This window comes from Vibrio sp. RM-41-2B (genome assembly GCF_024744415.1).
Lineage (GTDB): Bacteria > Pseudomonadota > Gammaproteobacteria > Enterobacterales > Vibrionaceae > Vibrio > Vibrio diabolicus.
On the sequence record NZ_JAMQWD010000015.1, the window covers coordinates 288,357 to 346,027 of the forward strand.

General features: G+C 43.7%; 49 protein-coding genes and 1 pseudogene (2 of these 50 cut by a window edge). 12 read left to right on the forward strand and 38 right to left on the reverse strand.

Going from position 1 to position 57,671, the window contains the following annotated elements; all coding sequences use genetic code 11:
- Positions 1-819, reverse strand: partial view of a LysR family transcriptional regulator gene (locus tag NB463_RS11485; RefSeq protein WP_258431488.1) — the 5' portion only. 63 nt of this gene lie to the left of the window's left edge; the window shows 819 of its 882 coding nt (coding positions 1-819); the start codon lies at positions 817-819; its stop codon lies off the left edge, out of view.
- Positions 820-916: 97 nt separating this feature from the next.
- Here NB463_RS11485 and budA point away from each other — a divergent pair, with 97 nt between their 5' ends.
- From budA to NB463_RS11500, 3 genes are read left to right on the forward strand one after another with little or no spacing between them, the layout of a single operon-like run.
- Positions 917-1,702: an acetolactate decarboxylase gene (budA, locus tag NB463_RS11490; protein WP_258431489.1), complete on the forward strand. Its 786-nt coding sequence runs from the start codon at positions 917-919 to the stop codon at positions 1,700-1,702.
- 29 nt (positions 1,703-1,731) lie between these two features.
- Positions 1,732-3,429 carry an acetolactate synthase AlsS gene (gene alsS / locus NB463_RS11495; protein ID WP_258515992.1) on the forward strand — a complete coding sequence of 566 codons (1,698 nt, stop codon included), beginning with the start codon at positions 1,732-1,734 and terminating at the stop codon, positions 3,427-3,429.
- Positions 3,426-4,184: an SDR family NAD(P)-dependent oxidoreductase gene (locus NB463_RS11500; RefSeq protein ID WP_005392589.1), complete on the forward strand. Its 759-nt coding sequence runs from the start codon at positions 3,426-3,428 to the stop codon at positions 4,182-4,184. The genes alsS and NB463_RS11500 overlap by 4 nt, the downstream gene beginning before the upstream one ends.
- A 91-nt stretch (positions 4,185-4,275) precedes the next feature.
- Here NB463_RS11500 and NB463_RS11505 read toward each other — a convergent pair whose 3' ends face one another.
- The 10 genes from NB463_RS11505 to NB463_RS11550 all read right to left on the reverse strand — a co-directional run bounded on the left by NB463_RS11505 (position 4,276) and on the right by NB463_RS11550 (position 17,077).
- Positions 4,276-6,189 carry a BCCT family transporter gene (locus NB463_RS11505; RefSeq protein WP_258431491.1) on the reverse strand — a complete coding sequence of 638 codons (1,914 nt, stop codon included), beginning with the start codon at positions 6,187-6,189 and terminating at the stop codon, positions 4,276-4,278.
- A gap of 150 nt (positions 6,190-6,339) precedes the next feature.
- Positions 6,340-6,945, reverse strand: coding sequence for a TPMT family class I SAM-dependent methyltransferase (locus tag NB463_RS11510; RefSeq protein ID WP_258431492.1), 606 nt, complete (start codon positions 6,943-6,945; stop codon positions 6,340-6,342).
- Positions 6,946-7,069: 124 nt separating this feature from the next.
- The gene (locus tag NB463_RS11515; RefSeq protein ID WP_258515993.1) at positions 7,070-8,272 is read right to left on the reverse strand and encodes a phenylacetate--CoA ligase family protein; all 1,203 of its coding nucleotides are present in this window, start codon (positions 8,270-8,272) and stop codon (positions 7,070-7,072) included.
- Between the two features lie 9 nt (positions 8,273-8,281).
- Positions 8,282-9,103, reverse strand: a complete 822-nt coding sequence (locus NB463_RS11520) for an ABC transporter ATP-binding protein (RefSeq protein WP_258431494.1) — start codon at positions 9,101-9,103, stop codon at positions 8,282-8,284.
- 80 nt (positions 9,104-9,183) lie between these two features.
- Complete coding sequence (locus NB463_RS11525; protein WP_006741059.1) at positions 9,184-10,428, reverse strand: ABC transporter substrate-binding protein; 1,245 nt, start codon at positions 10,426-10,428, stop codon at positions 9,184-9,186.
- 45 nt (positions 10,429-10,473) lie between these two features.
- On the reverse strand, positions 10,474-11,541 hold the full coding sequence (locus tag NB463_RS11530; RefSeq protein ID WP_104973556.1) for a branched-chain amino acid ABC transporter permease: 1,068 nt from the start codon (positions 11,539-11,541) through the stop codon (positions 10,474-10,476).
- Positions 11,542-11,552: 11 nt separating this feature from the next.
- Positions 11,553-12,446 (reverse strand): branched-chain amino acid ABC transporter permease, encoded by an 894-nt coding sequence (locus NB463_RS11535; protein WP_258431495.1) that lies wholly within the window; start codon positions 12,444-12,446, stop codon positions 11,553-11,555.
- Positions 12,446-14,398 carry a long-chain fatty acid--CoA ligase gene (locus NB463_RS11540; RefSeq protein WP_258431496.1) on the reverse strand — a complete coding sequence of 651 codons (1,953 nt, stop codon included), beginning with the start codon at positions 14,396-14,398 and terminating at the stop codon, positions 12,446-12,448. The genes NB463_RS11535 and NB463_RS11540 overlap by 1 nt, the downstream gene beginning before the upstream one ends.
- A complete protein-coding gene (locus NB463_RS11545) occupies positions 14,398-15,198 on the reverse strand; it encodes an ABC transporter ATP-binding protein (RefSeq protein ID WP_005392600.1) in 801 nt (266 codons plus the stop codon). The genes NB463_RS11540 and NB463_RS11545 overlap by 1 nt, the downstream gene beginning before the upstream one ends.
- A 241-nt stretch (positions 15,199-15,439) precedes the next feature.
- Positions 15,440-17,077 carry an electron transfer flavoprotein-ubiquinone oxidoreductase gene (locus NB463_RS11550; RefSeq protein WP_258431498.1) on the reverse strand — a complete coding sequence of 546 codons (1,638 nt, stop codon included), beginning with the start codon at positions 17,075-17,077 and terminating at the stop codon, positions 15,440-15,442.
- Positions 17,078-17,233: 156 nt separating this feature from the next.
- On the opposite strand from NB463_RS11550, the gene NB463_RS11555 reads away from it, so the two are divergent.
- The 3 genes from NB463_RS11555 to NB463_RS11565 all read left to right on the forward strand — a co-directional run bounded on the left by NB463_RS11555 (position 17,234) and on the right by NB463_RS11565 (position 21,024).
- A complete protein-coding gene (locus tag NB463_RS11555) occupies positions 17,234-17,986 on the forward strand; it encodes an electron transfer flavoprotein subunit beta/FixA family protein (protein WP_005386149.1) in 753 nt (250 codons plus the stop codon).
- The gene (locus NB463_RS11560; protein WP_085343930.1) at positions 17,983-18,909 is read left to right on the forward strand and encodes an electron transfer flavoprotein subunit alpha/FixB family protein; all 927 of its coding nucleotides are present in this window, start codon (positions 17,983-17,985) and stop codon (positions 18,907-18,909) included. The genes NB463_RS11555 and NB463_RS11560 overlap by 4 nt, the downstream gene beginning before the upstream one ends.
- 87 nt (positions 18,910-18,996) lie before the next feature.
- A complete protein-coding gene (locus tag NB463_RS11565; RefSeq protein WP_258431499.1) occupies positions 18,997-21,024 on the forward strand; it encodes an acetoacetate--CoA ligase in 2,028 nt (675 codons plus the stop codon).
- 178 nt (positions 21,025-21,202) lie between these two features.
- On the opposite strand, the gene NB463_RS11570 is transcribed toward NB463_RS11565, so the two are convergent.
- Together NB463_RS11570 and NB463_RS11575 are read right to left on the reverse strand one after the other, a co-directional pair.
- The gene (locus NB463_RS11570; protein WP_176319297.1) at positions 21,203-22,753 is read right to left on the reverse strand and encodes an alpha-glucoside-specific PTS transporter subunit IIBC; all 1,551 of its coding nucleotides are present in this window, start codon (positions 22,751-22,753) and stop codon (positions 21,203-21,205) included.
- 55 nt (positions 22,754-22,808) lie between these two features.
- Positions 22,809-24,137 (reverse strand): 6-phospho-alpha-glucosidase, encoded by a 1,329-nt coding sequence (locus NB463_RS11575; RefSeq protein WP_176319296.1) that lies wholly within the window; start codon positions 24,135-24,137, stop codon positions 22,809-22,811.
- 180 nt (positions 24,138-24,317) lie between these two features.
- Between NB463_RS11575 and NB463_RS11580 the strand changes: the two genes are divergently transcribed.
- Positions 24,318-25,025: a GntR family transcriptional regulator gene (locus tag NB463_RS11580; protein WP_005373312.1), complete on the forward strand. Its 708-nt coding sequence runs from the start codon at positions 24,318-24,320 to the stop codon at positions 25,023-25,025.
- Positions 25,026-25,044: 19 nt separating this feature from the next.
- Here the strand turns inward: NB463_RS11580 and mnhG are convergent, their stop codons facing one another.
- The 9 genes from mnhG to NB463_RS11625 form a co-directional block, all read right to left on the reverse strand.
- Positions 25,045-25,338: a monovalent cation/H(+) antiporter subunit G gene (gene mnhG / locus NB463_RS11585; RefSeq protein WP_104972424.1), complete on the reverse strand. Its 294-nt coding sequence runs from the start codon at positions 25,336-25,338 to the stop codon at positions 25,045-25,047.
- The gene (locus NB463_RS11590) at positions 25,338-25,616 is read right to left on the reverse strand and encodes a cation:proton antiporter (protein ID WP_005392606.1); all 279 of its coding nucleotides are present in this window, start codon (positions 25,614-25,616) and stop codon (positions 25,338-25,340) included. Before NB463_RS11590 ends, mnhG begins: the two co-directional genes overlap by 1 nt.
- A complete protein-coding gene (locus NB463_RS11595; RefSeq protein ID WP_005392607.1) occupies positions 25,609-26,085 on the reverse strand; it encodes a Na+/H+ antiporter subunit E in 477 nt (158 codons plus the stop codon). Before NB463_RS11595 ends, NB463_RS11590 begins: the two co-directional genes overlap by 8 nt.
- Positions 26,082-27,578 carry a Na+/H+ antiporter subunit D gene (locus NB463_RS11600; protein ID WP_258431500.1) on the reverse strand — a complete coding sequence of 499 codons (1,497 nt, stop codon included), beginning with the start codon at positions 27,576-27,578 and terminating at the stop codon, positions 26,082-26,084. The genes NB463_RS11595 and NB463_RS11600 overlap by 4 nt, the downstream gene beginning before the upstream one ends.
- Positions 27,575-27,928, reverse strand: a complete 354-nt coding sequence (locus NB463_RS11605) for a Na+/H+ antiporter subunit C (protein ID WP_167427378.1) — start codon at positions 27,926-27,928, stop codon at positions 27,575-27,577. Before NB463_RS11605 ends, NB463_RS11600 begins: the two co-directional genes overlap by 4 nt.
- Complete coding sequence (gene mbhE, locus NB463_RS11610; RefSeq protein ID WP_258431501.1) at positions 27,928-30,597, reverse strand: hydrogen gas-evolving membrane-bound hydrogenase subunit E; 2,670 nt, start codon at positions 30,595-30,597, stop codon at positions 27,928-27,930. The genes NB463_RS11605 and mbhE overlap by 1 nt, the downstream gene beginning before the upstream one ends.
- Before the next feature lie 166 nt (positions 30,598-30,763).
- A complete protein-coding gene (locus tag NB463_RS11615; protein ID WP_005392611.1) occupies positions 30,764-30,955 on the reverse strand; it encodes a hypothetical protein in 192 nt (63 codons plus the stop codon).
- 110 nt (positions 30,956-31,065) lie between these two features.
- Positions 31,066-32,001, reverse strand: a complete 936-nt coding sequence (locus NB463_RS11620; RefSeq protein ID WP_046875927.1) for a universal stress protein — start codon at positions 31,999-32,001, stop codon at positions 31,066-31,068.
- A gap of 396 nt (positions 32,002-32,397) precedes the next feature.
- Positions 32,398-33,117 carry an SDR family oxidoreductase gene (locus tag NB463_RS11625; protein ID WP_258431502.1) on the reverse strand — a complete coding sequence of 240 codons (720 nt, stop codon included), beginning with the start codon at positions 33,115-33,117 and terminating at the stop codon, positions 32,398-32,400.
- A 134-nt stretch (positions 33,118-33,251) separates the two neighbouring features.
- Between NB463_RS11625 and NB463_RS11630 the strand changes: the two genes are divergently transcribed.
- Entirely contained in the window at positions 33,252-34,160 is a 909-nt protein-coding gene (locus tag NB463_RS11630; RefSeq protein WP_258431503.1) for a LysR family transcriptional regulator, read from the forward strand.
- Between the two features lie 93 nt (positions 34,161-34,253).
- Here the strand turns inward: NB463_RS11630 and NB463_RS11635 are convergent, their stop codons facing one another.
- The gene (locus tag NB463_RS11635; protein ID WP_053807866.1) at positions 34,254-35,027 is read right to left on the reverse strand and encodes an AraC family transcriptional regulator; all 774 of its coding nucleotides are present in this window, start codon (positions 35,025-35,027) and stop codon (positions 34,254-34,256) included.
- A gap of 99 nt (positions 35,028-35,126) precedes the next feature.
- Here NB463_RS11635 and NB463_RS11640 point away from each other — a divergent pair, with 99 nt between their 5' ends.
- A complete protein-coding gene (locus NB463_RS11640) occupies positions 35,127-36,263 on the forward strand; it encodes a multidrug effflux MFS transporter (RefSeq protein ID WP_258431504.1) in 1,137 nt (378 codons plus the stop codon).
- Between the two features lie 113 nt (positions 36,264-36,376).
- Here the strand turns inward: NB463_RS11640 and NB463_RS11645 are convergent, their stop codons facing one another.
- From NB463_RS11645 to NB463_RS11700, 12 genes and pseudogenes are all read right to left on the reverse strand, one after another.
- Positions 36,377-37,480 carry an alpha/beta hydrolase gene (locus NB463_RS11645; protein WP_053807868.1) on the reverse strand — a complete coding sequence of 368 codons (1,104 nt, stop codon included), beginning with the start codon at positions 37,478-37,480 and terminating at the stop codon, positions 36,377-36,379.
- Between the two features lie 223 nt (positions 37,481-37,703).
- A complete protein-coding gene (locus tag NB463_RS11650; protein ID WP_053807869.1) occupies positions 37,704-38,114 on the reverse strand; it encodes a hypothetical protein in 411 nt (136 codons plus the stop codon).
- Positions 38,115-38,317: 203 nt separating this feature from the next.
- Positions 38,318-38,701 (reverse strand): hypothetical protein, encoded by a 384-nt coding sequence (locus NB463_RS11655; RefSeq protein WP_226420499.1) that lies wholly within the window; start codon positions 38,699-38,701, stop codon positions 38,318-38,320.
- 372 nt (positions 38,702-39,073) lie between these two features.
- Entirely contained in the window at positions 39,074-39,472 is a 399-nt protein-coding gene (locus tag NB463_RS11660) for a hypothetical protein (protein ID WP_053807870.1), read from the reverse strand.
- Between the two features lie 249 nt (positions 39,473-39,721).
- Positions 39,722-40,369 (reverse strand): hypothetical protein, encoded by a 648-nt coding sequence (locus NB463_RS11665; protein WP_258515994.1) that lies wholly within the window; start codon positions 40,367-40,369, stop codon positions 39,722-39,724.
- Positions 40,366-42,474: a hypothetical protein gene (locus NB463_RS11670; protein ID WP_258430557.1), complete on the reverse strand. Its 2,109-nt coding sequence runs from the start codon at positions 42,472-42,474 to the stop codon at positions 40,366-40,368. The genes NB463_RS11665 and NB463_RS11670 overlap by 4 nt, the downstream gene beginning before the upstream one ends.
- A 902-nt stretch (positions 42,475-43,376) precedes the next feature.
- Positions 43,377-43,944, reverse strand: a pseudogene (locus tag NB463_RS23950) (DUF4150 domain-containing protein); the annotation flags it as partial.
- A gap of 148 nt (positions 43,945-44,092) precedes the next feature.
- Positions 44,093-44,884, reverse strand: coding sequence for a type IVB secretion system protein IcmH/DotU (icmH, locus tag NB463_RS11680; RefSeq protein ID WP_006741083.1), 792 nt, complete (start codon positions 44,882-44,884; stop codon positions 44,093-44,095).
- Positions 44,881-46,206 carry a type VI secretion system baseplate subunit TssK gene (gene tssK / locus NB463_RS11685; protein WP_006741084.1) on the reverse strand — a complete coding sequence of 442 codons (1,326 nt, stop codon included), beginning with the start codon at positions 46,204-46,206 and terminating at the stop codon, positions 44,881-44,883. The genes icmH and tssK overlap by 4 nt, the downstream gene beginning before the upstream one ends.
- Positions 46,207-46,217: 11 nt before the next feature.
- Entirely contained in the window at positions 46,218-46,718 is a 501-nt protein-coding gene (tssJ, locus tag NB463_RS11690) for a type VI secretion system lipoprotein TssJ (RefSeq protein ID WP_005392625.1), read from the reverse strand.
- Positions 46,711-48,210: a type VI secretion system-associated FHA domain protein gene (locus NB463_RS11695; RefSeq protein ID WP_258430558.1), complete on the reverse strand. Its 1,500-nt coding sequence runs from the start codon at positions 48,208-48,210 to the stop codon at positions 46,711-46,713. Before NB463_RS11695 ends, tssJ begins: the two co-directional genes overlap by 8 nt.
- A gap of 9 nt (positions 48,211-48,219) precedes the next feature.
- On the reverse strand, positions 48,220-48,819 hold the full coding sequence (locus NB463_RS11700) for a hypothetical protein (RefSeq protein WP_005392629.1): 600 nt from the start codon (positions 48,817-48,819) through the stop codon (positions 48,220-48,222).
- Positions 48,820-49,357: 538 nt separating this feature from the next.
- Here NB463_RS11700 and NB463_RS11705 point away from each other — a divergent pair.
- The 3 genes from NB463_RS11705 to NB463_RS11715 are packed head-to-tail and all read left to right on the forward strand — an operon-like array spanning position 49,358 to position 54,572.
- Entirely contained in the window at positions 49,358-50,671 is a 1,314-nt protein-coding gene (locus tag NB463_RS11705; RefSeq protein WP_258430851.1) for a type VI secretion system ImpA family N-terminal domain-containing protein, read from the forward strand.
- Positions 50,672-50,698: 27 nt separating this feature from the next.
- On the forward strand, positions 50,699-54,091 hold the full coding sequence (gene tssM / locus NB463_RS11710) for a type VI secretion system membrane subunit TssM (RefSeq protein WP_258430850.1): 3,393 nt from the start codon (positions 50,699-50,701) through the stop codon (positions 54,089-54,091).
- Positions 54,092-54,119: 28 nt separating this feature from the next.
- Positions 54,120-54,572 (forward strand): Lrp/AsnC family transcriptional regulator, encoded by a 453-nt coding sequence (locus NB463_RS11715; RefSeq protein WP_005373369.1) that lies wholly within the window; start codon positions 54,120-54,122, stop codon positions 54,570-54,572.
- 54 nt (positions 54,573-54,626) lie between these two features.
- Here the strand turns inward: NB463_RS11715 and tssG are convergent, their stop codons facing one another.
- The 3 genes in view from tssG to tssE are tightly spaced (at most 10 nt apart) and all read right to left on the reverse strand, a layout consistent with a single transcriptional unit that may run on beyond the window.
- Complete coding sequence (gene tssG / locus NB463_RS11720) at positions 54,627-55,625, reverse strand: type VI secretion system baseplate subunit TssG (RefSeq protein WP_053807877.1); 999 nt, start codon at positions 55,623-55,625, stop codon at positions 54,627-54,629.
- Positions 55,622-57,370 (reverse strand): type VI secretion system baseplate subunit TssF, encoded by a 1,749-nt coding sequence (gene tssF, locus NB463_RS11725; RefSeq protein ID WP_005392633.1) that lies wholly within the window; start codon positions 57,368-57,370, stop codon positions 55,622-55,624. The genes tssG and tssF overlap by 4 nt, the downstream gene beginning before the upstream one ends.
- A 10-nt stretch (positions 57,371-57,380) precedes the next feature.
- On the reverse strand, positions 57,381-57,671 hold the 3' portion of the coding sequence (tssE, locus tag NB463_RS11730; RefSeq protein WP_258515995.1) for a type VI secretion system baseplate subunit TssE. 120 nt of this gene lie beyond the right edge of the window; 291 of the gene's 411 nt are visible here — the last part of the coding sequence; its start codon lies off the right edge, out of view — the gene reads right to left on this strand; its stop codon occupies positions 57,381-57,383.

The window sequence follows — 57,671 nt, forward strand, 5'->3', positions numbered from 1 at the left end:
CTCCCAAGCAACAACAACACGACTAGTGAGAGGGATATCATCAATCTCGGCGACTGTCGCAGAATCATCGAGATGTTCAGCCAGTGAACGCGGAACGAGAGCAATACCTAACCCAGCCTGCGCCATGGCAATCGTCGTACGAAGTTGCGGTGCTGCAAACTGTGGTTCGAGTCTTACTCCTGCGTCGGCAAAAAGTGTGCTCATGCCATCAAACAATGCAGGTCCAGTCTCTCGTGGAAACAGTAAAATTTTATGGTCTCTCAACTGTTTCATCTGGATACAGGGATACTTTGCCAGCTCGTGCCACGCCGGAATCACCGCGACAAACGGGTCATTAAACAACACCTTGTGCTCAAAAGGCTCACTGGCGTAACAGGGCAAACGCATGATTGCGAGATCAAGTTGTTTGCTTTTTAACTGAGCGGCAAGCTCTGGCATTGACAGTTCCGCCGTCTGTAAGTGAACTCCATCCTCTTGAATTCGCCCCACCCTCTCTAATACCTTAATGCAGGTTGATGTTGACGTTGCGAACCCGATTTTAACCTGCGTATTTTCACCACGGGCAATCTGTCGAGCTTTTGCTTTAGCGCGTTCCACATCAGCAAGAATATTTACCGCATCCGTATAAAAGACTTTCCCTGCCTGAGTCAGCTCTACTCCTCTAGACAAGCGCTTAAATAGGTCCACGCCAAGCTCGTGCTCTAACTTTTTGATTTGTTGACTTAAAGGAGGTTGCGCAATCCCTAACTGTTCAGCGGCTCGGGTAAAGTGACGAGTCTCGGCGACCGCGACAAAATACTTCAGGTAGCGAAATTCCATATATTTTCCATATCAAAATAAATCTTTTTTATATTGGATTTAGCACCGTGTAGAAGTCAATCTAAATATACTCTTCATTGCATAACTGGTCTTACTCATGCGTGGATTTTATAACCCTCTATGTGCTTGTTCGCTTGAAGTAGCGAAAGAATTTTCTGAATACCATCACGTTACCGGAGATAGTGAGATTTATCAGACTTCGTTAATGAGTGCTTTGATCGCTGGTGTTTACGAAGGCTCAACAACCATAGAAGAACTACTGAAACATGGGGATTTTGGTTTAGGTACGTTCAATGAATTGGATGGTGAGTTGATTGCTTTTGATAAGGAAGTTTTTCAACTCAAGTCGGATGGCTCCGCAAACCCGGCAGACCTAGCGCAAAAAACGCCCTTTGCTGTCATGACTTTTTTTAAGCCTGATATCGAGCTGCCACTGACATCGCGCATGTCACGTCATGAAGTCCATAGCCTCATAGACGACATGGTTCCAAGCGATAACGTATTTTGCGCAGTGCGCATTGATGGCGTTTTCGATTCAGTTCGCACTCGTACCGTACCTAAACAAACACGCCCTTATCGGCCAATGCTTGAAGTGGTCAAAGAACAACCAACATTCCGCTTCACGCATAAGCAAGGCGTGGTCGCCGGCTTTCGCAGCCCTAAATACACGACTGGCATCAATGTGCCCGGCTATCACGAACACTTTATTACCGATGACCGCCAAGGAGGTGGTCATATACAGGATTACAGCATTTCGTCAGGGTTCCTCCAGATTGGCAAAGTCTCACGACTAGTGATTGATACCCCAGTATCGACAGACTTCCTCAGTGCCAATTTGGCTCCGGAAGATATAAATACCGCTATAGAAAAGGCGGAAAAGTAACAAAGTCAGGCAAATAATAAGGACAACAAATGCAATCCAAACCTTCAAATAAAAATGGAGCTCAGTTGATCGCTCAACAGCTAGAGTCTCTCGGCATTAAGTACATTTTCGGTATTCCCGGTGCAAAAATCGATCGACTGTTCGATGCGATTGAAGACACTAACATCCAAATGATTCCGGTACGTCACGAGGCTAACGGCGCGTTTATGGCGGGCGTTATGGGAAGACTAACCGGCAAAGCAGGCGTCACAATGGTTACGTCAGGTCCAGGCTGTGGAAACCTAGTTACAGGGGTGGCAACAGCAAACTCCGAAGGCGATCCGCTGATTGCTATCGGTGGTGCTGTGAAACGAACTGACCAGCAAAAACAAACACACCAGAGCATGGATACCGTCAGTATTTTTCGCTCTATAACCAAGTTCAGTGCTGAAGTGCAGCATGTGGACGCCGCAAGCGAGATCATGGCGAACGCATTTCGTATCGCAGAGTCAGGTCGTCCGGGGGCTTGCTTTTTGAGTCTCCCTCAAGATGTTTTATCCGAGCAAACCCAAACGGACATTATTGTCCCCTCGCCTTACACACAGCCTGGTTGCGCAGACATCGCAGCAATCGAAGAAGCGGTCAGTCGAATCAGTAAAGCAAAGCGTTGTGTGGTTTTACTTGGCCTTCACGCGAGCCGCAGCCAAAACGCTGCTGCTATCGCCCGATTTCTTCAAAATACGCAGCTACCCGTTGTCGGCACTTACCAAGCCGCCGGCACGGTAGACATCAATTACTATCACCACTTTGCTGGGCGTGTCGGTTTATTTAATAACCAACCTGGCGATGTTTTACTGCGGGACGCCGATTTAATTCTCACCATCGGCTTTAGCCCAATAGAGTATGACCCTGAGCTTTGGAACAGCCACCGCAACCCAGTGATTCATCTCGATATTGAACCGGCAGAATACCAACTTAATTATCAGCCTTGTGTTGAAATCGTCGGAAACATTGCGCAGTCATTAGACAAAATGGGCAGCTATATCTCTGAATATGCTCGCCTTTCCCCAACGGCACTTTCAGTACTGGAAGAGGTAGCACTGCAACGGCAAGTGATCAAGACCTATCCCAATGTCTATAACAAGCAAGGGTTTCATCCACTGGCACTGATTAAAGCCATGCAATCTATCATCACACCAGATACCACGCTATGTCTTGATATGGGGAGCTTCCACATCTGGATCGCTCGTTACTTAAGTTGTTTTCGAGCTCGCCAAATGCTGGTGTCTAACGGCCAACAAACGATGGGCGTTGCACTGCCATGGGCCATTGGTGCCAGCCTACTAAAACCTGGTAGTAAAGTGGTATCGATATCGGGAGACGGCGGTTTTATGCAATCGAGCATGGAGTTAGAAACCGCGGTTAGACTGAACTGCAATATCGTCCATATTGTGTGGGTTGATAACGCCTACAACATGGTAGAAATGCAAGAGATCAACAAATATCAGCGCTGCTCTGGTGTGGAGTTTGGACCAATTGATTTCAAGGCGTACGCCGAGGCATTTGGCGCGAAAGGCTTCGCAGTGACTAGTCAACACGAATTGCTACCGACATTGAATAAAGCCATGGACGTTGAAGGACCAGCAGTGGTGGCTATCCCCGTAGATTACAGCGACAAACTGATGTTGCCGCGCACAGAGAAAAATCAAGATCCCGTTTTTGTAAGTTTCGAAGGAGAAATCGCATGAGAGGATTAAAAAATAAAGTCGCACTCGTCACTGGTTCTGCCAATGGTATTGGTTTGGCCATCGCAAAACGTTTGTATGAAGAAGGCGCAAACGTCGCTCTTGCCGATTGGAATGAAGAGCAGTTGGCAAACGCCGTTGAGGGCTTTGATAAACAGCGCGTGTCTGCGCATTCCATTGACGTTTCTGATCCAGACAAAGTCGCAGCACTGATTTCTGATGTTGTTACCCGTTTCGGTAAACTGGATATTTTAGTAAACAATGCTGGCGTACATGTCCCTGGTTCAGTGATTGAAGGTAGTGTGGAAGACTGGAAGAAGATCTCTGGTGTAAACATTGACGGCGTCGTTTATTGCGCGAAGTTTGCGTTACCTGAACTCTTAAAAACGAAAGGTTGTATGGTGAATACCGCGTCCGTTTCTGGTTTGGGTGGTGACTGGGGTGCCGCATTCTATTGCGCGAGTAAAGGCGCTGTGGTCAACCTGACTAGAGCGATGGCATTGGACCATGGTGCGGAGGGTGTAAGAATTAACGCCGTATGCCCAAGCTTAGTAAAAACCAACATGACGAACGGCTGGCCGCAGGAAATCCGCGATAAATTCAATGAGCGCATTGCGCTCGGCCGAGCCGCCGAACCTGAAGAAATTGCGTCCGTCGTGACTTTCTTGGCAAGTGATGACGCATCTTTCATTAATGGCGTAAACCTACCTGTAGACGGCGGTGCCACCGCATCAGATGGTCAACCTAAAATAGTATAAGCATTAACACTGACTGAGCAGAATTTTTAACTGTAAGGTATCCACGCCAAAAAAAGAGCCGAGTTTGTACTCGGCTCTTGTGTGTCTGTTCTTAAGCCTGCGACGCTGCTAAACCTGCCGACGCGCCGCCTAATAACACATGATTAAACTCCATTCGAGATTCTTGGGCTTGTTCAGACAGTTCTTGCTTCTTCTGTTGAGCCAACTCAAGCGCTTCGGTTAGTTGCTGTAGCTCTGTTTGCATCTCTTCTGGTAAATGATGGTCGGAAAACCCAGATTCACAGCTGTGTTCTAAGACAAATGCGCGAATTCTCTTACGCATGCTCATCAGGGCTGCCATTGCTTCGCGCTCTTCTTCAGCCGCCTGTTGAGCTAAGTCTTTAAAGCGCTCAAATTTCGCCAAAGCCATTCCCTCTGTTGACCAAGGGTCAATTTCCGGCAGTTCTTCAATGTTAATGGTTGGCTCTTCGTATTCTGCTTGATGTTTAATATCTAGGCTCGCCGCGCGAACAAAGGACACCATCAACATCACCGAGATAACTAGCAATGGTAAACCTCCCACGATCGCAGCGGTTTGTAATGTCGATAAACCTCCCATGAACATTAGGACGGTTGGCAGAAAAGACAAAGTAAACGCCCAGAACAAACGGTTCCAGCGCATCGGTTCTTCCGTCACATCATTTTGAACCACAGACGCAAGAATGTACGAGATAGAGTCAAACGACGTCGCCGTAAAAATGATACACAATAGTGTAAAAACACCAATAACGATTGGCCCTAACGGTAATGTGTCTAACGTTGCAAAAATAGCCGCTGGTGCGCCTGATTCGTTGAGGATTGCGATGACATCAAGCTCACCCGTCAATTGCAACGATAAACCATAGTTACCTAAAACAATGAAGAATAAGAAACAACCTAAAGAACCGTAAAATATAGAACCTACGACCATCTGTTTGATCGTTCTTCCACGCGAGATACGCGCAACAAACAATCCCATACAAGGAGCAAAGACCAACCACCATGCCCAGTAGAAAATAGTCCAGTCTTGCGGGAAGTGTGTATCTGTAAACTCACCATAACCACCAAACGGCTCCGCCCAGGTAGCCATAACAAAGAAGTTAGACAACATACGACCAAGAGAATCTAAGCCCGTTTCTAACATGAACACGGTTGGCCCAACGGCAAGTACAAAGAGTAACAAGCCCATCGCACCCCAGAAGTTAATGTTACTAAGGAATTTGATCCCCTTCTCAAGCCCTGCATACGCGGAGTAACCAAAAATAGCAGTACAGAGAAGTAATACAGCCACTTGGCTGAAGGTATTGTTTGGAAGACCGAAGATATGATGTAGACCACCGTTGATAAGAGGCGCTGCTAAGCCAAGCGTAGTCGCCGCGCCACCCAACATACCAAAAATAAACAACACATCAATAAACTTGCCAATACCACCGTTTGCACGCTTTTCTCCTAATACAGGCATTAACGCACTAGAAATTTTCAAAACTGGTTGTTTGCGTACATAAAAGAAGTAAGCGATAGGTAGAGCAGGAATAAGGTAAATTGACCAAGCGATCGGTCCCCAGTGAAACAGACCATAAGTCGCGGCCCAGCGAATGGCTTCTTCACTGCCTGCTTCCAACTGAAATGGTGGTGATTGATAGTAGTATGCCCACTCGATACACCCCCAATACAGAATACTTGCGCCAATACCTCCACAAAATAGCATTGCAGCCCATGAGGCGTTACCAAATTCTGGTTGCTCGTCGGCTTCACCAAGTTTGATTTGGCCAAGATCGCTGAACACCGTGTAAATCATAAAACACATTGCTGCGATACCCAGTGCGAGGTATAAAACACCAAGCTTATCGGTCATGAAAAATTTGGCCGAAGCTATCCAATCCGCACCTTGTGTGGGAAATAAAATTAAAGGTATAACGACGCTGAGTAAAAGAAAGAGTGAGCCTAAGAAGGTAGGCTTATCGATGAGAGAAAATGATTTGTCCATATTATATATCCTTATGTTTTCAAAGGACATGATCTACATTTCTCACAACTTCGCCAATTCACAACACTTATCGTTACCACAAGAATAATTGTCTTTAAAATATGCATTATGTGATGCTGATTTGGTATTCATTATTTGATGCCATAGCGTTTAAATACGGCAACTTTTCTGCCACACCATCCAGCGCTCTCTACCTTTAAAAACCTCAACACTGTTTGCCACCACTGAGGATTCCACAAGCTTAAACGCCGGTTCTAGATAACCCTCCAACTCCCCACTTCGCAAACAAAATGGAGGGAAGCGAGAGTGGTAATCATCATCTATAACGAAATAACCAATTAACAAACCGCCTCTTGGCAGCAATTTATCCACCATAGCAAAGTACTCTGGCCACTGGTCTCTCGGTAGTGCAGCAAGAAAGGCACGCTCGTAAATCACATCAAATGAGTGCGTAAAGTCGGTGTTAAATACATCCCCCAACACGACTTTATCTTTGTGCTTACCTAATGTCGATTGCGCCATTTTCACCGCTTGTTCACTGTAATCCATCGCGATCACGTCATGCCCATATTGAATAAAAGAGCTGAGTTCATAAGCAGCGCCACAGCCAGGGATAAATACAGACTGACCGCTATGAAGCGCTTTTTCTAGGTAAGCTTTTAGCTCTTGAGGTGTGGTTTTGGCATCCCATGGCATAGTGCCTTGGGTAAACAAATTATCCCAAAACTGTTGATTGATGGTCGGTGCCTGCTTCATTTATCGCCCTCCTGATTGTACTGGCACAAAAAGAAAGGGATACGCAGCACAATGTGGTATCCCCTCTCCTAGCCTTTGATTTTTACGTTGTTAGCTTTTTATAAATGCGTTTTACAATGATGGGTTAACTGCGCAGGTCATTGATTAACGGCTGCTCCGCTTGGTTCGGTACAAACTGGACATTGCCTTTCAGTTTAGTGACAGACTGGAGTGTTGCTTGAATGTCCTCTACTGATACATGCACATCATGACAACAGAACGTAATGGTATCGTTGAAGCCATCGCGCTCAATTTTCAAGGAGCCTTTAATATCGTGGCGACGACAGACTTCTTGGATCTGATGCGGATAAACAAACAGGCCTTTCACTTTCACCGCTGAGTCCGCACGCCCCATCCAGCCTTTAATTCGCGCATTCGTGCGTGGCGAATCCGAGCCCGTTTCTAGGTATGCCGATAAATCTCCCGTTGCGTAGCGAATCAGCGGAAACTTCTCATCGAGCGATGTCACGACCACTTCGCCTACTTCTCCCGGTTGTACAGGAATGCCATCAGGATTAACGATTTCCACGATGATATCTTCGGCAATCACCAAGCCTTGCTCGCCAGACACTTGATAAGCAATCAAACCAAGCTCTGCACTTGCGTAGGCTTGAGAGACTGCAATGCCTTTGTCCTCAAACATCTGTTGCATGTCTGCGGTGACCGCTTCACCAGAGACCAGCGCTTTGGTAAAACTCGGCGACTCACCGTATTGTTCTTGGTACTTTTGTAACAACGTCAGCAAGTAAGAAGGCGTGCCCGTATAACCCGTTGGCTGAAGCTGTTTAATCGCTTCAATTTGTGCCTCGGTATTCCCGACACCAGCCGGAAATACCGCGCAGCCACAAGCCCTTGCGCCACCGTCCATAATAAATCCGCCAGGCGAGAAATGGTAAGAGAGCGTGTTATGCACTAAATCGCCCGCACTAAATCCAGCCGCGTGAAACGCGCGCCCCACACGCCAGAAATCCATCTCATCCGTTTGTGCCTCATACAACGGCCCCGGTGATTGGAATACACGCGCCATCTGACCAATCGCAACACTATTTAAACCACCAAACGGCGGTTTAAATTGCTGTTGGTTTGGCATATTGAATTTGCGCGTAATCGGAAACTGGGTAAGCCCTTCACGATTATTTGCCAACGTAGGTTCTAACTCAGCAAAATGCTCCGCATAATGTTCGCTGTTGGCTTTTGCATTTTCAATCAGTGTCGGCAGACGTTGAAACAGCGATTCTTCTCGTGCCTGCGGAGACAAAGACTCTTTCGCATCAAATAGTTCGTTCATCATCGCTCCTTACAACCAACGCTTACGACGTTTGTAAGATTTCAGATTCTTAAAGCTCTTGCGATCTTCATCGCCACCGCCAAGGTAGAATTCTTTTACGTCTTCATTGTTTAGCAGTTCGTGCTTGCTGCCATCCAGTACGATTTTGCCGGATTCCATGATGTAACCGTAATCGGCCGCTTGAAGAGCGAAGTTGGCATTCTGCTCAACCAAAAGCATGGTAATGCCTTGATCTTTATTAATCTTGTTAATAATGCTGAACACCTCCTTCACCAACAGCGGCGAAAGCCCCATCGAAGGTTCATCCAACAAGATCATTTTTGGACGAGCCATCAGTGCACGACCAATCGCTAGCATTTGCTGCTCACCACCTGACAAATAACCGGCTAGACCGGTGCGCTCTTTAAGGCGAGGGAAATAATCAAACACCATTTCGATGTCTTGCTCGACTTCGTTGTCTATGCGCGTGTAAGCGCCTAAGCGAAGATTTTCTATCACCGTCATGTCTTCAACAATTCGGCGCCCTTCCATAACTTGAAAGATGCCCGAACGGACGATCTCTTCCGGGCTTTTGTTGTCTATGCGCTCGCCCATGAAGTTGATTTCGCCGCGCGTCACTTCACCATCTTCGGTTTTCAACAAACCAGAAATGGCTTTTAACGTCGTGGATTTACCCGCACCGTTGGCGCCCAGTAAGGTCACAATCTGCCCTTTTGGAACTTCTAAGCTCACACCGCGAAGTACTAGTATTACTTCGTCGTAGACGACTTCAATGTTGTTCACTGAAAGCAGTATTTCTGCCGGTTCGATATTCGTTGCTAATTCAGCCATCAAGCTACTCCTTGTTAGGGTAAGAGTGTTCTCTCACCCATCCTTATTTTCAGTAAGCTTTGTTATTAATAAGTCGTAGATTAGTAACCTAGCCAATCGTCACGACGTGACAATGTCACTTGAGACACTTTCTTAATATCGACTGCGCCGCCGTTGTTGTTACCCATAAACACGTTCACGGTTGTTGTGCCACGGTGATCTTCCGGCTTCCAGTTCGCAGGTACACAAACACCTTCTAAGCCTTGAGGGACCCAGTTGTCATGGACATACATGCCCTTCTTGATGTTTTCACCCGTGATGCCACCGTTGTCTTTCGCCCACTCCATCGCTTCTTTCATGTAGAACGCAGAACAAATGCCGCGAATGTAGTGGTGAGTTCTAAACTCGCCAGGCTCTGATTCAGACTGCTTAGAAATCTCACGAACCAGTTTCATGCCTTCGTTATCGTCTCCCCAAAACGCCGTCATGCCAGGAAAAACGTAATCTTTAAGGCCATCGCCCGCCGCTTCAAGTACTGGTTTGTCACCGCCCCAAATGTTCGCCATGTACTGGAACTCTGTACCAACCGTATTACAAGACTTCACGAGTGAGATTACCGAGCTACCGATATTGGCAATGTAACCGTAGTTGGTGCCAGACTCTTTGAGTGACAGACATTGTGCTTTGAAGTCCCCTGGTTTTAGTGACACAACGACTGGGTTTTGCACCTCAAAACCAAGCTCTTCAGCATATTCTGCACACGCTTCTTTTGGCGCATTCGGGAATGGGTGGTTATCGCCAATATGGGTAAATTTCGGCGCACCTTGGTTGCCCTTTGATTCCCAATCTTCTTTCGCCCACTTCACTAGTGCACGACACGCATCTGAGTACGACGCACCATAGAAGAAGTTATAAGGCGCTGGTTTCGCGGTTTTTGGGTTCTTGCCGGTTGGGTCCGTTAAGTGACCTGAATAAGAGGCAGAGAACACTGGCACTTTGTCTTTGGTCACAAACGAGATGAGTGCTTCGGTATCTGCCGTGCCCCAACCTTGTAGCGCAACCATGTCTTTACGCGCCACCCAACGTTTGTAGTTGGAAATCGCTACTGGCACTTTATACGCCATGTCTACTGTTTCAAATTCGAGCTCGGTACCGTTAATGCCACCGTTTTGGTTAATCCAACGCAATGCGTCTCGTACGCCAGAACCATAGGGCTTGCTCACATAGGCTGTTGGTCCAGAAAAGTCGACTAATTGCCCGACAAATACAGAGTCTTTTGCCCAAGTGGCGGTAGTAAACAGTGCCGAAGATAGCACCAACGTTGTCGCTAAATGTCCTTTGTTCATAACTCGTTGTCCTTGTTATTGAGGTATATTCCACTTAATTCCACGTTAATATGAGAACGGATAGTGTTTCCAATATGCTCGAATCTGTTGCCAGCGATGCGACAACCCTTGAGGTTCGAAAATGAGGAACAGCATGATGACTAAACCAATCGCCATTTCTTTGAAGTAAGCCAGGCCATCAATGAACGAAGTGTTATTGCTAAACTCAGCCAACCCCGTCACGCCAAACTCTAAAACTTCAGGCAGCAATACGATAAATATCGTACCCATCAGTGTGCCTTTGACTGAACCCAAGCCGCCAATGATGATCATTGCCAGGAACTGGATTGACATCATGATGGTGAAGCCTTCTGCTGAAACGAATCCTAAGTAATGTCCGTATAGTGCGCCCCCGATGCCTGCATAAAACGCACACACACCGAATGAGAGCAGACGATACTTAGTTAGGTTGATGCCCATGATTTCTGCCGACAGGTAGTGATCTCGTACCGAGACAAACGCGCGACCATCACGAGAACGGATCAAGTTCGATGCCCACATGTACATAAAGATCAACGCAAACAGAGCAATGTAAAAGAAGCTTTCATCGGTCGTAAACTCAAAGCCAAACAGATTGATAGGGTTTGCACCAGCACCATATGAGCCGCCACTGAACCAGTCTGCGCGAGCAAAGAAGTCCTCTAAAATAAACTGCGCAGCCAAAGTCGCAATCGCGAGATATAAGCCTTTAATTCGCGCAGCTGGCAGACCAAACAGCATCCCGACAATCATGGTTAAGTAACCCGCAAGCGGAATCGCAAACACGACTGGAATGTTGAACTGGTTATTCAGCCAAGCCGATGCAAAGGCACCAAAGCCAAAAAACGCACCATGGCCGAGGGAGATTTGTCCTGTAAAACCAACCAGAATGTTTAAACCCAGCGCCGCGATACCGAGATACGCAATCTGAATAAACAGGTTAAGAAAATATATATCCAATACCAAAGGCGCAGCCAACATGGCGATCACACCTGCAATCGCTAGGCTTCTAATGGTTTTGGTTTCAAAAATTGGCGTATCACTTTTGTATGTGGTTCGAAAATCCCCACATGGGCGCATGCTAAGTTGAGCCATGTTATTTCTCCTTAAATACGCTCGATATCTTTGGTACCAAACAGGCCGTATGGCTTGAAGGCAAGAATGATTAACAGCACATAGAATGGTGCGATGTTGTACAGGTTACCCACTTGCAGGTATTGGCTATCAAAAAACTCAGCTAAGTTCTCTAGCACCCCGATGGTGATACCACCGACAATTGCGCCGACTACAGAATCTAAGCCACCTAAAATAACGGCTGGGAAAACTTTGATACCAATAATGGATAGCGCGTCAGATACGCCGTTAACGATCCCGATAACAATCCCTGCTGTTGCAGATACCATGGCCGAAATAGCCCAACTGATGGCGAACACTTTCTTGATGGAAATGCCAAGACTCTGGGCGACTTGCTGGTTAAATGCCGTTGCGCGCATTGCCAGACCCATTTTGCTGAATTTGAAGAACCAGTAGAACGCCCCCATGATGAGCATCGAGAAGATCAAACTCAGAATGTAAGCGAACTCAACGTTCAAACCACCGATATTCACCACATTTGTTTCGAACACTTGCGGATACGACACAGCTGAGACACCAAATATCCATTTCATCAATGCTTGGAAGAACATAGACAGACCGATGGTCACCATGATCACAGAGATAATCGGTTCACCAATTAACGGTCTGAGCACAATGGTTTGCACGGCGATACCGAACACCATCATGAACGCGAGCGTGAGTAAAAAGCCGATAAAAAATGGCAGTTGCAGATGAACAAGCGCCGCCCAACATACCCACGCACCAATCAGAAGAAACTCCCCCTGAGCGAAGTTCACCACCTGGGTCGATTTGTATATCAGTACAAAGCACATGGCGACAACGCCATACAACATGCCAACGGTCACGCCATTAATGACGAGTTGCAGTAATAAATCCGTATTCACTATGCGATCCTCCGTTGTTCGCTATCCACTAGTGTTGGCTCATGCTCAATAAGCGTTTCAATAACTAGCGACGTTTGAATGCGTGTTTTGGTGCCATCCTGATAAGTGATCACTGTATCGACATCGACTTTTGGATCATCGCTGTAGATGGTTTCGATGATGTCTCCGTATTTCTCCGCAACCACACCACGACGCACTTTACGCGTACGAGTTAGCTCGCCATCGTCAGCATCCAGCTCTTTGTAAAGTAGAATGAATTTGCTGATCTTCTGTGCATCTGGCAGTGATTCGTTCACTTTCAGCACTTCTTCACGAATGGCTTGATACACTTCTGGTTGAGCAGATAAGTTGGTGTAGTTAGTGAATGCTAAGCCTCGCTGCTCTGCCCACTTCGCGACGATCGCATAGCGAATACAGATGATGGCAGACAGCCAAGGTCGACCTTTACCTACCACCACGGCTTCTGCAATAAACGGCGAGAACTTGAGTTTATTTTCAATGAACTGCGGAGAGTAGCGGTCGCCATGGCTGGTTTCCGACATATCTTTCAGACGATCAATCACCACCAAGTGACCAGAGTCTTTAAAGTAACCCGCATCACCCGTGTGCATCCATCCGTCTTGCACGTCTTCGTCATACGCTTCCTGGTTGTTCAGGTAGCCAGTAAACATGCCCGTACTTTTCGCGATGATCTCACCCACGCCATTGCTGTCTGGGTTGATGACTTTCACTTCTGCATTGTCAAACGCGACGCCGACGGAATCGTAATCCACGTCATCGGCTTGGTGGACGGTGTACGCACCACACATTTCGGTTTGACCGTAAAGCTGCTTGAGTGGTACGCCGATCGCTTGCAGATAACGGAAAGTATCCGGTCCCATCGCCGCACCACCCGTCGCAGCAGATGCTAGATTCGAGAAACCTAAGCGGTCACGCAGAGCACGTAGCAAAATCCATTCAGCGAGTTTTGAACGTTTACCCTGCTCCAACGCTTTATTCGCTAAGCTCATGCCCAGTTTGTACATCTTCTGCTTAAACGGTGTGGAATCCATCATTCGTGCAGACACGTCTGCCACAATGTTTTCCCACACTCGCGGCGCAAGCAGCATGAAGTTCGGGCCAATTTCGCGCAAGTCAGACATCATGGTTTCTTGTTCTTCCACGAAGTTAACGATTTGACGAGAAATCAACGCCTGACCAACCACATACACCTGCTCCATAATCCAAGGCAAAGGCAGAACAGAAACGTAGTTGTCGCCTGGAGAGCGCGGGTCGGCACGCAGATAAGCCGCACAGTGATCTAAGAAAGTGCCGCTGTGTAGCTGAGCCAACTTTGGTTTGGAAGTCGTACCCGACGTGGTACAAAGAATCGAAAGATCACTGCCTTTGGTTGCCGCAACCATATTGAGATATTTATCCGGATCCGCTTTGTCGATCAGTTGACCTTTTTTATAGACCTGCTCAACATCAATCAGTCGTGGGTCGTCGTACTTGCGCATTCCACGCGGGTCACAATAGATAATGAATTCTACGCTTGGGATCTCATCACCGAGCTCAAGTAGCTTATCGCATTGCTCTTCATCTTCCGCAACCACGACTTTTGCTTTGGCATAGTTGATGAGGTACGCCACTTCTTCGTGCATGGAATCTTGATAGATGCCCAGCGAGAAACCTTTGATCGCATGTGCTGCTAACTCGCCCCATACCCATTCCGGGCGGTTATCACCTAGCAAACCAACGACATCTTGCTCACCAATACCCAAATCTTGTAGTGCCAGAGCCATCCACTTCACTCGATTTTCATAATCTTGCCAAGTGAACTCTCGCCAAATGCCAAACTCCTTTTCACGCATTGCGACTTGCTCGGGCCAGTGCTTGGCATTGTGCTGCAACACTTTTGGAAAGGTATCTAAGCAGGTTATATCTGCCCAATCATTATGTTGCTGTGCCATTATGCACTCTCCTCTAATGTCGGTAGCTCTTCGCCTAAGTACGCTTGTTTCACATGTGGGTTGGCCATCACTTCTTCTGGCTCGCCCATCGCAATGTGTTTACCAAAGTCCAACACCAATACGCGGTTAGAGATATCCATCACCACGCCCATATCGTGCTCGATCATGATGATGGTGATGTCTAACTCTTCGTTTAAATCCATGATGTAACGCGCCATGTCTTCCTTTTCTTCCAAGTTCATGCCTGCCATTGGTTCATCAAGCAGCAGTAACTTAGGTTTTAAGGCAATGGCACGAGCAAGCTCTACACGTTTACGTAAACCGTAAGAAAGCGTGCCAGCGGTGGCTTTGCGAATGTGCTGAATTTCAAGAAAATCGATTACGTCTTCTACGTATTTACGGTGCGCCATTTCTTCTTTCTGCGCGTTAGAGAACCAGTAAAGTGGTCCTGTGACGAAGTTGTTTTTCAGTAGGTGATGTCGACCAACCATAATGTTGTCGAGTACCGACATATGAGAAAAGAGTGCTAAGTTCTGGAAGGTCCTTCCCAACCCTAACTCAGCTCGTTGGCTAGGTGTTCGTTTGGTTACATCATCTCCAGCGAAGATTACAGAGCCTTTGTTTGGTGTGTATCGACCAGAGATGCAATTGAGCATTGAGGTTTTACCTGCACCGTTTGGACCAATGATTGAAAAGATTTCCTTTTCATTCACATGGAAGCTCACGTCAGTTAGAGCTTTCACCCCACCAAAAGCCAATGAAATATCGTTTACCTGCAACAGAGGCGATTCCGATACCATAGTTGATCTCCCTTTCGTTATTTAAGTGCGTTCCATTGAGCACTATTTGATTAAACCTAACTTTGATACTGGTAACCGCTTTTACACCTATGCATCAACTTTGCATTCAGTTTACGTAAACGTCAATTTAAAATCAGAATAGTGCTTGAAAGATTAAGTTGCAATCGAGTTCATCGAGAAAGATTTGAACTAACGCAAACTTTAAGTAAATAAATTGTTAATAAAAATTATTCTCAGACGACTACATATTCGGATAGTTAGGGCCACCACCACCTTCCGGCGGTGTCCAGGTAATATTTTGACTTGGATCTTTGATGTCGCAGGTCTTACAGTGGATACAGTTCGCCGCATTTATTTGCAGCTCTGGCTGCTGATCCCCCTGTACGATTTCATAAACGCCAGCCGGGCAATAGCGCTGTGCTGGCTCTGCATATAACTCAAGATTCTGCTCGATGGGAATGCGCTGGTTCGCCAAACGTAAGTGGCACGGCTGATCTTCCTCATGGAAGATATTGGATAGATAAACAGAAGAGAGGCGATCGAAACTTAACACACCATCAGGCTTCGGATAGACAATTTCATTGCTGTTTTCCGCCAATAACAGAGACTGATGATCAGGCTTGTCACAGCGGATATGCCACTTAGCTTTACCTTTTAACACGTTATGTTCCAGCAGCGCTAAGCCACCGCCCAGCCACGATCCAAAGCGGTGAATGCCACTTGAGAAGTTACGTGCTTGATAAAGCTCTTCATACAGCCAAGACTGTTTGAAATGCTTTTGATAATCAGCAGTAACTGACTGACTCTCAAGGGCTTCACATACTGCTTCGGCGGCAAGCATGCCAGATTTCATTGCGGTGTGCGTGCCTTTGATTTTAGCGCCGTTAAGCGTTCCTGCATCACAGCCAATCAACAAGCCACCAGCAAACTGTTGCGTGGGAAGCGAATGGAAACCGCCCTTGGTGATCGCTCTTGCGCCATAACTAATTCGTTTACCATTTTTGAGGTATTGCTCAATCATCGGGTGATGTTTAAAACGCTGAAATTCATCGAATGGACTCAAGTGCGGATTCTTATAGTTCAAGTCAACAATCAACCCGACGGCAACTTGGTTTCCCTCTAAATGGTAGAGGTAGCTGCCACCTGTGGCTTCGTTCGCTAACGGCCAGCCTAAGCCGTGAACCACTAACCCTTGTTGATGCTGCTCTGGTGGTATTTCCCACAGCTCTTTAAAGCCGATAGCGTAATGTTGAGGCGTTTTATCTTCAGCGAGATTAAATCGATTAATCAACTGCTTACCAATATGACCCCGCGCGCCTTCAGCAAATAAAGTAAACTTCGCTCGCAGTTCAATACCAGGTTCGAAATTTCCTTTTTGTTCACCATTTTTGTCTAATCCCATATCGCCCGTGATCACACCACAAACGCGGTTGTCTTCATCGATGATGGCTTGACTGGCGGTAAAACCTGGGTAGATCTCCACCCCTAAGTTCTCAGCCTGCAACGCCATCCATCGGCATAGGCTGCCCAAGCTGATAATGTAGTTCCCATCATTGTGCAACGTGCTAGGCACTGCCCAAGACGGCAGTTCATGACCATTGATTTCATTGCCCAGATAATAGGTTTTATCTTGGTTTACTTTGGTATTGAGCGGAGCGCCCTTCTCTTCCCAGTCGGGAAACAGTTCATCCAAACTGCGCGTTTCAAACACCGCACCCGATAAAATATGCGCTCCAACTTCAGAGCCTTTTTCTACCACGCAAACAGAGAGGTCTTGTTCTTTTTCTGCTGCTAATTGTTTGATTCGGCATGCCGCAGACAAACCTGCGGGACCAGCTCCTACAATCAGAACATCAAATTCCATGCAGTCTCTTTCCATGATTGCATTCCTTTTTCTTTGCATGTTGCCAACTTGTTAAGCAACAATATATTTAAAGTTGACGCAAACGTAAAGGTAAATTAACATCATTTTAAAGACGTCATCACATCGTCTTCACTGTAAACACATAGTCTTCACTGTAAAAAGGAATCTAACGTGAAAATACTAGTGCCAATCAAAAGGGTCATTGATCCCTACGTTAAAGTTCGTGTGAAAGCGGACCATAGCGATGTTGAAACCAATAACGTCAAGATGACGATTAATCCATTTTGCGAAATAGCCGTTGAAGAAGCCGTACGACTAAAAGAGCAAGGTATTGCAGATGAAGTCATCGTTGTCAGTGCTGGCGGTAGCCAATGTCAGGAGCAACTACGTACTGCGCTTGCGTTAGGTGCCGATCGCGCTATTCATGTCGATACTGAAGACAAAATAGAGCCATTAGTCGTCGCTAAGCTGCTCAAAGCTCTGGTTGAGCAAGAACAAGCACAGCTTGTGATTACGGGTAAACAATCCATTGATACTGACAACAACCAAGTGGCTCAGATGCTGGCAGCCCTACTTGACTGGCCTCAAGCAACTTTCGCTTCCGACGTTAAGATAGAAGATCAAAAAGTTCAGGTCGTGAGAGAAGTGGATGGCGGCTTGATGACGGTTGCGATGAACTTACCTGCTGTGATCAGTACTGACTTACGCCTGAATGAACCGCGTTTTGCCTCTTTGCCTAATATAATGAAAGCCAAGCGCAAGCCGTTAGATACAATCACACCTGACAGTCTGGGTGTTGAAGTGGTATTTAGCCAAACCATTCAAGAAGTCACACCGCCAGCGCAAAGAAAAGGTGGCATCAAGGTTGAATCTGTCTCAGAGCTTCTCGATAAACTACGTAACGAAGCGAAGGTAATTTCATGAAGAACTTAATCATAGCAGAGCATGACAATAACCAATTGCATGCGGACACACTCAAAGTGGTTAATGCAGCAAAACAAGTCAGCCAAGACAATGTTTTGATCGTAGTAGGCCACCAGTGTGAAGAAGTCGCTCAGCAAGCCTGTCGCGTTGATGGTATATCAAATGTAATTTGTGTCGATGATGAGCAACTTAAGCATCAATTTGCCGAGAGTATCGCACCTATTGTGGTGAGTATTGCTGAAGGTTTTGACGCAATCTGGGCTAGCTCATCATCAAAAGGGAAAGATCTTGCACCGCGAATAGCAGCGAAGTTCGGCGTTGGGCAAATCTCCGATATTGTCCAAGTTATCGATGAAAACACTTTTATCCGCCCTATTTACGCAGGAAACGCATTTGCCAAAGTGACCACCAGCGACAAGGTTCGCGTCGTCACCGTGCGCGCGTCTGCGTTTGAGCCGGTTACTTGTCACAACCAAGCTGATATTAAGCCTCAGCAGGTCACTATCTCAGACCCAATGGTTGAATTGGTTTCTGTTGATAAAACCGTGTCAGAACGTCCTGAATTAAGCGCGGCAGAGGTGGTTGTGTCAGGTGGACGCGGGGTCGGTAGCAAAGAGAACTTCGCGTTGATCGAACAAGTTGCCGATAAACTAGGTGCTGCCATTGGCGCTTCTCGCGCGGCGGTTGATGCAGGGTTTGTTGCCAACGATTTACAAGTGGGTCAAACCGGTAAAATCGTTGCGCCTAAGCTTTATATTGCGGTCGGGATCTCCGGAGCAATCCAACACCTTGCAGGAATGAAAGAGTCCAAAGTGATTGTCGCGATCAACAAAGATCCTGAATCTCCTATCTTTGAAGTTGCCGACTATGGATTGGTTGGTGATTTATTTGAGGTACTACCTCAGCTTGCCGAACAACTTTAAACAATCAGATAAGGGGCGAACACTGCTATATTCGCCCCTTTATTTTGTTTTGGTCATATTCAAAAAGAATTGAAATTAGAGGGACCTATGCAAAATTCTGCACCTATTTGGTCACCATCTGCTGAGCGCATCAGCAATAGCAACTTGCTACGATTTATCGAGACGGTTAATGCGCACCAAACCGAAGATATCTCAATCAATAATTACACGTCTTTACACCAGTGGTCCATTGACCACAATGACGAATTTTGGCGACATACCTGGCATTTCTGTAACGTCATTGGAAATATTGGCTCGCAAGTCAAAAGCCTTGGAGCTCCCAAGTGGACACAGACAGATTCTACTCAGAGCCATGTAAATAGGGACACCGTATGGTTTGCTGACGCCACGCTTAACTACGCAGAGAACCTCCTATCTCAGGCCGAACAAACACCTGAGCGTGAGTTTATCGTTTTTACTAATGAACGCGGTGAACACAGGCAGCTCACTGGTACACAGTTGCTCGAACAAGTGTCTGTCGTTCAGCAATGGCTACTCAATTGTGGTGTTGGCAAAGGCGATGTCGTTGCGGGTTATTTGCCCTACCTTCCTGAAACCGTTATAGCCATGTTGGCTACTACCAGCCTTGGCGCTATTTGGACTTCAACCTCGCCTGATTTTGGTATCGATAGCGTCGTAGAGCGTTTTGGTCAGGTCAAACCGAAAGTTCTTTTTTGCTGTGATGGCTACCAGTTCGGAGGCAAAGCTTTCGATATGACGGACAAGAACACCACTCTTAGTAGCAAGCTAAGCAGAGTCTCCGAAGACGCAACCATTAGCGTATGCCAAATCGAATATTTACAAAACGCTAAGAGTGCTTGCACTTCTGACTTTGTGTATTGGTCCGATATTACTCACCACTTTTCTCCACAATCAATTCAATATCAACCAACACTGTTTAACGACCCGTTATTCGTTTTGTATTCTTCTGGTACAACAGGTCAACCTAAGTGTATTGTCCATTCCGTGGGCGGTACCTTGCTCAATCACCTCAAAGAACATCAACTGCATTGCGACATCAAACCACAAGACAAGGTTTTCTACTACACAACATGTGGCTGGATGATGTGGAACTGGCATGTTTCAGCACTTGCGAGTGGTGCTACCTTAGTGATTTACGATGGTAGTCCGGTTTACCCTGATCATTCCGTCTTATGGCGATTAGCGGAAGAACATAGCGTGTCACTGTTTGGTACGTCAGCGAAATACCTAGAGGCGCTAGAGCAGGCGAGCTACTCTCCCAAGTCAGAACATGACCTGAAATCACTCACAACCCTGTGTTCGACTGGCTCGGTGCTTTACCCAGAACAATTCAATTATGTCTATCAGCACATCAAGCAGGACTTGCATCTCGCTTCTATCGCTGGCGGCACGGATATTTGCGGGTGCTTTGTACTTGGAAACCCTATCTCACCAGTTTACAAAGGTGAATGCCAAGGCGCAGGGCTGGGAATCGACGTGCGTGTTTTGGACGACGAGGGAAAAACCATTACACAGCAACGCGGCGAACTAACGTGCAATAACTCACTACCTAACTTCCCTATTGGGTTTTGGCACGACAACGGCGAACGCTATCACAACGCTTATTGGAGCAAGTTTACTGATATCTGGCACCACGGCGACGATGTGATGCAAACCGAACATGGCGGCTTTATTTTTTATGGCCGTAGCGATGCGACATTGAATCCAGGCGGCGTACGAATCGGCACCGCTGAGATCTATCAGCAAGTGAACGCGTTACCCGAGGTCGAGGACTCCATCGCCGTCGGCAAGTTAAACCAGCAGTCTGAAGAAATCTGGTTACTAGTAAAACTCGCTCACGACGTCGAGTTAACCCAACAACTCACCGATTCAATTCGCCAAACATTAAAAACAAAATGTTCACCGCGCCATGTACCACGCCAAATTTTTGCTATCAGTGATATTCCTAAAACGCGATCAGGAAAACTGGTTGAACTAGCCGTGAAACAACTGGTGAACGGGCAAGCTGTAAAAAATATTGGTGCCATTGCTAACCCAGAAGTGCTGGAAGAAATTAAAACGCTTTTCAACATAGAAGGCGCCACTGTCACTTAGAAACCCAACAAGTCTTCCAACAATACAGACGGGTATAACCTAACTGTATTTTTAGCTCGCTCGATAACTCCTCCCCACTTTTGTGAAAACTGAGCGAAATATGCTTCATGTACACAAAAAAGGTGAGATAATTCTATCTCACCTTTGAACCATATGAGCTGGAGCATTAGTTTGGGGGTTAAGCTTTTATCAGTTGGCTCATATCTTCGCGAACTTGTGGCACCGTTAAACCAACGATGATTTGAAGGCTCTCTTGATTTCTAACAATATTCACCGCTCCGTGCTGTGTGAAAAATGCGTTCTCCTTTACAAGGGAGACATCTTTAACTTTAACACGCAGACGCGTCGCGCAATTAGTTAACAATTCAATGTTTTCTTTTCCACCCAAACCTTCAATAAAGGCACTAGCTTGTGACGGACTTGCGCTACTGTTGTGGACCGCTTTCGCTTCTTTGTAGTCAGTTTTGGAATACAACTTACTATCTGCACCTTCACGTCCCGGAGTAAGTATGTTGTATTTTAAAATAAGCGCGCGAAACGTCACAAAGTAAACACCAGTAAACATGAGACCAATAATAATCTGAATCACGTATGTTCCCGCATGGTTACCAGCCAAAGGCAACCAGTTTTGGAAAATAAAGTCTATCAAGCCAGTCTGAAAGTTACCGGAAACACCAAACATAAAGGCGAACGTTGCCATTGTCGCAGATAACAACGCATGCAAAGCAAACAGCGCAGGTGCGATAAATAAGAATGTAAACTCTATTGGTTCAGTGATCCCTGTAAGAATTGCTGTGATTGCGGCTCCGAGCACTAACCCCATCACCATCTTTTTATTTTCTTTTTTCGCAACTGAATAAAGTGCTAGTGCGATACCCGTACAACCAAACACTTTACCCATTCCCGTCAACATCAAACCACCTTGGGGAAATTGTGTCGTTAAACTTTCCGAGCTCTGGGCGAATGTCTGTATATTTTGAATCCAATAGGCAACCGTCCCGCCATCGACTGCAACTGGCCCATAAAAAACGGGACCATATACGAAATGATGCAACCCCGTTGGTATCATGATTCGCTCTAAAAACGTAAATAGCCATACCCCTAAAGATCCAGCAGAAACCAAAAATGATTGCAGATTGTTAATACCATGCTGAATACTTGGCCAAGTCAAACAAGTTAGAATTGCCATCACGACCATAATTGGGAAACTAATGATCACAACCAATGGCGTTCCGCCAAATACAGCCGCCCAATCCGGTAGCTTTTTATCAAAGAATCGGTTGTGAACCCAAACAGAAAGACTTGCAATTAAAATGGCACCTAGCAAGTTTGTATCAAGCGTTAGAATGCCACCAACTTCAGTCAAACCTCGCTCACCTTCCGTATAGTTAACGCCCAGTTCTGGTCCCCAAAATTGAAGGATTCCACCAATAACGTAGTTAAACGTAATGTAGGAAACGAGTGTTGCAAGTACAGCGCGACCAGATGCTTTTTTAGCTAAAGCGATAGGTAACCCAACGGCAAAAATAAGTGCCATATTTTTAAATACGGCGAGTGATGCCTGTAAAATGATCGTCGAGACTTTAACCCAAGCACTCCCCTCCAGTGCCCAAGGAAACACTTCTTGATTTAACAGCACAACGGAGAAACCCAATAACATGCCCGCTGCTGGAAATAATAGAACGGGAACAAACATCGCGGCCCCGAACCTTTGAATAATGTCTTTCATATAAACCTCTTGTTTCATTCACGGAGCCTACAAGTAGGCCCCGAACGTCCAGTTGTTATTGAAAAAATTGAGGAAGGTAGGCTTTATTTTCTTCTAGTAATTGTTTTGTTATTTCTTTAGCTTTTGGCACATTAACCACGGTACGGTTAAGTGTGAGTGCATTAATCAGCTTTTGCTGACTTCCTTCGTACCAAGCATCCACGACTAATTTCTCGTAACCAAGTTGGTTCTCAATCATGGCTTTTTGGAAAGTTGGGATTTTTCCTACAGTAAAAGCTTTCGGTCCATCACTAGTTAGCGCTGCAGGAACTTCTACCATAGCGTCATTTTGTAAGTTTGTAATAGCACCATTATTCGGTACGATGACGAGATATACATCGCTCAAGTTGTAGGCTAGCGAAGCCGCGACTCTCACCATGTATCGACCATGGATATCGGCATGCAGTGTTTCGTGCTTCGTGGTGCCCGCTTCAATTATTCTTGCGTTCAATTCGAACACTCGCTTCTCACGGCCGTTAATTACCTGCCTTGCGCGAGTATTGTTGATATCCTCTTTCGCCACCATTTTTTCAGGGTACAAATAGTATTGAAGATACGTATTCGGCAAAAACTCTGGATTATCAGCAAGCATCGTTCTCATGTTTTTGAATGTGGCTTGCCACGATGGGTCATCCGCTATTTCCGCATCAACCGCACTGATCCCTTCTTTTAAGATGATATTTTTAATTTTATCCGTTAAGTCATCACCCTGTTTGTTACGAATTTTGGTAAACCAGCCATAGTGATTAAGCCCAAAGTATTCAGGAACAAAGTCCCAAATTTCACACCCTAACAATTGCGCATAGCTGACCATAATCGCTGCTGGCATATCACAGATATTTAGAATTCGCTTATCATGCGGAAATTCACGATTTAAAGCTTCAGCGACAATTGCCGCCGGGTTGGTGTAATTAAGAATCCACGCATCTGGACACGTTTGTCGGATCTCGTTCACTAGCTGGATCATGTCGCCGATAGAGCGAAGTCCATATGCCATTCCTCCCGCGCCACATGTCTCTTGCCCAACACAAGAGTTGGATAGCGGGATTTGTTCATCGCGCTCGCGCATGGCCAACCCACCAGTGCGGATCTGGATAAAGAAAAAGTCCGAATCTGCGAATGCGACAGATTTATCCGTTGTATAAACAAACTCTTCAACTTCTGGATAGTGTTCTCGCAATAGAATTTCAGTAGCTAATGCATTCGACTCTTGGCGTTTTTCATCTATGTCGTAAAACACGACTTTTGCGAGTGGAAAGTTATCTTTTTCGGCAATAAGGCTGTTCATCATACCAAGTGTGTATGTACTGCCAGCACCAACAATCGTTAATTTTTGACGTTTCATTTCGCTACCTCAAATGTTTACCCTGAAAATGTATAAAATAAGTATTAATACTTTTATGATACATTTAAAGTGTAAGCACAAAGATACGAGATAAAAATCACACAAAGATCCTAAGGAAAAGTATTAACTACATCTCAGATCACATTCTTGCTATCATGATCCAAGACTTAGCGAGGTATTATGAAACCCAAATACATAGACATTGCGGAACGATTAGAAAAAAAGATCAAAGATGGGGAACTACAACCTAAATCGATGCTTCCAAAAGAGAGTGATTTGCAAGAAGAGTTTTCCGTAAGCCGCGTAACCATCAGAAAAAGCTTACAAATTCTGGTCGACAATAATTTAATTAGTCGGACAAGAGGTAGTGGAACTTATGTAAACGATCTAAAAGCCCAACATGATGCCTTACATTTGCTGGGTTTTATCGAGGAAGTCAGTAAACAGGGGAAAACTCCTAGCTCTCAAGTCATAAAGTTCGAACTTAAAAAGCCGAATGAGCAGGTTGCTAAGCAGTTAAATCTCTCACCCAATGATGATACATATGAAATACATAGACTCAGATGTATTAATGATGAGCCTGAGATTTACGAAGTCACTCATATGCCAGCAGTGTTATTTCCAGACTTGAGCATAGCCATAATGAATGGTTCTAAATATGAGTACATTGAAAATAGCAAAGGATTGAAAATTGCGAAAAGCAGTCAGTCTGTCAAACCGTATTTGTTAGATGCAGAGACGGCCTCATACCTGAATGAATCAGAAGCTTCCCCTATTCTAAAAGTTGAGTCCACTGGTTACCTAGAAGATGGTCGTGCATTTGAATATACCGTCAATTACTTCCGACTTCATCAATACAGCTTCGAGTTTATTTCAACTAGGACGTAGTACTATTCGACGCTAATGGTTAATCATTGCGCCAAATTTTGTAGCCGACCTCTCGCATTGCTCTTCCGAGCAGGTGGGAGGCGACTGGTGCCGTGAGAACGATAAACAACATCGTACCGATAACTCGGGAGATCACGGTGACTTCAGGAATTGAGAAGGCAACCGCTAGTAGTAAGCAACTAACTCCGACGGTACCGGCTTTGGTTGCGGCATGCATTCGGGTATATAGATCTGGCAACCGCAACACACCTAAACTAGCGCTTAGAATCAATAACGTCCCTAAACATAAAAACAGCCCAATCAGCACATCCATTATTCTTTCTCCTTCCTTTTAACGATCAAACGCGCAAATGCGATTGTGCCAAGAAATGCGACCAAACCTAATGTAATGGCGATATCTAACAAGGCATCCTCACCACTGTCTAAGGTGTAAACCGTAATAAAACCGATGGTGATAAATGAAATCAAATCTAACGCCACAACTCGGTCAGCCAGCGTTGGTCCTAAAATTAAACGGAAGAAAGCCATAACAAAACTGAGTAATAGCCCTGCATAGGCAAAAGTGACACTTATTTGCAGCCAACTATCCACGCGTCACCTCCAAAATTCGATGCTCTAATCCGTTTTTAATTCCACGGATAACTTCTTCATGCTCAGGTGCAAACATGGCATGAACGATAAGATGCTTTTTATCAGGCGTAACGTCCAAACTGAGTGTGCCCGGGGTTAACGAAACCATATTCGCAAGTAAGGTGATTTCAAGGTCGGAATCGACGTCCAAAGGGACATAGACGATATCTGGCTGGCTCAAATGCGTTGGCGTCACGACATCCCACACGACTCTTGCAACCGATATGATCATTTCATAAGCGAAGTACACCAGTAACTTTAATGCCGACGCAAAACGTCGAAAGTAGCTGGTTTTTAATCCAAATGGTTGGCTCAACCGTAAGGCAAAAAAACCGACCGTAAACCCGACAATAAAATTCAAACTCGAATAGCTGCCGTTTAACATCATCCATGCTAATGCTAAGAAAAGATTGAGGAATAGATAGATCATAGATTTCCTCCCAATACCGCTCGAATGTATTCATTCGGATTTAACAGTTGTTCAGCAGCTTGAACAGAAAACTGATAAAAAGGCTCCGCCACCAAGCCTATGATCAACGTGAACATGGTCAATACGGCAATTGGAACGCAATACAACCAATGTACTTTGACTTGCAGAGTCTGTTCTGTTCTCTCCCTAACTGGCTTTTTCCAGAATGCCTCACTCCAAATTTTCGTCATCGAGTAGACGGTAAGCAGCCCCACCAATAGCGCGGTACCGGCTAACCAGTAATATTCAGCCTGTATGCTCGATTTGATCACCAAAAATTTGCCCCAGAAACCAGAAAGCGGCGGAAATCCTGCCAGAGAAAACGCAGGGACAAGAAACAAGAACGCTAACCAAGGCATTGCTTTATATACCCCGCCCAAATGTTCAAGTTGACTAGAGCCATATTTGCGCTCAATAAAGCCACCGATTAAGAACAAATTCGCTTTTACAATGATGTGATGAACAATGTAGAAAATAGCGCCAGCCAAAGCTAAAGGAGTGTAAATCGCCAACCCCATGATCATATAGCCTATTTGGCTAATGATGTGAAAAGAAAGAATCTTCTTAATGTCGAATTGACTTGCCGCCCCCAAAACACCCGTTAACATGGTGAGGCCAGCAATCCAAATCAACGTCGGCTGCCAACCACTCTCGGCGAGCGGAAATACTAATGTGAAGACTCGTATTAACGCGTATACGCCGACTTTAGTAAGCAACGCAGCAAACAGTGCAACCACACCACTTGGTAAGGTGTGATAAGAGGCTGGCAACCAAGCAAATAAAGGAAATAGCGCCGCTTTAATAGAGAAGGCAAACAAAAACAAGGCGGACAACATCATGTTGATGCTCAGTTCGCTCTCTCCCGCTTTGGTGTAGAGATCGGCCAAGTTCAAGGTGCCCGTTGCGCCATACAACAAACCGATTGCAAGTAAGAACACTAGCGTCGAAATCAGGTTCAACATCACATACTTCACTGCCCCATCAATTTGAGTTTTCGTTGCATCTAATACCATTAAACCAAATGACGCGATGAGCATGACCTCGAACCAAACATACAGATTAAAAATATCTCCGGTGAGGAACGCGCCATAAACACCAGCAAGCAACACGTGCGTCAACGCATGGTAATTGCTATAGGAAGGTTTTCGGTGAAGGTCCGCCATGGCATAGAAAACACATATCGCACCAATCACCGCCGTAATCATCACCATGGCAACGCTGAAGTAATCTGCGACAAAGACGATACCAAACGGTGCTTGCCACTGGCCAAAAGCAACGGCTTGAATACCATTACTTATGATGTTTTCTGTGAGAAGGCCTGCGACAACAAGGTTCAAAATCGCACTCGCGCCACTTAACCACTCAGCACTTTTTGTTGAGCGACGTACAAAGAAAATGGTCAGCGCCGTACTCAATGAAAGAACAACAGGTAACGTCAGAAAAATCGAACTCATTGACCCTCCTCAGAACGTTGCATTTCGTCGACGTCTGCGGTTCCAGAATCTTTATAAGCTCGATAGAACAACATTAAAGCAAAAATAAGTAGCCCAAAACCGATGACTATCGCGGTTAAAATTAGCGCTTGAGGTAATGGGTTTGCCGCGCCATCTGGTGGCAAAAGTGCATTATCGCCAATCAATGGCGGCTCTCCAGGAGTCAGCCTTCCCGCGGTAAAAATAGCAAGGTTAACCGCACTGCTGAGTAACATGATACCGAACAAAAGACGCAAGATATGTTTTTCCAGCATTAAGTAAACGCCTGCGGCGACAAATACTCCAACGACAACACTCCAGACTATTTCCATCACTCTAGCTCCTCATTAACACGAAGCAGCATCCCCATCACGCCACCTATAACGGCAAGATAAACACCAACATCAAAAACCAACGGCGTACCCAGTGGTATCACATCTTTCCACCACAACCCGGTTAAAAACGGTTTATCAAACGCAAAGCTCAAAGCGCCAGATACCAAGCTCAATGCGATGCCAAATAACGCAATGAAAAACGGCTTGAAATACAATCTAGAACGAACGTATTTCGGTGATTCCGCGAACATGAGAAGCGATAACCCAATAACGGCAATCAGTGCACCAATGAAGCCACCACCCGGTTCGTTATGACCACGTAATAACAGATACACTGAGAACACGAGCATGAGCGCCGCGACGATATGTGCCGTGGTTGCAAAAATTAATGATTGAATACGGTTTTGCTTTTTCGCTCTTGTCTTAAGCAAGCTCACTGCTGCAATCCCAGCAATGACAACGACGACAACCTCTCCCAATGTATCAAACGCACGAAAGTCGACGAGAATGACGTTGACAATATTGCGCCCATGCCCGCCTGGTACACTATTTGCCGCAAAGAATTCCGACACCGATGAATCCATCGGCTGGGACGTGATTCCTAACAAGAGGAAAGTAATCGAAACACCTATCACGCCCGCTATACAAACATTCGCCAATTTGCGTTTTATTGAATGCTTGGGCACGGTGGTTAAACGCGGCATATGACGCATTAACAATGCTAAAAAGACCACCATTAATGTTTCCACTAACAGTAAAGTCTTCGCGACGTCCGGAGCGCTGTAGATCATAAAAACAAGCGTGGTCATAAAGCCAATCATACCTAGCGCAGAAATCGCAAGAAGCCTTGAGTGAGACAACGTACATACGATCGCTGCACCAATCAGCAATAAGGCAATGCCAATCTCATAGAAAGCCACGTTTGAAAGCTGTTCAAACAAAGGCAGAGGAATAAATGCTACCTGACCAAGTAAAGCGACGGCGAGTACCGCGAAAAATAGCAGGACATAACGACTCAACTTCTTTTGCTGCAACAGCGCCGTTTGCCACTTCGCCAGTGTCATAATGTCATCTAATAGTCGTTCAAAAACATTCTCTGCTTTGGGGACGAATAGATGTAACCGCTGAAAAAATGCAGACACAGTAGGATAAACACGGTACACCACATACCCCAATACTAGCGTGATAACGCTTAGGACCAGCGGTACATTCACACCATGCCATAATGATGTCGCTTTAATATCGGCTGCAGGCAGAATGTCAGCAGAGCCAGGAAAGATGATGTGGTGATCCAACCAATTTAAACCGACTAAAGGAACGATGAGACTGCCAAGTGCCAAGAGTAAAGGTGAAACCCACATAGCCTTTTTGGCCTCAACCGGCTTCGTTTCAATTGGCACGAGATCACGGCGGGCAAAGAATGGTCTCGCAATAAGCATAATGGTTAGCGCAACCATCAATATATTGACCATTAAAAGTACAAAGGCGATCCAGTTATTGAGCTCTACTGCGGATTTGTACATGTATTCTTTGCTCAAAAAGCCTAACAACGGCGGGAATCCCGCTTTAGACAATGCAGCCAAACTCCCCGCAACCATGCTGATGACGAGCACTGACTTCAAGCCGTACAGTTGATCGATATCTCGTGTTCCTGTCGCTTTGTCGATATTGCCCACCACCATAAACAGCGCTGCTTTATAGAAAGAGTGAGCGAGAATAAACATCAATACTGCACTCACGGCCAAATCTGTGCCCATACCTAACAATAATGTTAGTTTCCCCAAAGCCACGTTCGTGCTGTAGGCTAGCATCAGCTTCAAGTCAGTTTGTTTTAATGCGACAAACGTGCACCAAACGGCGGTGATACTCCCTGTGATCACTAAGGCATAAAACCAAACCTCGCTATGAGCATAAACTGGCGATAACCGCGCTAACAAGTAAATGCCCGCCTTTACCATTGTTGCTGAGTGTAAATACGCACTGACCGGAGTGGGCGCTGCCATCGCGTTAGGTAGCCAAAAATGAAACGGGAACTGCGCAGATTTAGTAAATGCACCAAGTAGTATGAGCACTAGAGATGGCATAAACCATTCGTGCTGCGCAATCGTGTCCGCCTGAGCGATGATCGTATGTAACTCATAACTCCCTGCCATCGCTCCCAACAAGATAAGGCCAGCTAACAACGCTAATCCACCAGCACCTGTAACGATCAACGACTGCAAGGCGTTTTTCCGTGACGTTTTATTTTCGTGATTAAACCCAATCAGCAAGTAAGAAGTGATGGTGGTGAGTTCCCAGAAAATAAATAACAACAGGATGTTATCGCTCATCACAATCCCTAGCATGGCAAGCATGAATAGGGTTAGGTATAAATGAAAGGAAAATCGGCTATCACTCTCTCGTAAGTAAGCCAAAGCGTATATTTGGATCAGTGCGCCAATCCCGCTGATCAGCCCGGCAAAAAGGAATGACAGACCATCTAACCTAAAGCTGAAGTTAATATCGAGGCCTGGTATCCATTCCGCATTCCAGCTTACGCCTGCGGGTGTGTAGATGTAAAAAAGAAAAGAGAAGATTAAAATTGGCAGCACAGGGAAAATCAGTAAGACCAACTGATTATCGGGATTTTTCGGCAGGTTTTCTTTACCCGTTATGCTATTCAACATCGCAGCCCATTCATTTTTATAAGAAAGTTCGCCCTATTTGGCGCAAAGATAAAAAGCTCCACTTGATTGTTTTAGCCCAAGTATTTCAAAAAAGATCATAAAACCAAGGGATAAGTAGCAAACAGCAATCACTGAATGCTACTTAAAGGAACGTTAATACAAACAGCTACTTACTGTCCGCTACGGTGTAAGAACGTAGATCACTACTTACGTGTTCTCGACTGAATGTGTATGGATTATCGTCATCAGTTAACTCGAACGCATCGTAGGTGCAGTCACCGATATCATTTCTCGGACAAACATAAACGTTCGAACGTTCTATCATTTCTGTGTGGCATTTCGGGCATAGGTTTTTCATGTCACTCTCCTCTGATAACTTATTGATACACTGATAATTCCATGTTCTAGAACTCCGTCTCCCTCCTTTACCTAAAACAACCACTTAAACCCAGGTTTGTTACACACCAATTACTGAATCGGCGATACAAAACCATCGGGCTTAAGAGCGACCAAACTACAGTTTATAGATTGCAAAATGTTTTCAGCCGTATTACCAATGACGTAGCCAGATATCCCAGTTCTCGCTAAGGTACCCATGACTAGAACGTCCACTTCTATGCTTTCTACGTAATCCGGGATTTTTTCATCAGGCTTTCCGTGTAAATGATGAATCACAATTTCACCCGTAATCCCCGACTCTTCCAGCAGTTGTTGTAGAGCTTGTTTATGATCGGCTTTTGCTTTGTCGAGTTCATGTTTCAACTCAGCATCGTCGACTTGAATCCAAGCATTGTCATGTAGGTAATTCTCTAAGTAATATTCCCAGCAAGAAATCACATGTAAACGACTGTCACAGGTGTCGGCTATTGAACGAGATAATTCAAGTAAACGCACCGCTAATGAGTGCTGTTCATCGCTCGCCGTTAACGGATCTATAGCAACAGCCACACGGCGTTTGTCTCTCGGCTTATCAATCGGTCGGTGTAACCATAATGGACAAGGGCATTTGCGTAACAGTGTCATATCAATGGCTTTGAAGCCTTCAGCGCCTTCACCGAGTGGTTCAGCTTCTTTGATGATAAGATCTTTGTTGTCAGCTAATGCTTCTTTAATGATACAGACAGCGGGTTTTTCACTGCTTTTCACAGTAAGAGGAAATGCCAGATCATCTTCAGAAAGATCGAGCTTCTGTCTGTATTCCTGAATGCTTTGTTTGAGGGAGTCTTGTAGCGATTGCTCATAACTTTGCTGATACTGGAGCATATCCGCGGGGAAGTCGGGGCACGCAATTAGCCCTGAAACAGGCACTTTGTTGCTGGATGCGATCCTCATCGCTTGTTCGAGCGCCTCACTATGACCAGGCAATCCTTGTGTTGCAAAAAGTATGTTCGCGAATCGTTTCATACACACCTCCTTGTTTGGTTAAATATTAACCACCCACAAAGTATAATACCTAACGGATAATTGTAACGGCTTGTGACGTTGATGAAATCAATTCTCATTAAGCTATGGATATTGCTTCATTTTGCTTTACGTCACCTTCTCCTTTTCTTTACGACTGTGGCCCGCTGACCCCAATAGAGCTACATACTAAAAATTGAGACCAAATAAAAACCCAAATTACTCAAAGTTTTTTCTCACCTTGAGTAACTTGGGTATAAGCAATAACACACTTAGGCTACGGACTTAAATGGGTAACCTAAATTTTCATACGACTTAGTTGAAAGATGCCATATCAATCACGAATCAGTGTGCAAATATTCACAGCCCTAATGATCCAGAAGTCGCTGTAAATTAATGTTAAGGTTGCTGTTTTGTCGGTGCCAAAGCAATTTCGCGAACACATACACCTTGCGGTTGCTGATAAGCAAACAGCACTGCTCGTGCAATATCGTCGGCTGCCAACACGCCCCCCATATCCTCTTTCCAAGCATCATAGCCATCTTTAATATCTTGGGACGTAGTATGTGAAAGTAATTCAGTTTCCACAGCGCCAGGTGCAATAGTCGTAACGCGAACATTCGATGATGCGACTTCTTCACGTACGTTTTCAGAAATCGCATGAACCGCAAATTTGGTACCACAGTAAGCGGCATGATCAGGGAATGTTTTCTTGCCCGCAATAGAGCTGATATTAATGATCGTACCACTGTTGCGTGCTTTCATCGGTGCTAAGACGGACTGCATACCATTGAGCAAGCCAAGTACGTTCACATCAAACATGCGCTTCCACTCCGATGCGTCCTGAGTATCTATCTGGCCTAGAAGCATAACGCCTGCGTTATTTACAAGTGCATCTACCGGACCATACAACGCTTCAGCTTTCTCAATTGCCGCTTCAAAAGAAGCTTTATCGATCACATCTACCTTTTCACAAAGCGTATTTGGCAAGTTTAATGCTTCTAAACGTTCTACACGTCTTGCTAACAAAAGAAGAGCATGGCCCTGTTCACTGAAGTGACGTGCAATCGCTTCACCAATGCCTGAACTAGCGCCTGTAATAACAATTAACTTTTTCATTTTGAATCCTTAATAGAACGGTTTACCTCAATGGCGATAGTTTAAGAAAACTTTGTTTGTTGATATATACCGACCTAGTTGAAACACTGTTGTTATACTGCAACAATACTTTTTTGAATTACGCAGAAGTCATCATGCAAACACATATCAACCTTGCGGATATCCGCTCTTTCGTCCTAATCGCTCAACTAGGAAACTTCACGAAAGCAGCAGAGCAACTTGGCGTTTCTCGCTCACACGTTTCACGTCAAATAACAAATCTGGAACAACAGATTGGTGCCACTTTGCTACAAAGAACCACTCGAACACTGAAGCTCACCGAAGCAGGCAAGGTTCTGTATAAACAGTGTGAAACCGCCCTTCACAATATTGATCAAGCTGTTATGGCAGTGGTTGATGATGTAGAAGAATTAAGAGGCGAAATTCGTATCAACTGCGTGGGGGGTTATTTAGGGGAAGACGTTGTCGCAGATATCGTTGCTCAGTTTCTAATCCAACACCCACAAGTGAACATTAACTTAGATTTTAGCAGCCATCGTGTCGATTTAATCGCGGATGAATTCGACATCGCTTTTCGAATGAGAAAGTTAGAAGACTCCAACTTTATCGCTCGCAAACTGATTGATGTGGAAATGGGGACGTACGCAAGCCCAAGTTATTTAGAAACATATGGCTATCCTTCGCATCCAAAAGACTTAGAAAAACACATTTGTTTGACAGGCAGTGTGACACGCTGGGCATTCGAGAACACAAATACAAAGCAGTCAACGGAACACCAGATACGTGGACAGTTACGATGTAAGAGTGGCAGAGTAATGATAAAAGCAGCGTTGGCGGGAAATGGTATCATCCGTGTGCCAGCACTTTATTGCCAACAAGAACTCCAGACAGGCAAGCTAAAAGAAGTGTTTACCGACTGGAGCATTCCGAGTGTGGAGTTTTCACTCCTTTACCATCACGACCGACATCAACCAAAACGCATCCGAGCCTTTATTGATTTTACTACTCAATACTTTCGTAAGCTGCCGAGTAAACACAAGTAACGTGCTCGATAGCATTTCCCTATGTGAACCAATATATACGGAATCTATAAAGCCCAAATTTGTACTAAAGAAATACGTAAGCATCGTGATGTTTTAAGGTCTAGTTTTCATAAACATTAGCGGTGTTTGCCCAGTTTGCTTTTTGAAAAATGCAATAAAAGCACTGTCTGACGAAAACGCCAGCCAATCAGCAACGGCGCTGACTTGCATTCCCGTTGATAACAATTCAACTGCTTTTAAGAGCCTCCACTGTTGACGCCAATCTTGATAATTCATACCCGTTTCCGACTTAAATAATCGTGTTACCGTCTTAGTACTTGCCCCCACTTTGTCTGCAAGAGTAGTAAGCGAAGGAGCGAGAAATGAAGGTTCCACCACCTCTCGGCGAAACGTTGCTAAACGCCGATGTGATGGCAAAGGCAACTGAAACGAATAACGTTTCGCAGCATAAAACTCCTCCCAAAAAAGCGCCGTCGTATTTACCATCTCGCTGTTAGGTTTACCCCACTCCCAAAATGACATTTTATCAATGAGGGCTTGGAGTAAAGTATTCACTTCTATCATCGTGATCTTACTCGGACACGCAAACACCTCACAATCAAAATACAAAGATCGATACGCAACCACATTCGTCATCAGTGCGCGATGCGGCGTATTAGGTGGGATCCAAACCGCCTTTGTCGGGGGCAGAATACAAATCGAGTCTTTCAGAGCAAAACTCATACAACCTTGAGGTGCGTACAACAATTGCCCTTTCTTGTGCTGATGCATACCCGAGTCGTGCTTGCCAATATCCGCAGCAATTCCCACTACACAATTAGAAATTTTGTCTGCGTCAAACTGTGTTTCTTCGTCAATAAGTGCCATTTTGTCCGAATGTTGATGTATTTGGTTTTTATGTTGTTATTGGCTCAATCATAGCCTCATTTATACTGCCCGCCAACTTCATTAACAATGGGTAATAATATGAATACTAAGCCCTCTTTATGGCTCATGCTGGTTATGTTGATGTTTCCGCAAATTGTAGAAACCATCTATAGCCCAGCGTTGAGCTCAATCGCTCTATCATTTGATGTAAACCACGCACAAGCAGCACAAACACTGTCGATTTACTTCCTAGCGTTTGCCATTGGCGTTGTAGTTTGGGGAGTGCTCGCAGATAAACTGGGAAGAAGGCCTACCATGTTAATTGGGCTCTTTATCTATGGTTTTGCGTCTTTACTCGCAACTCAAACCGAGAGTTTTGCTGTTGTCATGGCTGCTCGAGCCCTCAGCGCATTTGGTATCGCGGTAGGTTCCGTTGTCACACAGACCATGCTTCGTGACGCGTTTGACGGTCAAGAACTGAGTAAAGTCTTCAGCTTAATGGGGATGGGTATATCAATCAGCCCGGTAGTTGGCATGCTATTAGGCGGGCAGCTTACAGCGCTTGGTGGATACCGTTATGTGTTTTTCGCTCTATTTTTAATCGCGTTAGTATTGCTCGCTTATAACGTTATTAAACTTCCTGAAACACAGAAGGAACAGACACCAGTACGGTTGCGTCAACTTAGCTGGAAAATGGTAAGAGACGCGCGAATTTGGCGCTCAGGATTACTGGTCGCTTTGTATAACATTGCGCTATTTTCTTATTACCAGCTTGGCGCATTTACTTTCTCAGCACTTGGGTATAGCTCCGAACAATTTGGATACAGTGGCATGGTACTGGGGTTAGGCACTCTGCTTGGGAGTTATTTAAACAAATCCCTAGTGTCTAAAAATGTTCGAAAAAGCCAACTACTTTGGCTCTCAGCAGTATTGCTTAGTTTGGGGTCAGTCGGTGTGTTGATTCTGAGCCAATCAATCTGGTTTGTTGCTCCAATGGTGTTAGTCGTCATGTCTTATGGGATTGCGATACCCAATATACTCAGTGACGCACTCGTTGATTATAAACAACAGGTAGGTAGCGCAGGCGCTTTATTTGGGCTCATGTACTACATCATGATCGGGACGGGATTAGCGATGGCTGGAACAGCACAAAACTTAAGTGTCATCCTATTAACATGTAGCTGTTTAGCGATTTCATTAGCGTTTTCTAAAAGGCAAGTTCATACCAACTTGTGACCATAATGAAATACTCTCCGTAATGATTCACCGAGAATCTAGAGAATTTTTCAATCAATAGGAACTGAGGAGCACAATAGTAACCGCTCCTCAGTTGTCTTCTAGAGGGCGATCTAAACTAAATTAACCTTAAAGAAGCTCTCTAATTTATCAAATGGGATCACATCCAATTGATCGTAGAGATCCGTATGATTCGCATTTGGAATCACCATCAATTCTTTAGGCTCTGCCGCCGCTTCATACGCCGTTTCACTGAAATAGCGAGAGTGCGCCTTTTCGCCATGAATGAACAACACTGGGCGTGGAGATATCTCTTCAATGTAGGTCAGAATTGGCATATTCATAAACGACAGCGGCGTTGTGAGTGTCCATGCTGCATTTGAGTTAATCGCTCGTGGATGAAAGCCACGTTCAGGAGACTTGTAATAGGCTGCATACTCAACAACAAATTGGGGCTCACCTCCAACTAACTCAAGCGATACTGGCCCGTAAGTAGGTGTTCCATTTTCGGCATCTTCCCATCGTTGCAGGCTTAGCTGCTCTAACGTTTGCGTGCGCTGTTCAAACGTCGTGCTGTCGTTATAGCCTTTAGACATTACACGGGTCATATCATACATCGTACTGGTTGCGACTGCTTTGACGCGTTTATCTGCAGCAACTGCGTTTAACGCCATGCCGCCCCAACCACATATGCCTATCACACCAATTTTCTGACGATCAACGTCTTTCTGTAGGCCAATAAAGTCCACAGCTGCGCTAAAGTCCTCTGTATTGATATCAGGTGATGCAACGTTTCTTGGTTCACCACCACTCTCTCCGGTATACGACGGATCAAACGCTAAAGTAATGAAGCCTCGCTCGGCTAATGTTTGAGCATATAACCCTGAAGACTGCTCTTTCACAGCGCCAAATGGACCACTAATGACGATAGCCGCAAGCTTGCCACTTTTGTTTTTAGGTTGATAAAGATCCGCTGCCAACGTGATGCCATAACGGTTTTTAAAACTCACTTTGCGATGTTGAACTTGGTTACTTTTCGTAAATGTTTTATCCCAGGTGTCACCAAGATTTATTTGCGTCTCAGCTTGAACGGAACTCGTTGAGAGCGATCCGACTCCCATAGCAACCACGCTGGCACCCGTCATTTTCATCATATTGCGACGACCTTCATCAGGTTCATCTTGGTAACTTGCTTGATTGTCGTTCTGGCTTTTCATGGTAGACACTCCTAATTAACGTAACACACGATGAGTACAGTACGCGGATGCTTTATCGCTCCTACTTTACTGACACGTACATTGTTGCAACTTTCGTATTTTTTCGTTAACCAGATACTACGCATTGCTTGCCTAATCTTCCGAAGATTGATCTAAACCTCTTCTAACGTTAATTAAGGCGTAAATAAAAAGCGCCTGTCGGCGCTTTAATTATCCATAGATCTTATTGCCATGTTGGCTCGCCAAACTCTTCACAACGTTGCTTGTCGTAATTTTCAATGCGCCCGCGTTTACCTACAAACTGAACCTGAACAACCATTCCAGCTTCAACATATTCACTGAAATAATCGCAAGAAACACGAAAACTAGTATCGCGTATCACAATTGGTACCCATTCATAGCCGCCGCTGCGTGGTAAGTAAGACTTGAAGGTAATGACCCCGTCATCTGAAACGTTGATTTCTTGATCATATTCATTCAACTTATAAAAACGTTGTCCATCAAACTCTGCCTTTGCTTTTTCAATTATTTCCTTCGTTGCTGTCGATTGCATCGGCGTATTTGAGACCAGTTGACACCCAACAACAGATGTCAATACGGACAAAGCCAAAGCGAGTTTAGTTATTTTATTCATTTACCTAACCACTGTAGAATTATTCAACACTTACCATTTTAAAAGGAGGGAGACCATACTTTATTTTAAAGAAAATAAAAAGCGCCTTTCGGCGCTTTTTATCTGAACATTTCTTATCCAAACGTCTCGAGTAAATTTTCTAGAAAAGCTAACTCTTTATTACAATGAATTTTATTTAGGCTCTCACTGGAATCTATTGCTATTTAATCCCAAGCTTCAAACTCATTGGGCTTTACGTGTTTTATTTTTAATCTAACGCTAGGAGCCAGAGCTGTTTCAGTTCCCAATTCACAGTAGTACTCAACAGCATTTTCATCTTCAATCATGTCAACGGAGTTAGCAACAACACTCAACCGTCCACCACCTCTTGTCAATGAAAAGTACGCATTCTTGTTTTCATTTACTTCAAATTTCAAAGGAATGAATTCAGGTTCTTCAAGAGAAATATCTATCCATTTATAGCTATCTAAACTCTTCCCTTGTCGTGAGGCATAAACTGTTTTCAACCCATTTTCGTCAACAAAGAAGCACATCGAATTCTCGGCTTGATTAAAACAAGCTTTCAAGCCACCACCTTTATTTTCCAAATCACATGTAAATATAACAGAGTCTTGTTCGCAGCCTGTATTTACAAAAAAATGGTAACAATACAATAAATAAAAATTTCATTTAAAAAATTTATGTACTACTAAGAAAGTGGGTAGGAATCATTCTTGATAATGGGATATTATAAAAAATCCAGCTCACTAAAGTTATATATTAATCTGTTCTATTATAATTATCTTTCAGTTTTTCTGTTATATTTCTATATGTATTTTCATTTTCAGAGGTCAATGGGTAGCAGGCCTGGTAGTTATTTATTGAAAACTCAAGAACAGTATAATCTAGATCCAATAACAACTGTGCAGGCTCCTCTTGATTTGATGTGTCTGGTATCTGGATTGAGCCATAAGAAGTAGTTATTCCATCATCCCCACTCCATTGTGCTGCGCATGGCTCTCCAGAATAGGTTTCAAGTACGCACACCCTGAGCGCATGTCGATCAAATCGCAGTGTTGTATCTCTCTTCTAACTTCTTGTCCATCTTCATTCCAAAAGGAGACTATTTCAACTTTAGGAAGAATAGCATAGTTACGATTGGGAGATATCGATATTTCTTCATCAGTAGTAACTGATTCATAATAGCTATTCTTTGGATAAAGATAGAACGATTTTCCATCACTACTATAAAGGAAATTTCTATCTTTCACAGATAAACTGCTTGCAGTTGATACGTTCGAAATTAATGATAAAATCAAATAATAGTTCATATTAAATAGCTCGTAGTGTTTTTTAAATATGCTTTCGTCGTCAGTCATAACACGTTGTTTACCATAAATTTCTAATATCTCGCTTTCTCTAAGAATATGTAACTCCTAGTCCAACTAAGAATATTATTAGATATATTTGAATTTACAGCTACAAAAAGCGCCAAAAGGCGCTTTTTGTAGCTGTGTCCTAAGGGCTAGGCGATTTAAAGTCAAAAAACTTTATTATTTTAAAATGAAATTACTAGGCTTATCTTTAAGAAACACCCTAGGTACCAACCTCTATCTCGAGTGATGTTGTTAATTAATACTAATTTTATTCCATGACTTTGCAAGATACAGAATGTGGTCCAGCTTGTAATTAACATCATAAACAAAATAATAATTTTTATATTTCCCACGATGTCCTTTTATATAAAAATCAACAACAGGGCGAGAGTTTATAAAATCATCCAAGGAGTAATATATGATATTTGCATAATAATCATTTAATTTATATTTTTCTATTTCCATTCCAGTACCATTATCAAAGAAAGACAATTTATCTTCAGAAAATATAAAACTATTTTCTTTATTACTTACTTTGTTAATAACATTAGAGTAGTTATCCAATGCATCAACTATGTCAATGGAAAGACCACAAACTGCATTTCTATTTAATATGCCATTCATTGGGTTTCGGCTATTATTATAAATACAGTTTATTTTATCAATTTGACGCTCACTAAAAGTAAATATAGCGTTGACACCATTTACATTGGTTAGTTCTAATGCAGGTTGATCGTTAAACTTAATAAGATTAACACTCCTTGAATAGCCCTTTTTCAAAATGTCATCGTATGCCTTACCTAAAATCAATAAGTCACCATCGTCTTCTTTATAAACTGTGCTTGCATGAGCGCAACCATAAATAGCTATGGAAAGCACAAATAGAAATATTTTTTTCATATCGAATCACCTAATATACTTTCAAATTCTTTTGCATAAGAAGCTATCAAATCTGCTTGATCTGAACCATTAATTATCTTTCTAGAATTAATGTAATCTGTATTCTTACCAATGTAGTCATCTAAGCTCTTACCAGTGAAAATTCCTTCTTCCATTCCCCACAACATTATCATAAAAGAGTTGTGAAGCGTCATTGCCAAATCGGGAGAGTTAACAAAGTCAATGCCAAATTTATCCTTGGCTCTTTGATAATTATTTTTCCATGTTAAATGTACATATCCTCTTCCTCGATACTTGAATCCATCACCTTCTTTTAAATTACCATTTAGTTTTGCTCTTTCACGATACTCAGCTGTATCCGCCAAAACTGGATCATATTTATTAAAGTAGTCTTTGCTTCCTATTTCTGGTTTTAAGCTAAAATACTCACCACTTAAAAAATGATAAGCTTCATGTTGTGCCGTTGCTAACATATACGCTACTTTTCTAACATCAAACTTATATTCATTACTAGATTCAGAATAGTATTCGTTTATAACTTTTAACAAATTCCTCAAGTTTCCTTCTGAACGAGAGCCGAAAATAAATGGTTGACGTAACTTAGGAAACCTAAGCTTATACTGTGTTATAAAATATTCAATATCGATACTAAAACCGTAACTATGAGGCGTAAACGGCCAATAATGCCAAAGGCTCTTATCATCACCTAGTTGTAAATCACCTTGTAAATCTTGCATCCATGAGAACTTATCTGCTCTTTCCAGTTCGAATTGCGAGAAAAGATCAAAGCTATCCATCACTTGATCGCGCCATGGGGAGTTACGGTAGTCTTCTTCAGTCACAAAACCGGCCGAGCACTTAATATCTATTGCTTCCTTTGCGGTCTGATGGATTGATTCATAAAGACTTTGTGACGATTCTGTATGCCAATCTGTAGGATGTTTCACTATAAATCGCTCAAAGTGTTTACGCTTACCATCTAAGTATACTTTGGCATCACGAGCAGTGAACGAGGAAAAATCCGTTACTTGATCTTCTGTCACAGATTCAAGTAACTGCTGAATAAACAAATTACTCATATCAACGGCACCACTACTATCGGATCCATCGAGAACGACCAGTGGATTTTCTTCCGCATTTTTGGGAGAAATCTGTTTTTTGAAAAATTCGGGCGGCTCCTCAAAAGAAAACATCTCGATATGCACGCGATTATCGTCTTTCTTAGTTCCTATTGCATCGTTGCTGTACTCGTGCAGTCCCATGTAGCCGATATCTTCCCCAGCTGAAACTTTTATTCCCTCTCTAAATAATATCGAGAGTAAAGAAACCACACTACCGTCCCTAATCATTGCCGCGTTGTCCGACATCCATTTAGGTTCTGAAACCGATTCTGATAGGACAGCAGAGGAATCTTCCAAAATGTCAAAGTCACTATTGAGACCCGAAGCAAACCAAACAATCTTGTTTAACAGTGCTTTTTCGCTACCACTTGGCGATTCACCATTCTCTACCACACGGCACTTTATCATTTTGTAGGTATTTTTGCCGATCTGGTATGGGTGGGTTTCCTTCTCTTCAGCATACAGGTATTCAAGTAATGTCCCTTTAGACATCGACCGTTTTTTTACTTTTACGCTAGAGTTAGTAGGCACATCACTATGTTCGAAAATGCGTACATTACGCCTTTCTTGTAAGCGATAACGCGTGTTTATTGATGAATTGGCGCCAATATCTGAAGGTGGCGCAAGGTGCATATAAAGTGTATAGAATTTAAATACACCTTCACTATCTTCGGGGTTTGCAGCCTCATGCTCGATAAGCACAAAGTTATTACTGTATTTAAACTCTTGCTCTTGGTACGTTGATGTTAGGTAATCAGGATTTATGCGAAATGCCACTATTTTTCCATCAAGCATCGCTTGAATAGGTCTGAGCCCTTTCCCCCACGGTAACATTTTTGATGTTAAGTGAACGCCACTATGCCAACCATATCCTTGTCCTATTAAGTAACGACCACTCTTAGCTTGAGCAAACAATTTCGTAAAATCACTGAGCGTGTAGTAAGCGTCACCTTCTCGTTGCGCTATCGGAAAAACTGCATCCATGATTTAAATGTCCTAGTCAGAAAAGTTATCGTCAAAAGTGACAAATGATGGGCGGTTCAAGTTGTTTGACTTCGTGTACACCACCGCATTAACCCTACCTAAATTAGTAGCAAAGCTAGATTGGCTCGCTATGTTAACGGTGCTCCCAAGGGCCATTGCCGATATAGAAATTAGGGTGTCATTTTTGGTTTCGAAAATTTGGCTAATGACGTCAGGAAGTGCTTGTTTGAAGTGGTTAAGTGCTTTTTTATAACCGTTTATACCCTCTTCAACAGAACTCAACGATCTTGCAGAAGCTTGGCTTTGTATGAAATCTAAACGACCGATGATTTCACTGTTTAGCTCATCGATGTATGAACAGATTTGATTGTTTATCAACGTCCATAAAACAAACTGCAAATACTTCACAGTATTCCCAGTCCCTAAAAAGCGAAGCTTCGCTAATAATTCATAGGGAGGCTCAAACACATCAGCTTGATATAAGACTCTCAATATATCGCCATTTTCGTGCACTTGCTCCAAGAGCAGTTCAACTAAAGGTTCATATTTCTCTAGCGCAGTAGTATCAGTTTGGATGTGATAAAGTGCCGAAACATAAGCATCAGAAAAATCTTTAGAGTGATTTTGACTAATCGCATAAGGAGACGATATACGGCTTTGCTCTAACACAATATCTTTAAAGTCATCATCACTGAAGGATGGGGACATCAATATCCCCCAGTCATTAGCAACCCCAACACGATCTTCCCAAAATGGCGAGCGGCGACCTGCGACAAACGTACAAAAATCATTCGGATCAGGGTAAGTTTCCGTCACAATATTTTCAGCTAAAGATTGGTTCGGCGTATAAGAGTCTTGAGTTTCGCTGAGCACTAACTTGCATTCTTTTAGAGCGAGACCATTAACAGATGCTTTTCCGCTAGAATCCAGCACTCCACTCCCAATGACAGCACCTGAAGGTTCGACTAAAGAAAATTGTGCATTAGAGTAAGGGAGCCCATTTGGATATTTGCATTCTATATCCAACGTATACGTCCCTTCCTGCTCTTCAGTCACAGAAACCGATGGGTTTTGTGCGCCACCCAAACACATAGTGTTAGCTTTGTTCATGGTCATTTGATCGGACAGGCGACATACGCCCTTACCTTCAAATTTAACCGTTGGTGAGGCTGAAATGAATTTTGCTTCGGCTTCTATCGTGCCTGAGGAAACGCCTTTTCTGTCACCGCCCGCATCGCCGGTACTTTTTGAGAACGTACTGCCCTTGATAGCGACACTGTTACCGCCATCCATAGAGACCGTCGTAGTCCCACCTGCAAGGTCTGCTGATTTAGCATTGTTGCCATAAGGGATAGGAACGACTGGCTTGCCGACCTTAGTTAAACAAACATCTGGGAGCGTTGCATTCGCTTCACCACCTGAGCCTTTATGAACTATCGAAAGTCCATTCGCACCAACTGTTACGCCCATAACCAATCCATTTGAATTTTATTGATTGAATGATAAAAGAGATCGCACATTGCAATCTCTCTAAATGACTAGTGAATTTCACTAAAAAACCAGTGATATTCACAGCAAACCTTAAAACTGGCAGAAGATCTCATTTTTAGATTTCTGGTTATCTATACACTTCAAGCAGTTGCTGGAATTTTAAGTCTATGACGATGTAGGTTGCCGCATACATAAGCGCAAACGTAATCGCACTAAGACTCAAGATCAGCTTGGGTGAAATTACCCTTTTTAACGGCTTCTTTAGGTATTTAGCTTTAAGGTTGATTAAAGAAACTTTTTCTTGTTCTGCTAGGCGGTCATCTCGCACTAATCGATAAATGGTGCTGCCAATTTCCGCTAACTTTTCGTTACCACGCTCTTCACGGCCGTACTTGCCTTGGAAACCAAGTTGAAGCAATAAATAGAGAAACTCTATAACGTGACGGTATTTGCGAGGGTCGGCTTTTAAGCGGTCGAGAATAACGAAAAACTTGTCACCACCAGATGTTTCGTTATGGAATTCAGACAGTAAGCTGTTCTGGCTCCAGTGACTATTTGCTCCCCATTCTTGCCGACAAACAGATTCATCAATCGCCGCACACAAGCAGTAACGAATAACAAGAACCGAAGCACGATCGAGCTCCATTTCATTAAGTTTTCGTTCGCCTTTTCGAATCTCACGTGCCACTTGTTCACGAAATGGCATCGGGTCATCAAGCCAAGGGATCGAAGACATACAAGACAGACTGGCGATCAACCATGAGAATTGATCTACCAGCGGGTTAATACCCATGTTGTCGATAGATAGATCTTGTACTGCGATGTTTCTCGATAAGTCAGGCGCTGGCATTACTTCCATTGGTTTGCCAGGCTCTGGTTGGAATAAGACTACGGTGACGTCTGTTTCTGCGTAACTCATAGACGAACGGCCCAAAGTTGCAATGATAAGTTAGCGAAATCGCCCGCAACGTGAATCGCAATCGCAGCAGTGTTCTTCAATGCCATCCACTCTTCGCCCGTTTTATCGAGCTCGAAATAGGTATAGCCAGCGTGATACGGCAGCGCGCGTGGCACAACTGGCATTGGTTTGATCTCAATCCCAGGCAGTTGAAGGTTAATCAAGTCGCGAATGTTATCGATTGAACCGATCTTCGTTTGGCTGACAAACTGCGTATGCAGGACATCCAAGGTAACGTCGGCTTTAACTGCAAGAATAAAGGTCGTCGTATCAATGATCTTATTGTCAGGGATCGCTGCCGTTCTGATGCCATAGTTCTGATCTTTTAAGGTCAGTGGAATTGCTCTTTGTTCAGACATCACGCTCAATGTCATTTTCGCACTGTCTAGAACGCGAGAAAGACAACTAGTAAGATCACCATGATTGTATTTAGTAAACTCAATAGGTCGGCGTGTCGTCGAGCACAGCGTCGAAAGCTCGCCCTCTGCCTGAAGAAGAATTCGATACAAAGACTCAGGGTGTACAGCTTCTGTGTTTGCAAAATGCCAAAACAAGGGTTCGTATCTATTGAGCGCTTGCAATAGCATAAAGTCAGAAACTGATGATACGCCTTGTTGATCCACCACTCCCAGTCGCTGAACTATGGATTCTGCGCGGTGCTTCAGCATAGAAGCAAACTCCGTCGCGAACTTATTAAGTACCGTAGATGCGTGAATATCAATACAGGTAGGAATGAAACTATCATCTAAGATCACGCTACCATCTGGCTTCACTTCCGAGATCTTGAGGATCGGAATAGACGTGTAAGCACTTTTATCTTCATGGTCGTACATTAAGCAAAAGTTAAGCTTACCGACAACGATATTTGCCATGTCTTCCGAATCATAACAAGCATCAACCGCTTCTTGAGATTCCATCGTATAACGTGCACCGTCTTTTTTAGTGCCAAATAACTCAGAACGTTCCGATGGTAACGGACAGCACAAATAAACCACTTTATCGGCAATCGAAGGATCCACATCTTTCACTTCTGGTAGTTCAGCGAGCAGTGGAAGCTCAAATGGCGTACGGTCCTGTAGGATGCCTTCTGCACGCGTAATACCAATTTTACCGAGAGCTAGCAGTTGTGAATTAATTTCCAAACGCTTAATCCCCCAATGTAAAGGAGACGCGTTGTTGCTCAACATACTCGACAGTTTACTTTGCGAACGATCGAGTTGTTGAAAATGCTGCGGCTTCATGAACATTCCATCTTGCCAAACAACTGGATTGTATAAAGACATGTTTCTATCCCTTAAAAGTAAACCTGTTCAATGCCGCGAGTATTATCAGAAATTAACTCACTGCCTTCTAACTTGAGCTTGATGTAGTACTCGCTCTTCTCTTCAATGACTTCAACTTTACGCCATGACGAACCATCAATATCACGAAAGGCCACAGAAAAACCGACGGCACGAGTGTCAGGGTCTAGCGTTAGCATTTCATGAACTTTTCCACCTGGCTGTATTTGATATTCATAACGTTTGATGTACTCATCACCCAACGACGCTTTATCGTTTTCAAACAGCGCAAAAAAATCTAAGCTTCGGAATAAAACTGGCGAATTTAATTCGTGAAGACGGAGAATGACCGGAGATGACTGCCCCCCATCTCTCACATTGAGTACAGGTGACGCCTCAATAACCAATTCAATGGACGAAGTTTCTGGTGTGATACCCGTGGACTCTTTAAATTGATCCCACATGGAACAACCGGACAACATGGCAAATCCGAGTAATACGGCGATACTACGCATGGTTTCCCTTAATCACTTTGTTATAGTTTTTCTTAATCAGCCCTTTTAAGGATGTTTCGTTGAGCAGGCGACGATTGTTAGAGTAGAAATCTAAATATTCGCCCCACATTTTTGACTTCGTTGAGAACAAAGATTGACTCGCCACTTTGTTAGCAAATGCAACGGGATCGTTCGTCTCTGATTGTTCTAAAATGAGCTCATTCAGCGCTTTATTAAACGTGACTTGGTGGTCATTCAACTCATCAAGCATTTGTTCTACCAGTTCATTTGGAGCCAGTAGATGTTGGCTATTGAGAGTCAGCATCAGCTCCGCAATGTTAGAGTTAGACTCACTCGTACTCTGCTCTTCTTTCAAGGACTCTACTTCGTGTAATTCTTTCTGCAGGTTATCAATACATAAGCGCAAACAAGTGCCCATTTGTTTGAACAACTGAGCTTCATTCGTCATTAGATCGGGATTTCGAATACCCAAACCATCAAAAAACGCTTGTGCTATATCTTGAGAACAGGCGGTTGCTTCGATACCCGCTTGCTCTTTAGTCGTACTGTTTATCGTAGGTTCTACCGCAGGCATTTGCAGTTGCTGATTAGCTTGAGAAGAGGGAGTAAATGACTGTGTCATCTCTTCCCATTTTGAGCCTTTAGCAGTATGTTCGACGATCGTCTCGGTGGAGTTAGGTGCATGATGCTGTCTTTGAACTGCCCTATCTAGAATCGTCGTTTGGGGTTGAACCGTCTCTTCTGAGACAATATCTTCTCTATGTGGCGTACCGTTCTCTACCTCTATCCCTAACGAACCCTTTATTGATGCGTTACTCTTGGTCTCCGTAGCCATCCAATCTTCAGGGATGAGGCTTGGCTGATCGAACTCGGAGTATATGCTGAAACTGTCATCGACCACCTGACGTGTGCTTTCCACCGTTTTAGGCTGTTCAGGTTCTGGATGCTCATCGTCACGAATTAAATAATCATCATCTCGCTGCATTGAAAAGTTAAGGTGCGCAACAGGATCATGACAATCAATGTCATCCTGTTTAGTCTCCATAAACAAATCTTCTAAAGCGCCTACTTTTTCTTCTTCTTCGACAACTGCGTCACCGAGGCTAACCAAAGGATCATTGGATACTCGCTCAGGGGCTATATCAGCGGCAATGTCTTGTGTCGAGGTAACATGCTCCAGAGAAACGCCAATTTCATATTGTCCTAGAGAAATAATATCGCCATCGACTATCGCAACAGGTTGATTTTTGAGTATTTTGTTTCCGTTAACCATAGTGCCATTAGTGGATACGTCACTAATATAGTAGGTATCTCCATACACACTGATCAGGCAATGAGTGCCTGATATAAAGCGGTTGTGATCGGTTAAAGACACACTACAACTTGGTGAACGCCCTATTGAACCACCACTCTCGGGCATTTCAATGTGCTTGACACCTGTGTATTCCTCTGGGCATTTAGAAATAAATAGAACTAGCTGATTTGAGTGCATCTATATACCTCAAAATAGCATAGAAACAGACAGTTCAAGCCCACCTATCCCATCATTGATAACTGGGAGAATATAAGAGGCTTGAGGAATGATTTGTATATGAGCATCTGGGTTACTACCTAGCTTAATGACCGTACCAACGGCGATAACTGCACCCAGCTCGAACTGATCGATGTCCTCGACACTCTTATAGCGGTAACCTTCTGGGTCAACTTGCCAACGGTTTGAATATTGTGAGTAACCTGCAGATAAACCAGCACCTACGTACGGTGTGAAAACGCTCCAAGAAGCCAGCGCATATTGCGGTACAACACGAAGTTCATAGTTAGTTACTTCTTGATATAGACCGCTAGCTGGCGCTTCGATATCTTCTGCTAGGTAGTTAAGCCCTAACCACCAGCGCCAACGGTTATTATTTTCATCAATAGGGCGAGAATGAACCAAGCCAAACCTCAGAGTGTCTTGTTCACCACTGTTACCTTCTTCGTAATTAATGCTATCGATAGTCAACATACTGGCAGAGAGTCCATAACGCTCTCCCTTTGCGACTGCAAAAGAAGAAAATAGACACATGGCTGAAATCAGCCCGATTTGACTTGGTTTTAGCATTTCGTCCCTCTAGGAAAACCGATATTCTACTTAGAGGCGAAAGATATCAATTATATTCTCTTTTTCAATAAGCCTAAAAAAACACCTACAACTTAATACATTTCAACTACAGGGTTGGTTATTTTACCTACAAACAAAAACTAATGGACCGAACTGAGTTAAAGCAATGAGCCTGTAAACCAATTTAATTAAATAAAAATTAAGAAGGCTCTATCACCAATTTAAGAGGGCTAATTTAAAGAACACAGACGAACAAAAAACAGACAAAATTAACAATTTAATTACATTTATTAACTCAAAAGATCGACTTCGTCATATATAAGGCTCTCCTTAAAAACAAATCGAACTATTGACATTAATATTATGAACAAAGATCACACTAAGGATAATTTAATTTATTTTTTAAGTGTTTTTATTATCTAAACAACTTCTTTTATCTATAGAATCACTTCGGTAATGCACTGCTTACAATTTAATATAACAGCAGTGGAGTCCTATATACTTTAATACTTCTATATGATCAGTTGGAATTTGCCTTATGTTTTTTAGCGACTTCGCTCGAAGACCAATCGATGAAAATAACCCAAGCGGCTCTAACCCTAATGGCTCTGAAGACTTTGACGAAATAAAACGTCAAATAAATAATCTTAATAAAGTCACCGGAAGAGTCTCTTGGAAAACGGTTCAAACACTCTCAAAAAAAATCTTGAGCACTCACGCTAAAGACTTACGTTGTTGCTGCTACTTCACGGTCGCATCAACATATAACGATGGTCTAAGAGGCCTTGTTGAAGGGTTAAATTCATTGCTTGATGTGTGTGTGGTCTATTGGAACACCGCATACCCTGAACATTCAAAGTCAAAAGCACGAATGAGCGCAATTGAATGGATGGTGGAGCATACTGAAAAACGTATTAATAAGCACCGTGCGTTGCCGGAAGAACTTCCACTGATTGAAGCTGCGCACCAGTTGTGTTTAAGAATAGAGGAAGAGCTTCGCCTTCATTACGGTATTCAAGCGCCTTCATTTGGTCGCATTCGTCGTATCTTAAATCAATGGGCTGAACAGATAAAAGAACAACAACATGCCATAGAGTTACGTGAGAAAAAACAAGCAAATACTAACGCTTCAGCTTCCGCACAGGCAACACCTGAAATTAAAGTGAATGTATCTCCCTCTCCTGCCCCGGACTCGCCATCCCCCCTCAATAACAGTGAAAAAACGAACCCAACAAAGTCCGGCCGATTTATGATCTACTTCATCATTGGCTTGATTGTTACGGCGATATGTTCACATTTTGTGTACGAACAACAACGCTATCGAACGCTGGAGCAAAAAATTAGTCAAGCTTCACTTAATGAACTTGTAAAGTTGGTCGCCTCGTTAGATTACGAAAATAAAAAATATGCCCAGACACTGAAAACACCAACTATTAATCGCGTAGATATTATGATGAATAACTGGTTTTTAGACTCGGCCAAAGTAAGTAACGTCAGCGAGCTCGATAGCTTGACCAATGAATTAATCGCAATCTATCCAGATTCATCTTCTGCCCAGCAGTTACGTCAAAACTTTTTGACACAGAGCGCCCATTTAGAAGACCAGTTTATGGATGTGTATAAGCGATTCTCAGACGCAAGAACGGTGTTTGCCAACGTAGCTAGACAGAATGTAGATAAGAACTCTAAAACGGCGTACGAATATAGTAACTCACTATTCCCGCTTCTAGGTCGTATTGAATACGCTGAAAAGTATTCACAGCAAAAGGAAATTGACCGCGCAACCCTTTTACTGAACATCTACCTATATAAATTGAGTCAGCTACAAGCTGAAAAAACTGACAATAAATAACAATACAATTAAAGAAGTTTTAGGCTTATGTTCAAACAAAAACTGTTTAGAAATCCAGTTGTGATTTCTACTATATTAACGCTTTTAGTGGCGATAACCATTACCGCTATTTATCTTCTTTTTCTAAAAGATGCAGATAAACTGTATCTTTGGCTGAGCCTTGGTGTTATCGCCATTTTCTACGTCACTTTTCAATTCACACTATGGTTGAAAAAAAAGAACAGCGCTAAAGCTCAAAATTTGGAAACTGAGGAAGAAGCTCTTTCTATGGTTATCCAACCTCTTCTTGCTAACTCAGGGAAGAAACCAATTTATCTGATGCTTGGTAATAAAGGGTCAGGGCGACGTCAATTTTTATTTAATTCTAGTGCAATTAAACCAATGGATCGCACGAGAACCGCTAAGAATGATTTTTTTGAATGGTACGAATCTGACAGCGCTGTATACATCAAACCTGACCAACGCTTAGTGTTTCAAGAAATATCAAGCAGTGATGCTTCTTTATGGAATACATTCATCGAAGAAGTGATTCGCCACCGACCTAGAAAACCCTTTTCTGGCTGTTTATTCTTCATCGACTTCGAGTTCATGATCGTCTCTGAGCCAGAACAAAAAGAGTACACTATTTCGTCGTTATTGGAGCGCTTGAGCACTATCAACTCTAAAACGTCGTCAGCATTACCCATTTATCTACTTATGTCGAAGCTAGACAAGTTAGATGGATTTAAAGAATACATGCACTTTAGCTCTCTTAAGACACGTGTAGAGTTCCTTTCTATCCCGCTGAAAGAGGCCAAAGGTGTTTTTTCAGAATACTACCGTGATAGCTACCGAAATCTAGTTAAAGTGCTTGAAAGTAACGCGCTAGATGCATCAGCTAACTCAACAGATATCGACGAGAAACAGGCAATTCTCGCTTTCCCTAAGCAGTTTGAGCTATGTCAGTCTGAAGTCAGCTATGTTCTTGAGCGTCTGTGTGATGTTAACAACGGTGTTTATTCGCTAGATATCCGTGAAATTTTCTTTAGCTCAAGTTTACAAGGCGGTCGTAAATACAATTTACTAGCAAAAAGTTGTAGTAACTACTTCAACTTACCAATTATCGCCTCTGAGCATACCCAGTTGACGGAAACACCGTATTTTTCTCGCTTTCTGATTGATTCGCAAATATTGCCTGAGAGCGATTTTGCGGGAGAAAACAAGACGTATCTTCGTCTAATTCAGAGACAAAGCCGTTTAGCCATACTCGGCTCCATTATTCTGCTTGCTGGCGGTAGTTACTTTTTTGCAACTACGTTAGACAGTAACTTACATGTGATGAATCAACTACTAAGTATTGATGACAAATCACAAGCAGAGCACGATGCAAGATTTAGTGAGCTTTTAGAAAATGCAACCAAAGCGATAGAACCGTCTTATGGGGCATGGCTTAAAGGTTCTAAGGCTTTAGATGAGGAAATATTACCACTCAATATTAGCCGTTTGGATCAAAGCACACGCATTGCCTACGAAGCGCTACTTAAGGAAGTCGCTCAGCAGCTAATACCTCTGATTGAGAAAGGTTACCGCCTACAATTGGCACAAAATCAAAACGCTTTCACGCGCGCTTTACCTCTATTGAAGGGGTATTTAATGCTTAACGATCCATCTAAGCGTGATATCCGTTTTTTACGTCATCAAACACTCCAAATGATGAGTGATTTGAGTAACCGAAGTGACGTCGTTGATCAGGCCATGCGCTACTTAGACGCCTACTTTCGCACACAATTTGCTCCAATCGATATCAACATGGATCTTGTTCGTGCAACACGTCGCTCATTACTTGCAAATTCGAATGTCGACCTCGTGTATGCAGACATTTTAAACGAAGCAAGCTCTATTGATTTAGGAACATTAGATCTGCAACGAGCCGTCGGTTTTGAATTTAGCAATGTATTTAACACGCCAATCGATAGCGAACGCTTAATCGTCGATAAGATCTATACCTCCACAGGTTTTAGCACCTTTTATCGACCACGCGTGGACTTAATGTCACAACGAGTAATCAGCGACAACTGGGTTCTAGGTCTATCGCAACATGTCATCCCTACCAACGAAGAGCAAGAAGCCTTTAAAGAAGAAGTGCGAAAAAAATATACTGATGACTACATCAATAACTGGCGTAATGCGCTGAGTGAGCTCAAAGTCCAAAACTATGACAACGTTGGTGACCTGACCAACGCGATAGACTTAATCTCTGGCCCTTCTTCACCAATGACAACGGTATTGAAGCAGGTCTCTGCCAACACGCAATTTTCACCCGTTGGCGAAAAAAGCGTTCTAATTTCAAAACTTGACCCGAAACTCGCGGCAGCAGCAGATTCTGCATCAGATGCCGTAGAAGAAGTGGTAAAGCCTGATTACTTACTAATGCAACGTGTTGAGCAAGCCTTTCACTTATTAAACCAGCTTCAAGTGAGTGAGACACCAAACTCCCCTACTCCTTGGGATGAGACCGTTGCAGCGTTGAGCCGTGTTCGCACCTACATGAAGGACATCGCCGACGCGCCAGATCCACAAATGGCGGCGCTAGCAGCAGCACAGCATCGAATGAACAGTACTGAGGCGGACCCATTAATCAAGCTTAAACAGATTGCACAAAAATCACCAGAACCCGTTCGCAGCTGGTTACTAGATGTGGTTCAGCAAAGCTGGTCAGTAATGATTACAGAGTCCGCAAAAGGCATCCAAACTCAGTGGTACAGTGAAATTTATACCAAGTTTAAAAAGATTGGATTAGGGAAATATCCATTTGACCTAACAGCGACCGAGGAAATCTCAATTGAAGATTTCGAATTGCTATTTGCTTCAGGTGGCTTGTTAGACACATTTATTCAGAAAAACTTTGCACCGTTCTACGATACGAACTTGTGGACGCCAAAGCAGGTAGATGGTGAGACGATGCCAATCTCTCCAGCTCTGCTAGTGCAACTACGCAACTATAATGTCATTCGAGATACATTAATTAATAAAAGCACCAACCGAGTTCATATTCCGTTTAGTGCAAGAGTACTCGACCTTGACTCTAGTGCAATTAGAGCCAGTTTAAAAATTGCAGATACCAATATGAGTTACTACCACGGTCCAAGCCGAATTCGTGAAATGGCCTGGCCACCGCAAAATGGTGACTTCAATATTAGTATCACGCTCCAGGATGTAACAGACGAAGGTAGACAGCACGTTTTAAATAAGAGTGGTCAATGGGCGATATACAGATTGCTAGGTGACTCGACCTTGACAAACACTCATAACGGCAGCTTTGTCAGTGACATAAAAGTGTCAGGGAGGGACTTAAGCTTACGCATCACTCCATTGACGCAGAAAAACCCATTCACTCTTGCTGAGCTATATAACTTTACGCTCCCAGAGTCGATTAAATAACAATATAAAAACAAAATAGGCAGAACACATGATTTCAAACATGACTTTACAAGGTTTAGATAAATTAGATCGAAAAATACTTTCAAGTCTATTGTCAAACGGGCGTGAGTCTATTGCGAATCTATCTCGAAACATTGGTTTGTCTCGTACAGCAGTAGCAGAAAGGATTAATCGTTTAGAAAAGACCGGTATTATCAAAGGCTATACCGCACAAATTCGTGTAGAAAACGAAGGGCGCAAAGCCGCAAGCTATCTATTGATATCTTGTGAAAAGGGTAAGAAAAATGATGTAACAAATGCGCTTAAAGAAATCCCTGAGGTTCGCTTAACAAGCGTTGTTGGTGGCAACTTTGATATTATTGCCCTAATTGAAGCGCCCGATCTGCAGTCTATTCATCATCTTTGTAACGAAATTGAGTCATTTAACGGGATTCAAAGGCTTGATACTACCGTCGTACTTCACCAGCCGATCAGTCGTTAAGCTTTTCTGACCTTTTTGATGACAACATAAAAAGCCGCTCGTAGAGCGGCTTTCTTATATGCTTCCGATGACTCGGATTTTGGCATCTTTATCACTTGGGTTACCTAACCAGAATGTTTGTCCTAAGTGGTTCCCTTCCCCATTACCTAGCTTATTCTCTGGAATACTATCTAAGTTAACTGTCAACTTTAAGTCCCACGACATCGGGTCACGCAAAATGAAACGCATCAGGCCAACCAGTGTTTTGTGTAACTCACCATCGTAGGAAAACTGCTTAAATGTTTCAAAATCGATGCTGTCGATGCAGAGATTAAATTTGCCGTTTAAGTCCGCAATGCTTTGTCCTAAGTGCAAATTTTGCCCTAATATGCAATTAGCACGGTTGAGTTTATTCCGTTGGCTTTCTGCGATTTCTACGCGGCGATATACCCACTCTTCAATGCGCACGCTAGGCAACGAGAAGTAATGCGAAACAATACCGGAAATCAGCTTCGGCGAACGCGTACGCGTAGAAAGTTGGTTTACATAAGACAGTATTTTCGCTCGATCTAACTCTGCGACCTTACTATCTTGCATTACGCTAGATAGGCCCGCCAAGTGCAGAATACGTCCAGAGAAGGCATCACTTGCCCCGCTTTGGTACTGCACGTGATATCGGTACTTCTTCCAAACCCGATACAACAAACTGGTGTACCGATTATGGAAAAAATCAAAGAAATCTTTTACCGGATTGTCTTCGGGATCTCGCCCTGCCAGTTTCTCAGTATAAGAAGCAGGAAGTGGTGAGCTTGAACCATGCAAGCCAAGAAAGTTAGTTTCGACTCTAGAATACTGCTGGCCATTTTTCTCCATATGAGCAATAAAGTCCATATCGCTCTTTGGAAAAGATAAGTTTGGCGAAACGCTGAACTCAATACGTTCTTGGTGGAAGTACTTGTTCTCACCGACGGCGACAAAGTTAGAGTTCGGCTCTAGTTGATAATGCTTCTCTAGCAGCAAGACTGCTTGATAGAAACTAAACTCATTCGACTTATCAGAAAGTGTATTAATCATAGTATCGTCTGCTGTCCGATAAGACTTGCCCAGTTATAAACCTCGCCTGTCGCTTCATCAAACACTTCCAGTTCGGTAAAGGAGTTCACACTCGAATACAAACGGATGAATTCGTTAAGCACAGTCGCCATCAAGAACATGTCGCCTTCATTGACAAAAAATTTGGAATTGGTGACCAACTTAAACTGATTGCCGCGTACCGAAACGCCACGAAACACACGGTCGATTGGTTTCATTTCCGAAGAGATAACCCCATCAAGTCGATGAATTGATGCACGGTGCGCTTGTCTGTCAACACGAGAGTGGAAATCATAGGTAGAGAGAAGTACTTTAAGTACATCAATATTTGCCAGCGATAAATAGTTGAGTGACATATTCGCAATTAGCTGCCACTGAAGCTCACCATTCACTTGCGGACTGACCGATTGAGTGGGCTTGGTAATATTCCTAAACGTCGCATAGGTCGGTGATTTATGAGTCGCGTAAGTGATGTCCCCCACTGACAAACGTTCCGCCAAATCTGCGTTACTACATTGCAGTTTCATGAGTACCGTTTCTGTTCCCAGTTCCGCAATGTCCCCATTATGAGTATGAAATGATATGTAGCGTTCAAGGCCTCTACCACTTACACGCTCAGCGACTTTAGATTTGTAAAACTCGCGCTTATCTCGTTGGTTAATTTGATGCTCAAATGATTCAAATTCAATCAGAGACTTTCGACGACGCTCGTCTTTACTCCAGCTTTCCACTTGCTCAATGGAATAGACTTCGTAATGCTCCTGAGTGTTGCTTTGCGGACGTACCTTGTACTCGTTACGTCGGTGCTCTAAACGAATTGGATCGCCATCTTTTTCAAACAAGTTAACGGCAGGCGTACAGTGCAACTTCAAGTGTTTATCTTTAAGCACCACTTCTGACGGTAATGCACGCTTAAAGTGGAATTTGATTTTGACCGTGCTACGTTGTGGAATGCCTTTTAGCCACTCTAAGCCTTTAATGTCGAAGAACATGAACTTATCTGGCAAAGAGAAGAATTCTTGCAGCAAACGGTAGCCTGCAAATGAATTTTTGCTGTAAGGCAGGAGCGCTTCGTTCTCTTCATGCCCAACTGGCTTAACATATTCTGGCCCTAAGCGATGTTTGTAACCACCACCAACATCTAATTCGACATAATCTAGGTAACGGAACAGCCATAAGAAGACAGTTCGAGTAATATGAATCTCGCCATGCAGGTGTAATCGCAGCGTGTCTAAACCGATCCGAGACAGTTCAAGGCCATGCTCCGTCGATAAAGTCACATCAATCATTGAACTGGTGCGGCTGTTGGTCTGTTCGATGTTAGTGATCGTAATTGGGTATAGATTGACGTCGTAACAAGTACGGAACAAACATTGCGTGCCCTCTACCTGTTCACTCGCCATTTCTGCGCCACGTTTCACCACGGTTTTCTCAGTAACACTTCCGGTATGCGGTTTTAGTTCGCTAATGCACAAAGACGGAATCGAACGCATGTAATGTGGCCACAGCAAAGTCATCAGAGATTGCGTCAGCTCAGGCAGTTCATCATCAATCTTTTCGCGGATTCGACCTGTCAGAAAGGCAAAACCTTCGAGAAGTCGTTCGACATCTGGGTCAAAGGTTCCCTCAGAGAGAAAGTGAGTTAACTTCGGATGATATTTGGCAAACTCACTACCCGACTCACGCAAATACGTGAGTTCATCTTGAAAGTATTTACTGTTACTCAAGTGGCACCTACTAAACGTTAAATTGGCCGTCGGTTCCCATGTAGACGTCTATCGACATTGGGACTTTACCGCCGTTATGGGAAACTTCGCCGCGAATACCCAAGCCGAGTTGTAACGGGTTATGGTGATCTTCACGGTAATTAACCTCGACATTCAACAGTCGCGGTTCAAAGCGCTCTATGGTTGACGTGATGTTTTTTTGAATGTGGCGAACTAGGTTCGTGTTGTTAGAAAGTACGTCATTAAAATCGGGTAAACCATACTCATTGTCGATCATTGCATTCCCAGAATGGGTATTCAG

Bases quoted from the DNA above. Each gene is read 5' to 3' on its own strand.
- tssJ (WP_005392625.1), bottom strand. From the start codon at position 46,718: ATGCGTAGTATCGCCGTATTACTCGGATTTGCCATGTTGTCCGGTTGT.
- NB463_RS11525 (WP_006741059.1), bottom strand. From the start codon at position 10,428: ATGAACAAAGGACATTTAGCGACAACGTTGGTGCTATCTTCGGCACTG.
- NB463_RS11530 (WP_104973556.1), bottom strand. From the start codon at position 11,541: ATGGCTCAACTTAGCATGCGCCCATGTGGGGATTTTCGAACCACATAC.
- NB463_RS11540 (WP_258431496.1), bottom strand. From the start codon at position 14,398: ATGGCACAGCAACATAATGATTGGGCAGATATAACCTGCTTAGATACC.
- NB463_RS11700 (WP_005392629.1), bottom strand. From the start codon at position 48,819: ATGCTAAAACCAAGTCAAATCGGGCTGATTTCAGCCATGTGTCTATTT.
- NB463_RS11625 (WP_258431502.1), bottom strand. From the start codon at position 33,117: ATGAAAAAGTTAATTGTTATTACAGGCGCTAGTTCAGGCATTGGTGAA.
- NB463_RS11510 (WP_258431492.1), bottom strand. From the start codon at position 6,945: ATGAAGCAGGCACCGACCATCAATCAACAGTTTTGGGATAATTTGTTT.
- tssG (WP_053807877.1), bottom strand. From the start codon at position 55,625: ATGATTAATACACTTTCTGATAAGTCGAATGAGTTTAGTTTCTATCAA.
- icmH (WP_006741083.1), bottom strand. From the start codon at position 44,884: ATGAGTTACGCAGAAACAGACGTCACCGTAGTCTTATTCCAACCAGAG.
- NB463_RS11670 (WP_258430557.1), bottom strand. From the start codon at position 42,474: ATGGATGCAGTTTTTCCGATAGCGCAACGAGAAGGTGACGCTTACTAC.
- NB463_RS11650 (WP_053807869.1), bottom strand. From the start codon at position 38,114: ATGAATAAAATAACTAAACTCGCTTTGGCTTTGTCCGTATTGACATCT.
- NB463_RS11615 (WP_005392611.1), bottom strand. From the start codon at position 30,955: ATGAAAAACCTATGCCCGAAATGCCACACAGAAATGATAGAACGTTCG.
- NB463_RS11545 (WP_005392600.1), bottom strand. From the start codon at position 15,198: ATGGTATCGGAATCGCCTCTGTTGCAGGTAAACGATATTTCATTGGCT.
- NB463_RS11565 (WP_258431499.1), top strand. From the start codon at position 18,997: ATGCAAAATTCTGCACCTATTTGGTCACCATCTGCTGAGCGCATCAGC.
- alsS (WP_258515992.1), top strand. From the start codon at position 1,732: ATGCAATCCAAACCTTCAAATAAAAATGGAGCTCAGTTGATCGCTCAA.
- NB463_RS11570 (WP_176319297.1), bottom strand. From the start codon at position 22,753: ATGAAAGACATTATTCAAAGGTTCGGGGCCGCGATGTTTGTTCCCGTT.
- NB463_RS11630 (WP_258431503.1), top strand. From the start codon at position 33,252: ATGCAAACACATATCAACCTTGCGGATATCCGCTCTTTCGTCCTAATC.
- NB463_RS11620 (WP_046875927.1), bottom strand. From the start codon at position 32,001: ATGAAACGATTCGCGAACATACTTTTTGCAACACAAGGATTGCCTGGT.
- NB463_RS11550 (WP_258431498.1), bottom strand. From the start codon at position 17,077: ATGGAAAGAGACTGCATGGAATTTGATGTTCTGATTGTAGGAGCTGGT.
- budA (WP_258431489.1), top strand. From the start codon at position 917: ATGCGTGGATTTTATAACCCTCTATGTGCTTGTTCGCTTGAAGTAGCG.
- NB463_RS11520 (WP_258431494.1), bottom strand. From the start codon at position 9,103: ATGGCTGAATTAGCAACGAATATCGAACCGGCAGAAATACTGCTTTCA.
- NB463_RS11695 (WP_258430558.1), bottom strand. From the start codon at position 48,210: ATGCACTCAAATCAGCTAGTTCTATTTATTTCTAAATGCCCAGAGGAA.
- NB463_RS11580 (WP_005373312.1), top strand. From the start codon at position 24,318: ATGAAACCCAAATACATAGACATTGCGGAACGATTAGAAAAAAAGATC.
- tssK (WP_006741084.1), bottom strand. From the start codon at position 46,206: ATGTCTTTATACAATCCAGTTGTTTGGCAAGATGGAATGTTCATGAAG.
- NB463_RS11515 (WP_258515993.1), bottom strand. From the start codon at position 8,272: ATGAACGAACTATTTGATGCGAAAGAGTCTTTGTCTCCGCAGGCACGA.
- NB463_RS11705 (WP_258430851.1), top strand. From the start codon at position 49,358: ATGTTTTTTAGCGACTTCGCTCGAAGACCAATCGATGAAAATAACCCA.
- NB463_RS11640 (WP_258431504.1), top strand. From the start codon at position 35,127: ATGAATACTAAGCCCTCTTTATGGCTCATGCTGGTTATGTTGATGTTT.
- NB463_RS11560 (WP_085343930.1), top strand. From the start codon at position 17,983: ATGAAGAACTTAATCATAGCAGAGCATGACAATAACCAATTGCATGCG.
- NB463_RS11505 (WP_258431491.1), bottom strand. From the start codon at position 6,189: ATGGACAAATCATTTTCTCTCATCGATAAGCCTACCTTCTTAGGCTCA.
- NB463_RS11595 (WP_005392607.1), bottom strand. From the start codon at position 26,085: ATGATCTATCTATTCCTCAATCTTTTCTTAGCATTAGCATGGATGATG.
- NB463_RS11660 (WP_053807870.1), bottom strand. From the start codon at position 39,472: ATGACTGACGACGAAAGCATATTTAAAAAACACTACGAGCTATTTAAT.
- mnhG (WP_104972424.1), bottom strand. From the start codon at position 25,338: ATGGATGTGCTGATTGGGCTGTTTTTATGTTTAGGGACGTTATTGATT.
- NB463_RS11575 (WP_176319296.1), bottom strand. From the start codon at position 24,137: ATGAAACGTCAAAAATTAACGATTGTTGGTGCTGGCAGTACATACACA.
- NB463_RS11645 (WP_053807868.1), bottom strand. From the start codon at position 37,480: ATGAAAAGCCAGAACGACAATCAAGCAAGTTACCAAGATGAACCTGAT.
- NB463_RS11665 (WP_258515994.1), bottom strand. From the start codon at position 40,369: ATGAAAAAAATATTTCTATTTGTGCTTTCCATAGCTATTTATGGTTGC.
- NB463_RS11600 (WP_258431500.1), bottom strand. From the start codon at position 27,578: ATGAGTTCGATTTTTCTGACGTTACCTGTTGTTCTTTCATTGAGTACG.
- NB463_RS11635 (WP_053807866.1), bottom strand. From the start codon at position 35,027: ATGGCACTTATTGACGAAGAAACACAGTTTGACGCAGACAAAATTTCT.
- NB463_RS11500 (WP_005392589.1), top strand. From the start codon at position 3,426: ATGAGAGGATTAAAAAATAAAGTCGCACTCGTCACTGGTTCTGCCAAT.
- mbhE (WP_258431501.1), bottom strand. From the start codon at position 30,597: ATGTTGAATAGCATAACGGGTAAAGAAAACCTGCCGAAAAATCCCGAT.
- NB463_RS11715 (WP_005373369.1), top strand. From the start codon at position 54,120: ATGATTTCAAACATGACTTTACAAGGTTTAGATAAATTAGATCGAAAA.
- tssM (WP_258430850.1), top strand. From the start codon at position 50,699: ATGTTCAAACAAAAACTGTTTAGAAATCCAGTTGTGATTTCTACTATA.
- NB463_RS11605 (WP_167427378.1), bottom strand. From the start codon at position 27,928: ATGGAAATAGTCTGGAGTGTTGTCGTTGGAGTATTTGTCGCCGCAGGC.